The sequence below is a fragment of the Porphyromonas uenonis 60-3 genome, assembly GCF_000174775.1.
Lineage (GTDB): Bacteria > Bacteroidota > Bacteroidia > Bacteroidales > Porphyromonadaceae > Porphyromonas > Porphyromonas uenonis_A.
The window spans coordinates 1-57,671 of sequence record NZ_ACLR01000088.1; the positions used below are offsets into that span (position 1 = coordinate 1).

Here is a 57,671-nt window from a genome sequence, read left to right on the forward strand (position 1 = left end):
TCTAGCATCTAATCTCTAACGTCTAATCTCTAATTTTGTACCTTTGCGTTAGTATTGGAGCGTTTAGTTTGGATGATGCGCTCCTACGTTGTATGGCTCCTGTGGAGGAGCCTCACTTTACTAAGATACATGTATGGATAGTCTGCGAGCATTTTTCAACGAGCTCTTCGTCATACCTTCGGTGCCTCAATCGATTATTGTGATCTCACTGGTCTCACTGGTGGGGTTGCTCTTGGCACGCATTCGCATAGCCCGTATCTCTCTCGGGGTGACCTTTGTCTTTTTCGTCGGTATCCTGCTCTCTTACTGGGGTATCACGCTAGAGGCTAGGACGCTAGACTTTGGGATGAACTTCGGGCTGATTCTATTTATCTATGCCCTAGGTCTTCAGGTGGGTCCAGCTTTCTTTCCCTCGCTCAAGAAGGGTGGTATACAAGACAATATAGACTCGCTCCTATTGGTCGTGGTGAATATTGCCTTGGTCGTGGGACTCTTCTACGTCTCTGAGTTGCCTATGAGTGAGTGGGTCGGTATCCTGTCGGGTGCTACGACGAATACGCCTGCCCTAGCAGCAGCGCAGAGTAGCTTGCCGAGTGTCGGGCCTGATGGACAGAGCGTGCTCGCGGAGATGGCGCTGGCGTGTGCGATCACCTACCCCTTTGGTGTGGTAGGGGTCATACTAGCGCTCTACGTACTGGCTCCCTTGGCGAAAAAGCGTGCCAAGAGTCAGTCTGACGAAGAGGAGCATGCAGCTTTCTTTAGCGAGTATGAGGTGAAGAATATGGGGGTCGTGGGCAAGACGATCTCTGAGATCTCTCGGGTGGCTGAGAGCTCCTTTGTGATTAGTCGCATATGGCGTGATGGCAAGGCTCTGTCTCCCGACTCGTCGACGCAGCTCCTGGAGGGTGATCGCCTGCTGGTCGTTTCGGATGAGCGGGAGGTGCCGAAGCTGGAGCTATTCTTTGGCAAGAAAGTTGAGAAGGACTGGAACCGCTCCGACATTGACTGGGATAGTGTGGACCAAAGCCTTGTCTCTAGGCGCCTTGTCCTCACCCGCAAGGAGTACAACGGTGTGCGCCTCAGTGCCCTACACCTGCGCAATGACTACGGGGTCAATGTGACGCGCATCGATCGTGCGGGCATCGAGCTACTCACCTCACCAGACCTGCACCTGCAGCTAGGAGACCGTATGACGGTCGTGGGGACTAAAGAGGCTACGGATGCAGTTGCAGCCAAGATCGGCAACGAGATCAAGGACTTGGACACGCCCAATCTACTGGGGCTCTTCATCGGTCTCTTTATCAGTGTCTTCGTCGGTATGATCCCCTTCTACATCCCTGGTGTGAGCATGCCTATACGACTAGGACTGGCGGGTGGTGGTATCATCATCGGTATCCTGATGGGAGCCTTCGGGCCTCGTATGCATGTGACCACTTACATTACCAATAGTGCTAGTCTGCTGATACGACAGCTGGGACTGATCCTCTACCTAGGCTGTCTGGGACTCTCGTCTGGGGCTGGCTTCTTTGACATCCTGCTGAGTACGCGTGGCTTGGTATGGCTTGGCTATGGTGCCTTGCTGACGGTCTTCCCTATCCTACTGATCGGCTGGTATATGCTACGTCGCAAGCGTGGAGACTACGCTACCATGTGCGGTGTGATGTGCGGTAGCATGGCCAATCCGATGGCTCTGGAGGTGGTCGGTGACCGCCTGAGTGGCAGTAAGCACACGGTTGCTTATGCTACGGTCTACCCGTTGGGGATGTTCGTCCGCATTATCTTAACGCAGCTACTCATCTTACTCTTTGTATAGCTTATGACTGAGACTATAGATACCACAGAGGCACTCTCTCCTGATCGCCACAAAGGTGAGACGGGACTCTTGCGTACGGAGCATCTGGTGAAGCGCTACCGCAGTCGTACGGTGGTCAATGATGTCTCTATTGAGCTACGCCAAGGAGAGATCGTCGGACTACTCGGTCCTAATGGTGCGGGCAAGACGACGACTTTCTACATGACAGTGGGGCTGGTCGTGCCGAATGGAGGAAAGATATACCTCAATGAGCAGGACATCACGAAGCTCCCAGTCTACCAGCGGGCCCGCCTCGGCATCGGCTATCTAGCGCAGGAGGCTTCGGTCTTTAGAAAGCTCTCGGTAGAGGACAATATCAAGGCGGTGCTAGAGATGACACCACTCACGCCAGAGCAGCAACAAGAGCGACTGGAGATGCTGATCGCGGAGTTTGGTCTGCACAAGGTACGCACCAATCAGGGCAATAGGCTCTCGGGAGGTGAGCGTCGACGTGTCGAGATAGCTCGCTGTCTTGCCATCGATCCGAAGTTTATCATGCTGGACGAGCCCTTCGCTGGTGTCGACCCGATTGCTGTGCAGGACATACAGTCTATCGTGGCTAAGCTCAAGCAGCGCAACATCGGCATCCTGATCACGGATCACAATGTCAATGAGACGCTTAGTATCACGGATCGCGCCTACCTACTCTTCGAGGGTAAGGTGCTCTTTCAGGGTACGGCCGAACAGCTTGCAGACAACGCTCTCGTGCGTGAGAAGTACCTCGGACGCGACTTCGTCTTGCGTCGTAAGAGCTTCGTAGATCTGTAGCCTTTGGCGCTATTGTCGTGAGGACAATAGGCTTAGGTGACGCTCTATTGAAGAGAAATTTTTATCTTTGCGGATAGCAACACGGTCGACTAGCTTCTATCGGATAGGAGAGAGTCCTCATTGTTGCACCTTTTGCGTAATCAATTCACACAACACACACATAATACGATATGGCAAATAAAAGAGAACGGCTCTTTGGGGACTTTCCTCCCGTAAGCAAAGAGCAGTGGCTGGAGAAGGTCACGGTCGATCTCAAGGGTGCCTCCTTTGACAAGCGGCTCGTATGGCGTACGCCCGAAGGCTTTAGTCTACAGCCTATGTACAGACGCGAAGACATCGCTCAATATGCCTCACGTCTGGCACTACCTGGTGAGTATCCCTACGTGCGATCGACGAAGCTAGACAATGAGTGGCTCGTCCGCCAAGACATCAAGGTTTCGGATCCCGCTGAGGCAAATGCTAAGGCTCTAGATATACTCAACAAGGGGGTCACTTCCCTAGGATTTAAGATCTCTAAGACGATACTCTCTGCTGAGACGCTGGAGACACTCTTCAAGGGAATAGACCTGACGGCTGTAGAGATCAATCTCTCAACCTGCATCTCTCGTACGGTCGAGCTGGCAGAGCTCTTCGTCGCTTACGTACAGAAGCATAAGGTCAATGGCGCAGCCGTAAGGGGCGCTATCGAGTACAACCCCTTCAAGATGGAACTGATGAAGGGTATGGTCAATGCACAGCGCTACGATATCCTAGAGCAACTCTACAACATTGCCAAGCCTATTCCACAGATACGCCTTTACATCGTAGAAGCGTCTATGCTGAGCAACGCTGGTGCGGGCATCGTCAAGGAGCTCGCCTACGCTCTCGCTTGGGGTGCGGAAGTGCTCGACCAGATGGTGGCTCGTGGGCACAAGGTCGAGGAGATAGCTCGGAGGATCAAGTTCCACTTCGGCATTAGCTCAAACTACTTCCTCGAGATGGCGAAGTTTCGTGCAGCTCGCTGGCTATGGGCCGAGATCATCGGGGCGCATGGCGACCAGTACAAGAGCGATGCGGCTAAGATTTGCCAGCACGCTACCACTTCGCAGTGGAATATGACCATCTACGATGCTTATGTCAACCTACTCCGCTCGCAGACGGAGACGATGTCGGCAGCCTTGGGCGGTGTTGACTCGATTACGGTGCTACCGTTCAACATTACTTACGAGGAGAGCAACGACTTCTCCGAGCGTATCGCTCGCAATCAGCAGCTCCTGCTGAGCGAGGAGAGCCACTTCGACAAGGTGGTTGACCCCGCTGCGGGTTCTTACTACATAGAGACCTTGACCAATGTGATTGCCGAGCAAGCTTGGCAGCTCTTTGGTGAGATCAGCGCTAGCGAGGGTGGCTTCGAGAGCTTTGTCACCACGGGCGCTCTACAGCGTGACCTCCAGGAGACCAATACGCAGCGCCACGGAGCTGTAGCAAAGCGTAAGGAGACGCTACTGGGTACTAACGAATTTCCAAACTTCACGGAGACAGCTCACGAGAAGCTCGCGACACCCGCTGTCATCACCTCAGGATGTGGCTGCTCTGCTGGTGAAAAGCAGGAGGGACTACAGCCACTCAACTTCGACCGTGGTGCTAATGAGTTTGAGACGCTCCGCTTGACGACGGAGCGTGGCAAGCAGCCTGTCGTCTTCATGCTGACGATCGGCAATCTAGCGATGAGACTCGCTCGCTCACAGTTCTCGGGCAACTTCTTCGGTTGCGCTGGCTACAAGCTCATTGACAACCTGGGCTTCGAAACAGTCCAAGAGGGTATCGACGCAGCTGTCGCAGCTAAGGCAGACATTGTGGTGCTCTGCTCTAGCGATGACGAGTACGAGACCTTCGCTCCTGAGGCGTTCCGACTACTCGACGGCAGAGCGCAATTTGTCGTAGCGGGCAATCCTGCCTGCACGGAGCAACTACAGGCTCTCGGCATCGAGCACTTCATCCATGTCCGTAGCAACGTGCTGGAGACGCTGCAACACTTCAACAAGATCTTCGGACTAGCGTAGTAACCCTCTAAGTAACACACACAAATGACAAAGCCATTATATAAAGAGATTGACCTGAGTCACTCTCAGTTTGGACGCACCGATGCCACTAAGTGGGGCAAGGAGCATGCGCTCGAGGCGAACTGGACGACGCCTGAGCAGATCAAAGTCAAGCCTGTCTACACGGCTGACGATATAGAGGGTCTAGAGCATCTCGACTACGTGTCGGGGTTGCCTCCTTTCCTTCGTGGCCCATACAGCTTGATGTACCCGTTCCGTCCGTGGACGATACGTCAGTACGCAGGCTTCTCGACGGCAGAGGAGAGTAACGCATTCTATCGTCGTAACCTGGCGAGTGGTCAGAAGGGACTATCGGTCGCTTTCGACCTCCCGACACACCGAGGCTACGACGCCGACCACCCACGTGTCGTGGGCGATGTGGGCAAGGCGGGTGTCTCTATCTGCTCGCTGGAGGATATGAAGGTACTCTTCGACGGTATACCCCTAGCCAAGATGTCTGTCTCCATGACAATGAATGGGGCGGTACTACCAGTCCTCGCTTTCTACATCAATGCGGGTCTAGAGCAAGGCGCTAAGCTCGAGGAGATGGCGGGCACCATTCAGAACGATATCCTCAAGGAGTTCATGGTGCGCAACACATATATCTATCCGCCCGAATTCTCAATGAAGATCATCGCCGACATCTTTGAGTACACCTCTCAGAAGATGCCGAAGTTCAACTCTATCTCCATCTCAGGCTATCACATGCAGGAGGCAGGCGCCACAGCCGACATAGAGATAGCCTTCACCATCGCTGACGGTATCGAGTACCTCCGCGCTGGTATCAATGCTGGTATCCCTGTGGACAAGTTTGCGCCACGTCTCTCCTTCTTCTGGGGCATCGGCGTCAACCACTTCATGGAGATTGCTAAGATGCGTGCTGCACGTATGCTTTGGGCTAAGGTGGTCAAGAGCTTTGGCGCTGAGAATCCTAAGTCGCTCATGCTCCGTACGCACTGCCAGACCTCTGGATGGTCGCTCACCGAGCAGGATCCCTACAACAACGTCGGGCGTACCTGTATCGAAGCTATGGCTGCCGCTCTCGGACACACGCAGTCGCTACACACCAACGCGCTCGATGAGGCGATCGCCTTGCCGACCGACTTCTCGGCTCGTATCGCTCGTAATACGCAGATCTACATTCAGAAGGAGACGCAGGTCTGCCGCTCTATCGATCCATGGGGAGGCTCCTATTATATAGAGTCGCTCACCGACGAGATCGCACACAGAGCGTGGGAGCACATTCAGGAGGTTGAGAAGATAGGTGGTATGGCCAAGGCTATCGAGACTGGCCTTCCCAAGATGCGTATCGAGGAGGCAGCCGCACGTACGCAGGCCCGCATCGACTCCAACCAGCAGGTCATCATCGGTATCAATAAGTACCGCCTAGAGCACGAGGATCCGATTGAAATCCTAGAGATCGACAACACCTCCGTGCGTCAGAGCCAGATAGCTCGTCTCAAGGAGCTCCGTGCCAATCGCGATGAGCAAGCCGTACAGGCAGCTCTCAAGGAGATCACCGAGTGTGTACGTACCAAGCAGGGCAACCTTCTCGAGCTAGCTGTCAAAGCAGCTGGTCTACGTGCCTCGCTAGGCGAAATATCCGACGCTTGCGAAGCAGTCGTCGGACGATACAGTGCAGTAATTAGAACGATCAGTGGCGTGTATTCAAAAGAGTCAGGACACGACAAGCAGCTGGAGTATGCCAAGCAACTTGCCGCAGAGTTTGCAGAGCGTGAGGGGCGTCAGCCTCGTATTATGATTGCCAAGATGGGACAAGACGGTCACGACCGTGGGGCTAAGGTTGTAGCCACTGGCTACGCCGACTGCGGTTTTGACGTCGATATGGGTCCTCTCTTCCAGACTCCTGAGGAGAGCGCTCGTCAGGCTGTCGAGAACGACGTCAACATCCTTGGCGTCAGCTCGCTGGCAGCAGGACACAAGACGCTTATCCCACAGGTCATCGAGGAGCTACGCAAGCTCGGTCGCCCCGACATCATCGTCACCGCTGGCGGTGTCATCCCAGCTCAGGACTACGACTTCCTCTACAAAGCAGGCGTGGCAGCTATCTTCGGACCAGGTACACCTGTCGCCTACTCAGCTGCCAAGTGTCTCGAGATACTTCTCGGCAAGGAGGCGTAGCTCAGCCAGCTAGTCACAACGCGAGACTAAGGCATCGCCACTAGTCTCCCCAATATAAGGAGAGCGAGTCTGTTCGTCACTGAGCAGACCCGCTCTCTGTGTTGATACTGTCGCAGCAAACTCTAGACAAAGCGACTAAGTAGGATCAGTCTTCGGTAGTCCAGCGGGTCGGCTCCCACTGCGTCGTGAGTGCGTGGTAGATGGTCTCGGCTGCTACTTGCGAAGCGACACGTGACGGGTCTAGTCGCAGACGAATCTCGTCGTAGTGCGCTTGCTGCAGCTGATAGGCCGAGCCTTCACGCTCTAGGAGCGGGGAGAGCGCCTGAGCAAGTCGCCGTGGTGTCACCTTGTCGCCTAGTAGCTCCTCGACGACGGGACACTCTGCGATCAGGTTCACCAAAGAGAAGTAACGGATCGGCAGTAGATGGTCAAAAGCCCAGCGCGCTAAGCGACCTGCAGGGAGCCGATAGGCGACCACCTGTGGAGTACCTATGAGCGCCGTCTCGAGCGTTGCCGTCCCTGAGGTGACGAGCGCTGCGGAGGCGCCAGCCAATAGCGGTAGCGTCTCGTTGGTGACCAGCTCTATGCGCTCATTTATATAAGGAGTGTAGTGCGCTCGGTCAATGCTCGGCGCTCCTGCGATGACTGCTCGCCAGGGCGCTGGCAGGAGGTCGATCGCTTGGCACATGATCGGCAGGTTGCGCGCTATCTCCGCTTCGCGGCTCCCTGGGAGGAGCGCTATGTAAGGTCGTACCGTGTCGCATAGCTTAGCATTGCTCGCCAGTAGCTCGCCCACGCTCTGTATACTCGGGTTGCCCACGTAGCGAGCAAGGACACCACGCTGCGAGAGATAGTCCGCCTCAAAGGGAAGGATCGTCAAGCAGAGATCCGTGTAACTCCTAAGCTGCTTGATACGCCGTCGACGCGATGCCCACACCTTAGGCGGTATGTAGTAAACCACAGGCACCCCGTGACGATGCGCCATCGGGAGCGTGTAGCGCAGGTTAAAGCCTCCGTAGTCGATCGGGATCACCACGTCAGGAGGATTCGAAGTCATCTCCTCCCGCAAGAGTTGTGCTGCGTGACTTATCTTGCGCATACTACGCAGTACGCTTGTGAAGCCCATGACCGCTATCTCACGATAGTGGTAAAGCGGAGCGACACCCGCCTGCTGCGCCATCTTGTCCCCGCCAATAAAGGCAAAAGCGGCCTCCGTATCGACCGCTTTTAGTGAGGCGATGAGCCGTGCACCATGCTCATCGCCAGAAGCTTCGCCAGCTATGAGCAGATATTTCATAGCTTACATGAGAGGCTTACGCTAGAGCTGTAGAGGCCACTCCTTAGTAGCCCGCTCTAGGAAGGGGTGATCCGTCATATCGATCTGTAGAGGCGCTATCGTAGCGTAGCCCTCGACGAGCCAGTAGTGATCCGTCCCCGTACGGTGATCAGGATCCACCTGGTCGCCCTGCATCCAGTAGACAGGCGTGCCGTGAGGCGTCTCCGACCGCATGTATTCATTGACGAAGCGTCCCGTCCCTTGGGGAGCCCACTTGATCCCCTTGGCGGGAGCCTTCGGGAAGTTCACATTGAGCATCGTCGTGCGAGGTAGTCCATGCTCCATCACCTGCGGGATAAATTGCTTGGCAAAGGCACACACCTCGCTAAAGTCACACTTGTCGCTGTGGTCAGCAAGCGAAAAAGCGACCGCAGGTATACGAGCTATGGCAGCCTCTATGGCAGCGCCCGCCGTACCTGAGTAGATCGCGCAGATGCCATCGTTGCGCCCATGGTTAATCCCCGACACCACAAGGTCAGGAAGCGTAGTCGCAAAGATCGTGTTCAGTGCCAGCTTGACACAGTCCACAGGCGTTCCCGAGCAACTGTACAGTTGATAGGGTAGCTGCTCGCTCTCCTCCATAAGGGTGATCCGTAGTGGCGTACGGGAGGTAATCTGCGAGGAGGCTCCCGAGCGGGGCTCCGTGGGAGCGACGACCGTGACCGTCGCTATCTGGGCGAGCGTCTCTGCCAGTTCACGGATACCCTGTGCGTGGACGCCATCATCGTTAGTTAGTAGTATCTTCATAGGTTAGATTTAAGGTTGATAGTAGGACAAGTTTATTCGTGAGCCTCCGCTGCGCGCTGGGTCTCGGGGATGATCTCCTCGAGCTTGACGCGAAACTTTAGCGCTGAGTAAGGACTGATCTCTTCAGTCCTTCTCTCGCCATAGGCTAAGTACCAGGGGATGATAATCTCCGCCTCGTCGCCTACGACCATCTGCTGGAGGCCGATGCGGGCTCCCTCCACGAGCTGTTTCTTCGGACCACGGTTGATCGTAAACTCAGCTGAACGCTCCGAGCCGTAGTTACCATCCACGACCTTATTCCCCACGAGCATGCGCATCTCGTAGTGGCACTTGATGCGAGAGGTCTCGATGGGGTACTCCTTACCCTCGCCATGGGCGAGCCACTTCATGTAGACATAGGCTGAGGAGCCTGGGATAGAGGCTTTCTTATAGTCCTCTTTTGAGGCGTACTCTTTGAAAGAGCTCTCATTGTTAATGCGCCACTGAGTCGTGGCATCGATAGGGTCTTCGCAAGATGCTAAGAGAAGTAGAGAGAGCAGCATGACTAGGGAAGCCTTGAGGGATATACTATATTTCATCTTCGATCTTCTTAAGTAGCGTATTGATACTGGTGCGCTGGGCGATGAGGTCGTGTAGCTCGGCGATAGCGATACGCTCCTGCTGCATCGTGTCGCGATCACGTAGGGTGACCGTGTTGTCCTCAAGCGTCTGGTGGTCCACGGTGATACAGTAAGGCGTACCGATAGCGTCCTGACGACGGTAGCGCTTGCCGATGCTATCCTTCTCATCATACTGACAGGTGAAGTCCAGGTGCAGGAGACGTACCACCTCATGCGCCTTCTCGTCCAGTCCATCCTTGCGTACGAGTGGCAGGACAGCCAGCTTGACTGGTGCTAGTGCCGGCGGTAGCGACAGGACCACGCGGGTCTCGCCACTCTCCGTCTGCTCCTCCTTGTAGGAGCCACAGAGCACCGAGAGGAACATACGATCCACGCCGATACTGGTCTCCACGACGTATGGGATATAGGACTCCTTCGTCTCGGGATCGTAGTAGCGGAGCTTCTTGCCCGAGAACTCCTCGTGGCGCGATAGGTCAAAGTCCGTACGACTATGGATCCCCTCCACCTCTTTATAGCCAAAGGGCATGAGGTACTCAATATCGGTCGCAGCATTGGCATAGTGCGCCAGCTTCTCGTGATCGTGGTAGCGGTAGTCGCTCTGCGGGAAGCCTAGAGCGTAGTGCCAGTGCAGGCGCAGCTTCTTCCAGTACTCAAACCACTCTAGCTCAGTGCCTGGCTGTACGAAGTACTGCATCTCCATCTGCTCAAACTCACGCATACGGAAGATAAACTGACGTGCCACGATCTCATTGCGGAAGGCCTTACCAATCTGCGCAATACCGAAGGGAAGCTTCATGCGTCCCGTCTTCTGCACGTTGAGATAGTTGACGAAGATCCCCTGAGCCGTCTCGGGGCGTAGGTAAATCGTTGAGGCACCATCAGCCGTCGAACCCACCTCCGTAGCAAACATCAGGTTAAACTGACGCACCTCCGTCCAGTTCGTCGTGCCACTGATGGGGCAGACGATCTTCTCGTCTATGATGATCTGGCGTAGCTCCTCGAGGTCGTTGTCGTTGAGCGCCTTAGCCATCCGCTGGCGCAGAGCCTCAGCCTGCTCAAGGTAACCCTTGACACGAGGATTGGTCGTGCGGTAGAGCGACTCGTCAAAGGAGTCGCCAAAACGCTTACGCGCCTTATCTATTTCCTTCTCCGCCTTACCCTCGATCTTAGCGATCTGGTCCTCGATGAGGACGTCCGCACGGTAACGCTTTTTGGAATCTTTATTATCAATGAGTGGATCGTTGAAAGCATCTATATGTCCCGAAGCCCGCCATATATCTGGGTGCATAAAGATCGACGAATCGATACCGACCACGTTAGGGTGTAGGCGCGTCATCGCCTCCCACCAGTAGCGCTTGATATTGTTTTTGAGCTCTACACCGTTCTGACCGTAGTCATAGACAGCGCTCAGCCCGTCGTAGATATCAGATGAAGGGAAGACAAACCCATACTCCTTGCAGTGGGATACAATCTTCTTAAAGAGATCTTCTTGTGATGCCATAATGATTTCTTGTCCTAAGTATTATGCTTACAAAGATACGAAAAAGAGGTTAGAGACTAGACCTTAGAGATTAGAAGATAGAGATTAGAGGTTAGAAGTCCGATTATTCTGATGGTTCTGATGGCTCCGATGGTTCCGAGGCACTCCGATACCCTTCAGAGCCCCTGACACCACACCTCCGAGGAAATCGCAAATGCCTCGGTAGAAACCGAAAATCCCCCACCGAGGCATAAAAAAATTCTTCCGAACTTTGATTTGCTTCTTCCGAAGTTTCATTTCATTCTTCCGAACTTTTATTTCCCGGTTCCGTGGAGAATTTTCGTTTTCTCCCTGGAGATTTCCGATTTCCTCGGGAGGTGAGACGAGTAACGAAGTGTATGGACGCACGACCTGTGCGTCCGTTCCCGTTAAAATCACGACGTTGTAACCTTTGACGCAACGGACACTGTAACCTTTGACACAACAGACTCCGTCCTGCTAGACTATACTCTAGCCTGCTTACCACATGGTAGTCGTTTCAAAGGGCTTAGCCTAGTTTGCCAAGTTGAAGAACAGCTCGCTGTTTGGTTTTGACAATCTATTTCTGTAAGTTTGCAGTCAAAATCAAGAGGATAAGAAGCAATAGAAATTAGCAGTCAAGTAAGCCGAACTGATGGTGTCATCATATCCTAAAATGCAAAAGACAACACACTGAAATCTAATGAGAGATCAAACTCTAGGTCTTTGGGAGCAGATTCTCGACTCTAAGGCGAAAAAGCTGAGCATGTCGTATGGAGAAGACTTTCAAGAGGATTCTCCTCTGACGTTTATAGATCTTTTTGCTGGGATTGGAGGATTTCACCTAGCTATGCACAGTGTCGGAGCTCAGTGTGTCTTTGCGAGCGAGTGGGATCAGTATGCTCGACAAACTTATGAGGCAAACTATAGAAAGTTAGCCCCAGAGCTGTTTAGCCGAGGACTGTTTGCCGGAGACATCACCAAGGTTGATCCTGCATCCATCCCTCCGTTTGATATCCTTTGTGCGGGTTTCCCTTGTCAGCCGTTTTCTGTTGCTGGTTTAAGGAGAGGATTTGAAGATACTCGAGGAACGCTATTCTTTAACATTGCGAACATCGTTAAAAGCAAAATAGAAGAAGGTAATCCCCCTAAGGTCCTTTTTTTGGAGAATGTCCGCGGACTCAGAACACACGACAAAGGAAATACGCTCAGAGTGATTCTCAACACCCTTGAAGAGTTAGGATATAGGTACTCGTACGAGGTTCTTAACGCTAAATACTTTGGTGTGCCTCAAAATAGGGAACGACTATTCATTGTAGCTTGGAGTAAGGACTTGATAAGTGCCGATAGGTTTCTATTTCCCTATGGAATAGATGCCGAAGGCAATACGATATATGACAAGCAGATGGCAAAGAGATGTGCTATACGGACGAAAGTTTCTGACATCTTTGAGCCTCAATCTATAGAGAGAGACGGATTTACAATAAGCGATAGGATGTGGCTCGGACATCAAACTCGGAAAAAAAGAAATCGCTTGAACGGTAAAGGGTTTGGGTATTCAAAGTTCACGGGCAATAGCGTCTATACTAGTACCATATCTGCTCGATATTGGAAAGATGGCAGTGAGATATTGATTGATCAATCCAATCGAGGGCTAAACCCTCGGATGCTAACACCTGTAGAGGCTGGTAGACTTCAAGGGTATAGAGTTATCGGGAGTGGATGGGAGCATACAGAAAGTGCATCTAATCTTGCTTACAATGAGAGCGATCCTGAGTTTAGAATAGTCGTATCTAAAAAAGAGGCGTACAGACAGTTTGGAAATAGTGTAGCTATCCCAGTCATTAAAAGACTGTCTCAAGAAATCATAAAGCAACTTATAAGACAATGAAAGATTTATCCATACTAGAAGCGGAACTAGCTCAAAAGGTATCAGACTACAAGTCTGTACTGCAAGCTGACTGTCCTTTACCAGCAGAATTCAAGAAGCTTGTACCCAAGGTAGATAACTACACAATAAAGTACTTAAGGCACAGCTTTATTGTCTCTGGAAGGTTAGACATATATCTTCCCAATCAATTGTGGTACCTAGCTGCTATTTGTGTCCCTCTATACAAAGAGCTGAGCTTGTACAAACAGGCACTTCACGATGAGGTTGATATTTCTTCTTACAAGGGTAATAAGGCTAAAGCAGAAAAAGTAGTAAATAATCTTGGTTATGATGGACAAGAGAGAGAGCTGCTTGTTAAATTCTTGTCTGACTATGAGTGGTGGCGAGGAGGCAAGTCTATAGATAGAGGAGACTATTTTTACTCACCTATTCTGTCCGTATGTAATCTAGTAAATGTCTCTCAGTCCTATGTAGCTGAGATGTGTAAGTATCTTGCTTCGAAAGATGAAGCGACTGATCTCTTGAATCAAGCTTTGCTAGGGCTACACGGCACCTTAAGTGGGAGCGATAAGCTTCTTCAAACCATTTACTTTGGCGCACCTGGTAGTGGCAAATCTTACATAGTCAAAGAAACTATGCGGAAGGCGGGGGTGCCTGAAGAGAACATTTTTCGTACGACCTTCCACCCAGACAGTGACTATGCGAGCTTCGTAGGATGCTACAAGCCAGTTGTGAGATCAAAGGACGATACAAACTTGACTAAAGAGGAGCTTTTGCAGTGTTTTGAGACGCTTCGTTCAGAGACTGAATCCTACCCAGTAGATAAGTTTGCAGCAAGGTATCATGCCTCTCTTCAAAACATCTCAAAACCCGAAAAGAAGTGGCTAAGAGAAGAATTGCAAAACACAGCTGGCATTAGCTTTGACCCTTATGCCCAGATGAATACTGCTATCGCTGTCGGAGATTATCTTGCCGAGCAAGGGCTACTCAACAGCGATGAGACTATCACATACGACTTCTCCCCGCAAGTATTTACGAATGCTTATGTACGGGCTTGGGAGGTGCATTCTGAGTCTGAGTCTGAGCCTAAGCCTGTGTATCTCATTATTGAAGAGATAAACAGAGGAAACTGTGCTCAAATCTTTGGCGACCTCTTCCAGCTACTAGATAGAGATGGCGATGGTGTCTCTGAGTACAAGATTAAGGCGGACGAAGACCTCACTCGTTATCTACAGAGTAAGCTAGGAGTGACGCATGAGGGTATCAAAGGTGGTAATCTGTGCTTACCCTCCAACCTTCACATCATCGCTACGATGAATACATCTGATCAGTCGCTCTTTCCTATGGATAGCGCCTTCAAGCGTCGATGGAATTGGAAATATGTACCGATTAACTATAGCCCAGATATAGATTCTGGAAAATACACCATCACCATAGGCTGTAATAAATACCGTTGGGTAGACTTCCTTGAGAAGGTCAATGAGCGAATACTTGAAGTGACTGACTCTGAAGATAAGCAGATGGGCAACTTCTTTATCAAGGACTTTGTAGGTGAAGACGAGTTCAAGAGCAAGGTAATGTTTTACCTATGGCATGAGGTGTGCAAAGATGAGTTCCACACAAAGAATAATTTCTTTCGCTACACGACAAAAGAGGAACAAGAGGAGCAGGAGTTTAGCTTTAATGATCTCTACAAGGATTGCAGTACTGACCTCTTAAATGGCTTTATGAATTACCTTGAGGTACCTCCAGTGACTCAGGAAAAGACATCTACAGCAGAAGCTAGCACATCTGCAGCAACAGAGACTACCTCTACAGAGACAACGGCTTAATCCGGGGTCATCATAGCTGGACTGTCGTGAAGATACTATTTGAAGAGTATAGGTATAAGCCCGAAGAGCTCCCATCTCTAGAGGGCATTGACCCTATCGAGCTAAAAGATGGGGATGTCAAGCTTCCTTATGTGGGGTACTACTATGATGTGGCATCGGCAGAGACGATTTTCATATTGCCTAAGGTCTTTATTGTAGATAACCTTGCTTTCAAGAGGTATGACCCCAAGCGCTTATGTAAGTCACAGAGTGAGAAGGAACCACTTTCTGCAGATGATCAAGCTTTTCTCTTCAGGCTCTCAGCATGGCTCTATCAGGCTATTGCACTTTTCAACGAGCGACACCCTAGCAATGAGATTACTTCGCAGCGTAGCCTAGCGGGTGTCGTAGGACACAAGGGCAAAGATGGGGTCACGTTACTAGACCATGTACTGTCTCTCTTGCGCTTCAATAGGGAGCATCAGTCGCTTTTTACTTATATAGCGACTATTAAGCATACGGGTCAGCATAGGATACACTGGACCAAGACTATACGTACGACCACTCCTCTAGTCAACGGTAAGACCCCTTACTATCTAGAGTGCAGGACTAAAGATAAGACCATCGACTATGACGAAGAGCTTATCTGCCTCTTCTACTCCACGCTTGATTACTTGAAGCAGAGCTACCACTTTGTAGTGCAGCGACACCTAAACTACAAGACAGAGAAGCCTCACCGCATAGCTAATATGATAGAGTGTGGTAAAGGAACTAGATATCTACGCAAGATACGAGGTAAGTACTTCAAAGATGAGCTGGTGCAACTGTGGAACCTGCTCTATGCTTTTTACGAGCGAGCTGAGGAGGTAGCACAGAAGAGAGTCCCGAATGAGCGACTGCTCGTCCGCAACTTCAACATCGTCTTTGAGGATATGATCGACTGCTTGATAGGCGATTCAGAGCTCCCGAAAGGTCTGAAAGAACAAAAAGACGGCAAAATCATAGACCACATCTACCGAGACAAGTCTCTTGTCGATGACGATGACATTTATTTCATAGGTGATAGCAAGTACTACAAAGAGGGCAACAGCTTTGACGAAAACTCACGATATAAGCAGATAACCTATGCTAAGAATGTTATCCAATACAATATAGACCTCTTCAACAGACAAGAGGAAAGCGGGTATCTGCGCTATCGAGATGAGCTGACGGAGGGATACAATCCTACACCAAACTTCTTCATCCGTGGATTTATAGATCCAGAGGATTTGTCTTATGCTGACAGCAAGCTCACAAAGGAGGATAAGGAGCACTACAGCTATCACTTTGAGAATCGACTTTTCGATAGAGACACACTCCTAGTGCTCACCTACGATATCAACTTCCTATATGTCCTCTCCGCTTATGTCCAGAGCCGTGGATATAGTGCAAGCGTAGATCGCTTCCTCCGTGACCTGTTTAGGCAAGACATCATTGCTGCATACAAAGATAAGTACGAGTTCTATCAAATAGAGTTAGAGGGGATCTCTAAAGAGGAGTTTGTAGCGTCGAACTTCAAGCTACTCATCGGTAAGATGTTCCAAACAAAAGAGGGCAAGCTTATTCTAGCACTTGAGAAGGAAAACGAGGAAAGCAAGCTTATTAAAACTCTCTCAGAGAAGACTATTCCGCGTCAAGAGATCGACCTGAAGTACCTTGGATCACACTGACTCTACGCTGATCGAGAGCTAGCTGCCACCCAGCAAGTGATCAACCAATAGTCCCCCTGACGAGTAGTGAGCTGAGTGAATAGCCTGCCGAGAGCTGTGGAAAATTAGTCCTATCTTTGCGGTTGGGGGAAGGATCTTTCTTCCCTCCAATACGACTAATCTAATAAGCCTATAACGAACCTATGAAAAGAATCCTATTTATGGCGCTACTGCTAACTTGCAGTGCTGCACTTTTTGCTTCTTGCGGACCAACGAAGGATTGGCACCTTAGTGAGCAGTGCTCGAAATTCCTAAATGAGCGCTACGCTAACGCGCGTATCCTAGAGGTGGACTACGACAAAGGCATGGTCGAGGTGGAGATACGGCACGACAAGAAGGATAAGGAGGTGCTCTTCACGAATTCCTGTGAGTGGGTCTCCACGAGCTGGGATGTCGCTCGGAGAAATGTCCCCGCTGTCGTCATGAAGGCGCTCCAAAAGAAGTATCCTAATGCGCGCATTGACGATATTGACTTTGTAGAGATGCCTCGTGGCTCTTACTATTGCTTTGAGATAGAGCGGAGAGGTCAGCAAGATGAGTACGTCTACATCACGCCTCAGGGGGTGATCACCGAGGTCCGCGCCTATCACAAGTAATCCGCTATCTAGCACATGAGACTGTTGCAAAAGTCAACAGTCTCACAATCTTGCGTGCAAGATTGTCTAGACTTTGCAGAAAGGATGAAGCGCAAGGCGCTGAGGGTGAGGTCTGAAGGGAGCATACCTCCGTATGTGACCGAAGCCGAATCCCGAAAGCAACACAGCGATTCGCCTTTATGCAACAGTCTCAAATAGCAATAACGCGCAAGGCGGGCTAGACGACAGTGTCTAGTCCGCCTTGATCTATTCTATCCGGCATGCGCCACGCTCCGATATGTACCCAAAAGTGGCAAAACGGGTACATGTTTTCTCTTATATGTACCCGAAAACGCCAAAACGGGTACACGTTGTCTCGGATATGTACCCGAAACGGGCAAAATGGGTACATGTCTTCTCCGATAGACCCTTGGTTAGCTCAGAAGATTTTACTCCATAATAATAGGAGAGGGTGTAGCGTGATGACCTTTGCTCTTTCGGGATATAAGCCATTCGGGGTGGTGGGCTGTCATTGAGGCGTGCTCGTGACCTTTGACAGCAGTAGAGGAGGAGCTCCCGTGGGGTGTGTAGTACCTTTGCAGCGCTTCCTCCCCTAGCTCTAGTGAGCCGAGCCGATGTGAGTGCGAGCTTACTCGGTGAGGAGGGTGATGAGGCGGGATCCGTCGGGCTGCGCCTCGATGTGGATGACGGCGGTGTCCTCGGGGATAGGGGGGCGATGACGTCGGGCCACTCGATATAGCAGCGAGCGCCTGAGCGGATATACTCGGCTAGCCCTATCTGGTCGGCATCTGCGAGGCTCTCCAGGCGGTAGCAGTCTATATGATAGATGGTGTCGTCGGACTGTGTCGTGTAGACGTTGACAATGGCAAAGGTGGGACTATTGACGACCTCCTCTTCGCTGGCGCCATCGAGACGGCAGAGCTCGTGAACAAGTGTCGTCTTGCCCGCTCCTAGATCCCCCTGTAGGGCGATAACGGGGTAGTCGGCAAGTCGTGTGTGCACCTCCTGGGCTATGCGTGGGAGGTCGGCAAGGGATTGTAGTGTGAGACGCATATAGTTAGTGGTATTAGCGAGGCGTGAGCGTGATGCAGGGCACGAGCATCTCCTCCATAGAGATGCCTCCGTGCTGGAGCGTGTCACGGTAGTAGTTGACGTAGTAGTTATAGTTGTTGGGATAGGCGAAGAAGTTCTGCTCGTAGCAGAAGACGTAGCCGTCTGTCAGATGATTGACGGGGAGACCGATATCTTTAGGTTTGCGAGGAGCGTAGACCTCTTTAGCATTGAAAGAGAGGCTTTGGCCCAGCTTGTAGCGCAGATTGGTAGAGGTGTTGCGATTGCCAATGATCTGAACCGGCTTGCGCACGCGGACGGAACCATGGTCGGTGGTCAGAATGATCTTGGCGCCCATCTGAGCGACCTGCTCGAAGAGCCGATAGGTGGTCGAGTGGCGGAACCAACTCTGTGTCAGGGAGCGGTAAGCGGCCTCACTGCTGGCCAGCTCGCGGATCATCTTGCTCTCGGTGCGAGCGTGCGATAGCATATCGACAAAGTTGAGGACGATGACGTTGAGCGGGTTGTCCTGTAGCTCGTTGAGCTGACCGAGGAGTCGCTCGCCGAAGGAGGTCTCGTAGACCTTGCGGTAAGCGAAGCTATAGGGCTTGCGATAACGTTTGAGAAGGCTTGCGATCATGGGCTCTTCGTTGAGATTTTTGCCCTCTTCGCTCTCCTCATCAACCCACAGCTCGGGAAAGGTTTTCGCAATCTCAAGGGGCATGAGCCCAGAGAAGATCGCATTGCGTGCATACTGCGTGGCTGTCGGCAGGATGGCGGTGTACATGCCGTCGTCGAAGGTGAAGAGTCCGCTCAGCATCTCCTGCACGGCAAGCCACTGATCCCAGCGGAAGTTGTCGATGAGGATTAGGAAGATACGCTCGCCACGATCGAGCAAGGGGAAGACTTTGTCGCGCATCAGCGTATGGCTCATCAGCGGAGCGCACTTCGGATCTTGTATCCACCCTTCGTACTCCTTAGTAATGTACTTGGCGAAGAGTCTATTCGCCTCGTCACGCTGCGACTGCAGCGTCTCGGCCATGTCGGGAAGGTAGTTGTCCACCTGCATGACCCACTTGGAGATCTCCTTATGAATGGACATCCACTCATCAATGGTACCAGCGCTATTGATCCGTAAAGATAGCTCCCGGAAGGCTTGTATGTAGTTTTGCTGTGTGGCCTCGGTGACGATCTGCTCTCGGTGCAGTACTTTCTTGAGCGATAGGAGCAGTTGGTGCGGATTGACTGGCTTGATGAGGTAGTCGGCTATCTGACGGCTGATGGCTTCATTCATGAGGTGCTCCTCCTCGCTCTTGGTGACCATGACGACGGGGAGGTAGGGGTAGAGCGGAGCGATGCGAGCGAGCGTCTCTAGTCCCGACAATCCTGGCATCTGCTCATCGAGGAAGACTAAGTCGTAGGACCGCTCCTCTAGCAGGTCAAGGGCATCGGCGCCACTCACACAAGGGGTGACCTCATAGCCGTGCTGCTCGAGGAATATGATGTGCGGTCTCAGGAGATCTATCTCGTCATCGACCCAAAGTATCTGTATTGCGGACATAGATGCGTAGCTTATTGTGTGAATAGCGTGGATTGAGTCATAGACCTTTGGGATTGTTGCTCTACAAAGGGTTCGCTCTTATGTATTTCAAGACCAGCTTGCTTGAGAGCCTGTTTGATACTCAGAGCCACGTGGTAAGCAAGATTCACAGGGACTGCGTTACCGACCATTTTATACCCATCATTGACTTGATCATAGATGAAGAGAAAGTCATCTGGGAAGGACTGTACTCGAGCCACCTCTCTGACAGTCATACGACGATATAGCTTTTCATTAAGCGGGTCAAAGATATGCTTGTTTGTTTCTATCTTTTGCATCTTAGGAGCTTGGGGGTGCAACTGACATTGCCTGCCACTAGCTTGGACTGTAAAGCCTGGCTCATCCCATGAGCGAACTCTATTGCGAGACATATAGATAGGAGAGTAGCTACCCGTGAAGTATTCATGGTTCGGGACTAGACAAGCATCTTCGTTACTCTTATTAGAGTCCCTAGCAGAAATTGCAGTGTCTCTCAGATCCCATATCGCGTCACGTAGCGTCAATCGCTTAGGTATAGGAACTGGGAACTCAAACTCTTTGATGTCAAGATCTTTTCGAAATCCAATATAAAAGACACGCTTGCGGTCTTCTGGGACTTCGTAGTCATAGGCGTTCAGTAACTCAACGAAGACATTGTATCCTGCTTGATCAAAGAGATTAATGAAGTTTTGCACCGCTTCTTGATGGCGTTTAGACAACATGCCAGACACGTTCTCTGCGACAAAGAACTTCGGCTGTGTATACTTGAGGATGCGTATGTAATCAAAGAAAAGCTGTCCACGAGCATCTTCAATACCCTTTAAGGCTCCTGCTTCACTCCAAGATTGACATGGAGGACCTCCGATAATACCATCTATATGGCGAGGGAATAATCTCTCTGGGATTTTACGGATATCACCCTCTAGTAGGGGCACATCAGGAAAGTTGTGCTTGAAGGTAGGACAGATTGTCTTGTCATACTCATTGGCAAGTATGGTGGTAAATCCAGCCTTATGAAATCCTAAATCCATCCCCCCCGCACCAGAAAACAGGCTAATCAGCGTCATACTCATGAGAGATACTATAGGTAATTAGTTTGACATTCTTGAGGAGAGCAGGATTATTTGGCTCTCTTACTTTGGCATCCTTGATAGATAGTCCTTTGAGACTCTTCGAAAGAGACTCAAGCTTGTACCTATTGTCAAATGATAGATACTTATTCTCTTCTACTACGGCAATTAGGTCAAAGCAATCTTCCTCTTTAATCTTGTATAAGTCTTGAAAGAGAGTAAATGGGTTTTCAATCCCCCACATTCCTCTGACACGTAAATAAGTTATCCCAAGAGGATCGACACGATTGACTTTCCCTAATTCTTTTGTCTGAGCAAACTCAATGCCCTCTATCTGCTCTACTCCTTCTTTAATGTGTCTCTTGATTTTTGTGTATGTTTCAGCATCTGCACAATATAGATCTCCATATACCATCGCCAACGCACGAAGATGATTTTTCTTTACGAAGCCAACCGAATAGATAAGGTCTTTTGTCGTCCATTCTTCACAATTGCGACATGCAGTACTAAGCATTGGATCGGAAGAGTGTAATTGTCGCTTAGGATAGCTACTGTTTAGAGCTAAGAAAGAGCTGACACTTTCGATCTTCTTAATTTCTAGAGCATCTCCATTAAGCAAAATCGCATCAGGCGGATTGTTCTGATTTCCTAGATAGCTGAAAGTATTTGCCAGTAGCTTTGTTCGCTTACTTGAACTGCTTGTATTATAGCTTCCAGCAAATAAATCTTTGACAAACATCTCTAGGCTCTCACCCATCGAGTTCGCTCTATTCTTCGAATTCGACAGGCTAGTAAGCTCCAAAGAGGTAAGGGAGGTTATGTTGCAGATAGCATCTATTATATTTGCCATAGTTTTCTTTGTTTTTAGTGCTGGCAGTACCAGTCGTAGAGGCGGGGGATGCCGACGGCGAGGGGCGTCGTGGCGGTGTAGCCGAGGGAGGTGAGACGCGTCAGGTCGAGGAGCTTGCGAGGGGTGCCGTCGGGCTTTGTGCTGTCCCACTCGATGCGTCCCTCGTAGTGCGTCGCCTCAGCGACGAGCGTGGCAAGCGTGCGAATGGAGACCTCTTCGCCAGAACCAATGTTGATGTGCGTGTTGCGGATCTCCTGCTCGCCAGCTGGATATAGCTCAGCAAAGGAGACCCGCTCGGCAATGGTTATGCAAGCCTCGGCTAAGTCATCGCTCCACATGAACTCACGCAGTGCCGACCCGGTGCCCCACAGCTGCAAACTGGTGGGCGTGATGCCGTAACGTGCTAGCTCTGCCGTGAACTCCTCCAGACTACTTTGCTCTGTCAAGCCTGCCAACGGACGCTGCGCCACGTCCCGTCGTAGTGCGGCTAGGTCGCCACGAAGCAACGCTCCCGCTAGATGTAGCTTACGAATCATAGCCGGGAGGACGTGGCTGTTGACCAAGTCAAAGTTGTCCCCATAACCATATAGATTGGTCGGCATGACCGAGAGATAGTTCGTACCGTACTGGAGATTCATACTCTCGCACATCTTCATTCCCGCTATCTTGGCGATAGCGTACGGTTCGTTGGTGTACTCCAGTGGCGAGGTGAGCAACGCATCTTCACGCATCGGCTGAGGCGCGAGCCGAGGGTAAATGCAACTACTGCCGAGGAAGAGCAACCCCTCGACCCCATTGCGTAGCGCAGAGGTGAGGACGTTTTGCTGGATTCCCAGATTGTTCATGATAAAGTCGGCACGATAGGTCTGGTTTGCCATAATCCCGCCCACATGCGCCGCTGCGAGGAATATGTAGTCGGGTCTCTCCTCACGCATGAACTGCTCCACCGCCACCGCATCCAGTAGGTCTAGCTCTTGATGCGTGCGGGTGATCAGCTGTTGGTAGCCACGAGCTTGCAATTGGCGGAGTATCGCCGATCCCACCAAGCCTCGATGTCCAGCCACATAGACGCGGCTCTCAGGTGTCAATTGTTTCATAGCTTCTTACGCTCTTCTTGGGCAAATAGCTCTAGATCACTCTCGACCATACGTTTGATCAGTTCCTCAAAAGGAGTCATCCGTGGGTTCCAGCCGAGGAGCTGGCGCGCCTTCGTTGGATCGCCCAGGAGCGTCTCCACCTCAGCGGGACGGAAGAAGCTCTCGTCCACAGCAACCAGCACACGCCCCGTGGCACGGTCTACCCCTTCTTCGTGAAGCCCTTCGCCTCGCCACTCAAGGTCGATGCCGACATAGCGAAAGGCGAGCGTGGCAAACTCCCGCACCGAGTGCTGCTCGCCCGTAGCGATGACGAAGTCCTCGGGCTTTTCGTTTTGCAACATCAGCCACATACAGTAGACGTAGTCAGGCGCATAGCCCCAGTCACGGAGCGCATTGAGATTGCCTAGGTAAAGCTTGTCCTGCAGTCCCAGCTTGATACGCGCTGCCGCCATCGTAATCTTACGAGTGACGAAGTTCTCGCCCCGTCGCTCACTCTCATGGTTAAAGAGGATCCCGTTGACCGCAAACATACCGTAGCTCTCCCGATAGTTGCGAATGATCCAGTAAGCGTAGAGCTTAGCGCAGGCATAGGGCGAGCAGGGGCGGAAGGGGGTCAACTCATTTTGCGGTGTCTCCGCCACATGACCGTATAGTTCACTCGTGGAGGCCTGGTAGATGCGTACCGACTGGCTCATACCTAGTATGCGCACCGCCTCGAGTAGTCTGAGCGTACCGATGGCGGTTACGTCACCCGTGTACTCTGGCACGTCAAAGGAGACCTTGACATGGCTCTGAGCCGCTAGGTTGTAGATCTCCGTAGGACGCACCTCCTGAATGATACGAATAAGTGACGAACTGTCCGTCATATCGGCCCAGTGAAGCTCTATCTTGCGTCGCTGCCCTTGGTCACGCACCCAATCGTCGAGGTATAGGTGCTCGATGCGAGCCGTGTTGAAGTAAGAGGCTCGGCGCAACGTACCGTGCACCTCGTATCCCTTGGATAGAAGTAGCTCAGCGAGGTAAGAGCCATCCTGCCCCGTGATGCCAGTGATGAGAGCTATAGGTCTAGACATAGTCGTGTCAATATCAATTTACTCCCAAAGGTACGAAAATAGAGGTTAGAGATTAGAGTTAGAGAGAGTCTCTAACCAATTGCGACCAGCCAGCCGTTGACAGCCGATCACCGCCACTCAGCCCACACCCTCGAGGAAATCGAAAATCTCTTCGGAGGAATTTGGGATTCTCCACGGAGGAACAAAAAAATTCATCGGAACTTTGATTTGCTTCTTCCGAAGTTTCATTTCATTCTTCCGAACTTTTATTTCCCGGCTCCGTGGAGAATTTTAATTTGCTCCCTGAAGATTCCGAATTTCCTCGGGAGGAACGTATTGGCGGGTGGAATGTACGCGTTCTAATCTCTAACCTCTAATCTCTAAGGTCTAACCTCTAAATTCGTACCTTTGCATGAGGCTGACGTGCGTCAGCCGTGGCTACGTATCTACAATGACTACTCACTTTGACATTATCGTAATCGGTGCAGGGCATGCTGGCTGTGAGGCAGCGTGCGCTACGGCTCGCATGGGCGCCTCCACGCTACTCATCACGGGAGACATGAACAAGGTGGCGCAGCTGAGCTGCAATCCCGCCATGGGTGGCATCGCCAAGGGACAAATAGTGAGGGAGATAGATGCACTCGGTGGCTATACGGGTCAACTATCCGATGCGGCTACCATACAGTGGCGCATGCTCAACCGCAGCAAGGGCCCTGCCATGTGGAGCCCACGAGCGCAGCTAGACCGCATGCGCTTTATGGAGCTGTGGCGTGGTCAGCTAGATAGGACGGACGGGTTGGATCTTTGGCAAGACTTCGTCGTAGACATCAAGTTTGGCGCAGCGGATGGCAAACATCTGGTAGTGACGCAATTGGGCATGACCTTTACAGCTGCAAAGGTGATCGTCACGGCTGGAACTTTCCTCGGGGGGCTGATGCACTTCGGCAGGACGATGATCCCAGGTGGACGCATCTCGGAGCCAGCTAGCCACGGCCTCACGGAGTGTCTTGTAGCGGCGGGACATCATGCCGACCGCATGAAGACGGGGACACCAGCTCGTATCGACGGACGCTCCGTGGATTGGTCGCTCGTAGAGGAGCAACCAGGCGATGACGAGACGGGACACTTTAGCTTCCTCCCGATGCAAAGGAAACCGCTACGACAGCGCTCCTGCTATATTCTCTATACGAACGAAGCTTGCCACGACATACTCCGCGCTTCGCTCAGCGACTCGCCACTCTACAATGGTCAGATACAGAGCATTGGACCCCGCTACTGCCCCAGCATAGAGACTAAGATCGTCAACTTCGCCGACCGCACACGACATCAGCTCTTCCTCGAGCCCGAGGGTGAGGAGACGAACGAGTACTACCTCAATGGCTTTAGTTCGTCGCTTCCTATTGACACGCAAATCAGAGCTTTACAGACGATCCCCGCACTGCGACATGTGCAGCTTTACCGCCCGGGCTATGCGATCGAGTACGACTTCTTCGACCCTCGTGACCTGCACCACACACTCGAGAGCAAGGTAGTCTCTGGCCTATACTTAGCAGGACAGGTCAACGGAACCACTGGCTACGAAGAGGCGGCTGGACAAGGCCTCCTCGCAGGCATCAATGCAGCCCTAGCTCTACAAAAAAAGGCTCCGCTCATCCTAAGACGAGACGAAGCCTACATAGGCGTCCTCATTGACGATCTCGTAACCAAGGGGGTTGACGAACCGTATCGCATGTTCACCTCACGTGCTGAGTACCGTATACTCCTGCGTCAAGACAATGCCGACCTGCGACTGACACCCTATGCGGAGCGACTGGGACTAGCGACTGCAGAGCGACTAAGTCGCCTCGAGCAGATCAAGCAAAGGATGGCCGAGCTAGAGCAGCTCTGCGCCAACTACTCCGTTAAGCCTGAGTCGGTTAACGGCTACCTTAGCAGTCTAGGCGAGAACCCATTGGACTTTGGCACCAAGCTCACTACCCTACTCCTTCGTCCACACGTTTCGATCAGCGGCTTGATTGCCCATCTAAACGATTTCGCCACGCAGGTGGCAAGTATCATTGGCGACGACACAGAGGTCCTGACCCGCACCGAAACCTCCATCAAGTATCAGGGCTACATCGAGCGAGAGGAGCAAGCCGCTCAGAAGCTTCACCGACTGGAGTCGCTAACGCTGGGCGACAAGTTCGACTATCAGCAGATCTCTGCGCTCCCCATAGAGGCTCGCGAGAAGCTCTCCCGCATCCGCCCCGCCACCATCGCTCAGGCGGCCCGCATCCCTGGCATCTCTCCGAGCGACATCAATATACTCCTTGTCTTATTGGGACGATAAGCGTCCGTTTCACGTGAAACAACCAAAATGAACCGAGACGAAATCAAAGCTATCCTCCCAACCATCCCGCAAGAGCCAGGATGCTATCAGTACCGCAACAAGAACGGGACGATTATTTACGTAGGCAAGGCGAAGAACCTACGTAATCGTGTCTCTTCGTACTTCAACAATTCGCCAAAGAACCCGAAGACGACGAGGCTGGTCAGCGAGATTCGCCAGCTAGAGTACTTTGTGGTCAACACGGAGGCGGAAGCTTTAGTCTTGGAGAACAACCTTATCAAGACCCACCTGCCGAAGTACAACATACTACTCAAGGACGACAAGTCCTACCCTCGTATTGTCATCACGGACGAGCCGTTTCCCCGTATCTTTGCCACGAGAAAAGAGGTGGGCAAGGGGGATTACTTCGGCCCCTACCCCAACGTGGCGATGGCTCACACGGTGATTGATCTAATTCATCGGGTCCTTCAGCTACGTTCGTGTCGCTATGCTTTGACCCCTGAGGTGGTTCGAGAGCGGCGGGTGGACCTTTGCCTGCAATACCACATTAAAAAGTGCGGTGGCCCGTGCCAAGGCTTCGTATCGGCGGAGGAATACGACCATTCGGTGCAACTGGCACGCCGCATCCTCAAGGGGGAGATCAGCATCCTCATAGAGGAAGAGGTGGAGGAAATGAATCGTATGAGCGAGCGTCTGGAGTTCGAGCGAGCTGAGCAGCACCGTCAGAACATTGAGGTGCTACGTCGCTATTCGGGCAAGCATGTCGTCGCACCAAACATTCGCGAGGCAGATGTCTTTGCTTACGATGAGGACGACGTCAACGGGTTCGTCTGTATGATGCAGGTGCGCCACGGGGCGGTTGTTCTAGCGCACAACTTGACCTTCAAGAAGACGGTCGACTCCTCTCGGAGCGACCTGCTCGCCTACCTGATCGAGGAGCTGAGGCAACGCTTCGGCAGCACGGCTCGTGAGGTGATTCTCGCAGAGCCTGGCGAATGGGAGAGCGACAGCTATCGGATCACGGTGCCACAGCGGGGCGAAAAGAAGCATCTCCTCGACCTGGCTCAGGTCAATGTATCAGGTTATCGCTGGGACTGCTACAAGCGTCAGGAGAAGCTCAACCCCGAGCAACGAGCCACGCGCCTCCTCACCACGATGAAGAAGGATCTCGGCATCGATCGCCTACCCCGCCATATGGAGTGCTTTGACAATTCAAACATTCAGGGCACGAACCCTGTGGCTGCGTGCGTGGTCTTTAAGAATGGAAAGCCGGCGAAGAGCGAGTATCGTAAGTTTCATGTGAAAACAGTGGTCGGCGCTGACGACTATCGGACGATGCGTGAGATCATCTACCGGCGCTATCGGCGTATGCTGGACGAGGGACAATCGCTTCCCGATCTGATCATCATAGATGGTGGCAAGGGTCAACTGCATGTCGCCTGCGATACGCTCAAAGAGCTGGACATCTACGACAAGGTATGCGTCTTCGGTCTTGCGGAGCGCTTCGAAGAGCTCTATCGTCCAGGCGAATCGGAGCCGTTGGTCTTGGATCGTCGGTCGGAAACGCTCAAGGTGGTCTGTCATATACGTGACGAAGCGCACCGCTTTGGCATCACTTTCCACAGAGACAGTCGCTCGAAGCAGCAAACGAAGAGCATCCTGGACGAGATTCCAGGCATTGGCGCACGTAGTAAGGAGACTTTGATGCGAGCCTTCAAGACGCCTCAGCGGGTCGTCAAGGCTAGCCGTGCCGAACTGATCGAGACTCTCGGAGCTAGCAAGGGAAGCAAGCTATACAATCACCTACATCCTGACGAAAACATAGAAACAACCTAGAGAAGAAACAGTATGAAAGCACTTTTACAGCGAGTAACCCACGCCTCTGTGTCGATCAAAGGCGACTGCGTTGGGAGCATTCAGCAGGGCATCGTCCTACTCCTCGGCATCGGTTACGAGGATGGCTCCGAGCAGATCGAGAAGCTCTGCCAGAAGGTGTGCAAGCTACGCATCTTCGACGACGAGGAGGGCGTGATGAACCGTTCGTTGCTGGACATTGGTGGCGAAGCGCTCGTCGTAAGTCAGTTTACGCTCATGGCAAACTGTCGCAAAGGTAACCGTCCGAGCTACATCGAAGCTGCCAAAGGTGAGGTTTCGGAGCCACTATACGAGCAGTTTGTCGCTAAGATGCGCCTTCTCATGGGCGCAGATTCAATTAAAACTGGTAAATTTGGAGCCGATATGCAGGTAGAGATACATAATGACGGACCTGTGACCATCATCCTAGACACCGATACGCTCTAATGGAAGCTACTGACAAGGCAAAGCAGACAACGCTAGACGAGCTACAGCAGTTGGTCGATGAGTGGATACGCACCTACGGCGTACGCTACTTTGATCCGCTGACCAATATGGCGATCCTCACGGAGGAGACGGGCGAGGTGGCTCGTGTTATGGCACGGCTCTATGGCGAGCAGAGCGCCAAAGCGTCCGATCATCTCGACCTTGCGGACGAGCTGGCGGACCTGCTTTGGGTACTCACCTGCATTGCCAACCAATGCGGGATTAACCTGCAGGAGGCACTTGAGAAGAACCTCCAGAAGAAGACAAAACGCGACGCAACTCGCCATTTAAACAACAGCAAGCTGACCGCTCACCCCATAGACACAATAGAATAATAAACAATCAAACAATAGAAACTGATGCATCAGATAGACAAGTATCATAAAGCAATCTCGCTCTACGAACCTATCGAGGGCGATGTAACCGCCAAGGTACAAGCAATCATCGACAAGCACTATAAGGAGTGCTACACACCAGAAGTCCTCAAGCTACTTTACAGCTGTATCGACCTAACCACGCTGATGGGAGGTGATACCGACGAGAGCGTCACCAAGATGGTCGCTGGCGTTAACGACTTCGAGACCAATCATCCCGACATCCCCAACGTAGCCGCTATCTGCGTTTATCCCGCTCTGGTGCCTACAGTCAAGGCTACGCTCACCTGTCCCGATGTACGCATCGCTTCGGTAGCTGCAGGCTTTCCCGCCAGTCAGACCTTCCCAGAGATCAAAGTCGCTGAGGTCTCTATGGCTGTCGCTGAAGGAGCCAACGAAGTAGACGTTGTTCTCAACCTAAACCGCTTCCTCTCAGAGGACTACGACGGAGTCTGCACTGAGATCGAGGAGCTCAAGGACGCAGCTCGTGGGGCGCACCTCAAGGTAATCATCGAGTCCGGTCTGCTCGCTGACCCACGTCAGATACAGATCGCATCGATCCTGTCGCTCTACTCAGGCGCCGACTTCATCAAGACCTCCACAGGCAAGGAGTACCCAGGCGCTTCACTGGAGGCCGCTTATGTTATGTGTCAGACGCTACGCAAGTACTACGAGCTCCACGGTGAGCGTCGTGGCTTCAAGGCGAGCGGTGGTGTCCGCACGCCAGAGGACGTGGTCAAGTATTACTGCATCGTCAAGGAGATCCTTGGCGAGGAGTGGCTCACCCCTGAGCTCTTCCGTCTAGGTGCTAGCAGTCTTGGCAAGAATCTCCTCAAGGCGATCGAGGGATAAGAGACAAATTAAAAAGCTATGCCCCGCCACACGGATGAAAAGGTGGAGAGGGGCATAGCTTTTTTGCCAAATCTCCTCACCGCACAGCCCAAGAGAGAGACAAAAGAGCCGAAGAGCCCGAAACTAGCCAAAACGAGAAACTATAGAAGATGCCTCCAATATCGACAGAACAACTTAACTATCAAGGCGTTTACCCATCACAAGAGGCGATTAAAGCGCAAATTCCTGACGATTTTCTGACCGACTCGGGACTTTGTACGGGATTTGAGCAAGCATTCCGCCGTTTGTTGGGAGTCGAGCGCACGATCCATCTGACCTCTTCGCCACAAGTAGCACTTACCGCTGCACTGCGCATGCTGCAAATGCGGGAAGGCGAGTCTCTTTTCGTACCAGCTTATTGGCGCAAGGAGTACGTCGACTGTTTGCTCGCGATGCGGTTGCGTCCGATCTTTGTAGAGGTCACCTCCTTCAACATGGCGATGGACCCGCTCCTCCTCGGTAAGCATCTCGAGCGTATGGTCAATGCGGGCACTCCCCTACCCCGCGCCATCATCGTGGCGCATGCTCACGGCATCCCCGCCAATATGGAGCTCCTCTGCGAAGTGGCGCAGCGGTACAATATGACCATCATCGAGGACTGCTCGCAGGCGCTTGGGAGTTCTATCGACGAGCGAGCCTGTGGCACCTGGGGACAGCTCTCCTTTTTCTCCTTCTCCACGGGCGAGATCATACAGACCGGCATAGCAGGCGCTCTCACTTGGTCGGAAAATCGTAGCCTCTCCATCACCGCACCTTATCATAGCTGGAGTGCTCAGGAGAAGCTCTCCATCGAAGCCTGGCTACGTCCCTATCCGCTAGCCCCTCTGCAGGCAGCTGTCCTACTGCCTCAGATCGCGCATCTAGAGGAGGCCATAGATAAAAAGACGCCTCATGGCTAAGCTTTACCGCAAGTATCTCACGCAAGCCTTCGGACTTCGCTATCTAGGCTGGCCAGAAGACGCATCGCACCGCTATCGTCCTAATTATAGTAGTCAGCCGATACATATCGAGCCCACGATGCTCCACTTCTCTCACCACGAGCTCGGGAGAGCTCTGCAGGAGAAGCAGTTCGTCCCGCTCCTACCGCCACTCGAGAGTCTCAGCGAGCTACCCGCACTTCAGTCCTACAGCAGTGTAGTCAGCGGCGTAGCTCAGAGCATGGCGCCCGATATGCTCTACCTGCCCAACGATAGCACGCTGACAGGCGCCCGCACCTTAGAGGTTGTCGAGGTCATCCGTCAGCTCGTTTACAAGTACAATAGCTAATCATCCTACGATGTCCACCCCTTTAGAAAAAGAAATAAAGCAGTCGTCGCACCTTTGCCGTCATAGCGCACCCTGATGCTGGTAAAACAACCCTCACCGAGAAGCTACTCCTCTACGGAGGTGCCATCCACGTAGCTGGAGCCGTCAAGAGTAACAAGATCAAGAAGAGCGCCACCAGTGACTTCATGGAGATAGAGCGTCAGCGTGGTATCTCCGTGGCAACCAGCGTCATGGGCTTCAACTATAAGGACTACAAAGTCAACATCCTCGACACCCCTGGTCACCAAGACTTCGCCGAAGATACCTACCGCACGCTCACCGCCGTGGATAGCGTCATTATCGTCATCGACCATGCCAAGGGCGTTGAGCAGCAGACCCGTCGCCTCATGGAGGTATGCCGTATGCGCCACACACCCGTCATCGTCTTCATCAACAAACTAGACCGTGAGGGACTAGACCCCTTCGACCTCCTCGATGAAGTCGAGCAAGAGCTCGGCATCGTAACCACACCGATGGTTTGGCCTATAGGCATGGGCGACCGCTTCAAGGGCGTGTACAACATCTTCGACCACGAGCTCAACCTCTTTACGCCAAATAAGCAGCATGTTGTCGAGGACATCCACCATATCGAGAGCCTCGACTCGCCAGACCTCGTCCAGCATATCGGCGCTGCCGCTGCCGAGCGACTCGCCGAGGAGGTCGAGATGGTCGAGGGCGTCTACCCCAAGTTTGACCACGACGCTTATCTTGCTGGCGAGCAAGCACCCGTCTTCTTCGGCTCAGCGCTCAATACCTTTGGTGTGCGCGAGCTACTAGACACCTTCGTACGTATCGCACCCTCACCCCAGCCCGTACAGGCCGAGGAGAGAGAGGTAAGTCCTTACGAAGAGAACTTCACCGGCTTCGTCTTCAAGATCCACGCCAATATGGATCCCAACCACCGCAGCTGTATCGCCTTCGTCAAGGTCTGCTCAGGACGCTTCGAGCGCAACGCTTACTACCGTCACACACGCCTCGACAAGCAGGTCCGCTTCTCCTCCCCCACCGCCTTTATGGCCAATAAGAAAGAGGTCATCGACGACGCCTATGCAGGCGACATCGTAGGACTCCCCGACACGGGTCTATTTCGCATCGGCGACACCCTCACTTCAGGCGAAATGCTGCACTTCAAGGGGCTACCCAGCTTTAGTCCTGAGTACTTCAAATATATCGAGAATGCCGACCCGATGAAGCAGAAGCAGCTCATCAAGGGTACCGACCAACTGATGGGCGAAGGCGTAGCACAGCTCTTTGTCAATCAGTTCAACGGCAGACGCATCATCGGTACCGTCGGTCAACTTCAGTTCGAGGTGATCCAGTATCGACTGCTCCACGAGTATGGCGCTGAGTGTCGCTGGGAGCCGCTGCACCTCTACAAAGCGTGCTGGATCGAGAGCGACGATGCCGAGGAGCTGGCCAACTTCAAGCGTCGCAAAGCTCAGTATATGGCTCTAGATAGCGCAGGTCGAGACGTTTACCTAGCGGAGAGCAGTTACATCCTGCAGATGGCACAGCAAGACTTCCCGCACATCCGCTTCCACTTCACCAGCGAGTTCTGACGCATCTCTGCTCGCAATCCGCTACCCAATCAGGGTCAAAAAAGGTCTCGTTCATAGACCAGGCAAAGATACTATCGCAGGCTACAGACTCATGTTGAGCTCAGCACTCTAGAGCTCCCAACATTAGTCTGTAGCCTGCAAACACTTCAACGGATCCTAGACTCCGCAAATCTCACAAGTGACCCTTTGTAAGAACGAACAAACCACAGCAATTACCCATCATTAGGTATTGGTAAAGAGGAGAATAGCTAGTACTTTTGCGTGTATATAAAGTTTTGTTTAAGACACGCATGAGTACCTATTCGCATCATAGCTCTTGGCTGGGTCGCACGGTATATAGCCTCATATTAGTCGCACTGTCATCGACCGTCTGCACGCTCGTCGCTCAGAGCAATCCTGGGCGACACACCTACAGCGGTGTGGTGCTAGACGCTACCTCACAGGAGCCACTCATCGGCGCCTCACTGTGGATTGAGGAGCTACATCAAGGCGTAGCTACGGATGCTGACGGTGCCTTCACCTTGTCTCTACCAACTAAGGGGGAGTATCATATCAAGGTAAGCTATGTAGGGTACAAAGACTACACCCTCCACTATAGTAGCAAGCGGGCAAGCCAAGCTCCTCAGCGTATCCTCCTCTCAAGCTCTACGGCGGAGCTAGGCACAGTCTTCGTTCATGGTAAGGGGCAGGCACAGCGACTGCGTGAGATCCCCTCGTCCATCACCGTCATTGACACACGAGAGCTGCACGGTACGGTCTCTTCGCTCAACGAAGTCCTCAATCGCTCTATGGGGGTCAAGGTGACCAGCACGGGTGGCATCGGGAGCACTTCCCGTATGATCATACAGGGGCTAGACGGCAAGCGCATTGCTATCTTTGTCAATGGGGTACCTATCGGGAGCTCTGATCAAACTAGTCTTGACGCCTTTGCGGTAGACCAAATAGATCATGTAGAGGTGTACAAGGGGATCATCCCCTCGTGGCTCGGTGGCGAGGGACTAGGCGGAGCAATCAATATAATCTTGCGTCACGAGGAGCAACAAGACCATCTGACCGCCTCCTATGAGGTAGGCTCCTTCCATACGCACAAGGGGAGCTTGCGCGCCAATAAGTACTTGCCCGCTCTCGGACTGAACCTTTCCCTTGCTCTCCAAGGGCTTTACACGGACAATGACTATACCTTTGACTCCCCCTTTGAGCAAGGACTGGTGGTACGGCGAGATCATGACACCTATGCGAACTATGGAGGCTCTCTGTCCCTGTCCCTGCACAAGCCGTGGATAGACCATCTGTCGCTCTCGCTAGGTGCTGATCGCACCTATCAGGAGATACAGGGAGGTGTCCTCAATCTGCAAAACAACATCCAGCATGCCCACACCCACACGACGAGCCTACAGGGTGCGCTATCAGTCGCAAAGAGCATACTAGACGGCAAGCTCTATCTAAGCTCGACAAGTATCGTCGCGTACCAGTTACTGAACCATGTGGACACCTCGCACTACTGCTACGACTTCGCTGGGCGCACCTTCCCCAGTGGCTCCGGTCAAGGCGAGATAGGTGGCATGCCCAATGACTCACACGACCAGCTCATCAACATACAGGAGCAGCTAAACCTGCGCTACCAGCTGTCGCCCGCTCATCGCCTCCTAGGCAACATCTCTTACCGCTTCGCACGCCGTGATCCACACGATGAGCTTGCCAGTAAGTATACCAAACTCGCTGTGGGTGGCTATCCTGGGCAGATCCACTCGCTTATCACTGGTCTGACACATGAGTGGAAGCTGTGGGACGAGCGCATTACCAATGAGCTAGGTGCCAAGCATGTCTACTTCTATTCCTCGGTACCTCCACTAGGCTTCACCATCTACGAGCAGGATGACGCTCCACTCACCAGCTCACGCTCCGTATGGGGCGGTAGCGAGGCTATCTCTATCAAGGCTCTCCCCAATCTTACGCTCAAAGGCTCTACGCAATACACCATGCGCACCCCTCGTGCCGAAGAGATCATCGGTGACGGCGTACTCATCTACCCCTCGCCTAAGCTAGCCCCCGAGCGGAGCCTTAACTTCAACCTAGGCGTCAACTGGCTCTGCAACCCTGACGACTACCCCAACTGCCGCATTGACCTCAACGGATACTATATGAATGTGAGGGATATGATCAAGCTAGTCATGGAGAGCCTTATCATGAAGTACACAAACTTCGGCCAGGTGCGCATAGCAGGCGTAGAGGCGGAGCTCTGTGCCAACCTCTTCCCCTGGCTAACCATTCGCTCCAACATCACCTATCAAGATGCACGTGATAGGATGAGGACAGCGATCGGGGGCGGCCAGAACTTCCACTACAACTATCGTGTACCCAACATGCCTTACCTCTTTGGCAATGCGGAGATCCGTCTGCAGGGCGACCAGCTACTCCTCTCCGATGATCATGGCGAGGGCTTTATAGCGTGCGAGTACACGGCACCCTTTAGCTATGGGTGGGAGGCGAGCAAGGTGAGCAGACTACAGGTACCTCGCCGATGGAACTTCAACGTGGGAGTGCAGTACACGCTCTTCCAGCATTACCACCTAGCTCTAGAGGTCAATAACCTCTTCAACACAAGACAATGGGCCGAGTATCAGTACCCACTCCCGACACGCTCGCTACGTGCCAAGCTCAAGGTCACATTCTAACTACTCAAGATAATTATAAACCTAATAAATAATAGAACGATGAAGCATCTTAGCTCACTAATCCTAACAGCCCTCTTAGGGCTAGTCACACTCAGCTCTTGCCAAAAGGAGGAAAGCACTCCGCAGCAGACTCAGGAAGCCAAGTTTATCTACGCCTCACAGGTGGAGAATGCCTTCCAGCTCACGCCCCTAGCAGACCTCGCAGAGGGAGTGCAGACCTCATTTGACAATTCTCAGACCCTCCCCGTGGGGCACCTCTTCCTAGAGAAGTACGGAGACTACATCTATGCCATGTCGGGCAGTATGTATGGCTACGGAGGCGAGCAGACGCTACGCAAGTATCAGATGAGCGAGGGCAAGCTCAAGGAGGTTGCCACGCTCTCTTTCAAGGGCTCTCCCAATGTCATCGAGATTATCTTCGCCAGCGACACGAAGGCTTACGGCGTGACCTGCGCTAGCCGTGGTCAGCTCGTCATCTTTAACCCCTCCACCATGCAGGAGATGGGCGAGATAGACCTCTCTCCTTATGCTGCTACAGACCCCAAGGCTGAGGCTCCTGACAAAGATCCCGATGCTGGGACTGGTATCGTGCGAGATGGCAAGCTCTTCCTCTGTCTCAATCAGACAAAGTCTATGATGGAGCTATACGATGAGCCAGCCTCAGTGGCGGTCATTGATGTCGCCACGGACAAGGTCGAGAAGGTCATCAAGGACGCTCGCGTACAGAGCCTGGGTATGGTCGGACACACCAATGCCATCCTTGACGAAGCAGGTAACATATACTTCTATTCAGGACCTCGCAGTGCCATGTTTGGCAAGCATGAGGGTATCTTACGGATCAAAAAGGGCGAGACCGACTTTGACAAGGAGTACTACGTCTCCGTGACCAAAGCTGATGGCGCAGAACCCACCTCTTATGGTATGACGATGACCTACTACAAGGGCAAGGTCTACTTCTTCCTGGAGAAGCCTTCGCTCGTTGTTGATCCCAACGACAAGACTTTTACCAAAAACAAAGACTTCGTCCCCTATGAGCTAGACCTCAAGAGTGGCAAGGGCAAGATACTCCCACTGCCCGCATCTAGTGGCTGGAGTGCTAATGCCACCATCGCCTACAACGGCAAGATCTACTTCGGCATACACGCTAAAGACGGTATGGGCTTCTACAGCTACGATCCAGCTACAGGGCAGGGCAGCAACAAGCCCGTAGTGACTACACCTGCTGGCATCTATAAAATCATAAAGCTCTAAACAACCCATGAATAGACAAACTCGCACGGCCTTCCTATGGGCTTTCATCCCGATGGGATACATCTTCCACACGCTCTGTGAGCTGATGCCACTCTTTGCTGGTCTTAGCATAGCAACGGAAGAGATGACCACAGAGATGCTCCCAGCCATGACAACCTTCACGGGATCGGCACTCTACTTAGTACCACTCGTCGGACTGCTCTGCAGCTGCTACGGCAAGCGACGCTGGAGCACTATCGTCAGTTTCGTACTCGCTTGTCTCACCCTACTGCTCAATATCTGTCACCTCTGCACAGACCTCCTACCCCACTTCACGTGGGCACAGGCAGCCATACTACCATTCGTCTGCGTCATCGCTGCCCTACTCGTCATAGATCTTTGGAAAGAGCTACGCACGAGCAAGGCTCAATGAGCGCAACGCTTTGACGGTTAGATAGAAGTTAGACAACAAGAACGAGAGGAGGCTGTCACACTAGTTGACAGCCTCCTTTTGTATGCGCTTATACCGCTAGAGTGAATAAGATTCTGTACCATCTGAACCTGGCAAAGATACTATCGCAGGCTACAGACTAACATTAGTCTGTAGCCTGCAAACACTTCAACGGACCCTAGACTCCGCAAATCTCACAAGTAGCCCTTTGTCAGAAGGGATAGCCCGCAGCCTGAATTCGTTACCTAGAGAGGGGGATATTTTTGAGAAACTTATTAACTTTGCGAGCTTGCACATGTTTGTGCAACGAGACAACCAAACTAACAAGACTTTTATGAAACGAAATCTATTATTCCTCTACAGCCTGCTCCTTGCACTGATACCGCTAGGTAGTGTGGCTCAGACTGCAACGAATGATGTGCTGACCTTTACGACAAGTAAGGCGGTCGGTGAGACTATTCAAATAAGCCTTCAGTACCAAGGTCAGCTCAAGGTCGAGGGCCTTGAGAGTGTCCCTCCGAGCGCACCGTTTGAGCTCAGCATATCAACGGTCAAGCTCACGGCACAGACTGTCACTATCAAGGGGCAGCTCTTGCACCTTGCTATATACAACGACCAAAAGATAACCAGCCTCTCTGCGCCGAACCATACGACTCTAGAGAGGCTGCAATGCGTTAATAACCCTTCGCTCACAAGCCTCAACCTCTCTGGGTGTAATAAGTTGAACTATATATCCATCCTTGGTACAGGACTCAAGGATACACATCTGACTCAGTTTATAGGGTCACTCCCCAAGGTAAAGGAGGGGAAGCTCAACTTCTATAATGCATACCAGAAGGCAACCCATGCTTACTGGACTATTCAAGACATCCGAGATGCCAATGCTAAGGGGTGGCACGTTACTACCCTTGTAGGGCACGATAATGTGGAGCTTTACCCAGACGAGATCACTATCGGGGTCGATCCCGCAGTCAGTGAGGTGCTGAGTCTCTGGATCATCGGAGAGGGTGAAAATATCCCGCTCATCTCAAATATAGAAGGAAATCCCGTCATTGAGAGCGGAGATAAATTCACCCCTTATACCGTAACGCAGAAGTCAGTCGTCATCGGAGGCAATGTGAAGCTTTTTAAGGTGGAGGAGCTGAAGAACATCACCAGTATCAATCTAGGTAAGAATCGTAGCCTAACACACTTAGTCTGCACTAAGGGTAAGGTCAAGGAGCTGGGACTGTCGGAGTGCTCGTCCTTGAATCTCGTAGAGTGCTACGGTAATGGCATGCGAGGTGAGGCAACTACACGACTGATGTCTACACTGCCAGACCGCACCTCAGCGAAGGAGCCTGGCAAAATCTACTTCGTAGACGAAGCCTCCTCTGAAGCTCAAAAGAACAGCTACAGCGATACAGACCTCTTCCTCGCCAAGAACCGTGGCTGGGTCGTCTATCGTCGTCTCTCAAGTGGCAAATTCGAAGAGATCAAGCCCACTGGCACCTCTTACGATCAGATAACCTTTACCACGGCCAAAAAGGTCGGAGAGGGCTTCTTTATCCTCACAAATCCCTCTAAACCTATAAGTGTACGTGGACTCAAGCTACTCTCTCAGAGTGAGAGTACGCCAGACAAGAATGCCATCGTCACGGCACAGGATATAACGCTCGTGGGTAATGTGCTGAGTCTCGTTCTTGCAGATCAGCAGATCACCGCTTTTGAGTCAAAGGACAACAAAGAGCTTCGGTCGCTAGTTATCTCAGGTAATAAGCTCACCAAGCTGGATCTCTCTACTTTCGAAAAGCTCGAAAGTGTGGTCTGTTTCGATAATCCGTTTGATAAGGAGGGCTCCGCTTTTACCTTATCACACCTGCCTAATCGTACGAAAGAGGAGACACCTGGGGCTATCTCCTTTGTCTCTACTGCCAAGGGAGACCTTACGCCCACATACAGCTCAGCTGCCATCGCTGCTGCCAACGCGCTCAACTGGAAGGTGATGCAACGTGATCACGAAGGTAATGAGTCTGAGATCGTCCCCAAGATCAATGTCATCACCCTCGTTACGGACAAAGCTGTAGGTAGCGAGGTGACGATAGAGGCCAAGCTGGCCGATGCCCTTCCCGTCAAAGTAACGGGACTATCCGTTGCTGAGATTACTGCTGCCAATGCGGCTGGCAAGTTCACCCTAACGGCACAGACCGTCACCCTGACGGGCGATATTATCTCTCTAAGCCTCCCCGATGGCGAGTGGACGAAGATTGAGACCACGACTGACTACGACAACCTCGAGTCTCTCGCTTACCCAAGGAATAAGGTGGTAGCTCCTGTTCTAAATACCCCTCGTCTCTCTATGCTGGACTGCCGCAATAATGGAATGAGTGAGGCTGAGGTCAAGGCACTTATAGCCACTCTCCCTAACTTATCTAATGAGTCAGCTCAGATGTCAGAGAGAAAGGGTACGCTCCTCATAGCTGATGAGGCAAACGATACGCACGCAAATGTCTGCCCCGACGAAGCTATCCTGGCTGCTCAGACGAAAAACTGGGAGTCTACAGTACATCTAGGAGGTGAGGTGAGAGGCAAACTCTTTACCTCGGACAAGAACACCCTGCGCTTTGAGACAAAGCTCCCGATGAAGAGCAAAGTGCGCTTTACCCTTCATTACGCTGGCACCCTCCTTGCAGCTGATGGTCTTAGTACGCAGGACTATCTACCCGAGAGCTCAGACAGTGAGCAGGAGTGCGAGCTGACCGCGACCTTTGTTCGTCTTGTGGGTGACGTTGACCAGCTTAACATCACCGCTCAGCAGGTCACCCGCCTTGCTCTGCCTGGGCACAAGAGCATCGCAAAGATTGATTGTGCTGACAATGCGATCACCACGTTTGACCTCGCTGGCTGTGCGAAGCTACTCTTCCTCAACATGACGAAGAATGGGCTGACAGCAGAGCTCGTGTCGCAGCTGATCGCTCAACTGCCTGATCGCTCTGCTGAGACAGACAAGGGTGAGCTACGTCTCTTCAACACCTACAAGGGTGCAGGCGAGACGAACGAAATAACCGCCGAGCATCTCAAGGCGGCTAAGGCTAAGGGCTGGCGTATCACAGACAGTAAGGCGGAGATTACAGAGCAACAAGTAGCTACGGATCTCGTCTTACGTCCCGACAGCACGGATGATACGGTATACACACTCGAGGGTATCCGCCTCTTTATCCCAGCTAACGAGCTACCTGAAGGTATCTACATCATCGGCGGTAAGAAGGTAATCATCAATCGCACTAAGTAACCGACTCCCGCCCAAGGAGCTACGAGGCATCTCTGTCTAGCTAAGGACAGAACCCTCATACAGAGCGGACTCAATCACTCCATCGTAGTGGTTGAGTCCGCTTTTTTATCCCTCAATCTCTTCTGGAGACATTATTGCTATCCGATAATATTGCTGTCCGATAAAAGTCAGAAAGGGCTTATCAAGGGGCTAAACCGTAGAATTGAGACCTAAAGGTCAAACTTTTTCGGATAGCCTCCTTTTGTATGCACTTATTATCCTAGAGGACGACGAGACCGGCGAGGAGGAGTTGCAACGTCGTGACGAGGAGGACTAGGAGCGGAAGCAGATAGCGCCACGCATAGCGAGAGAGTTGACCCGCCCAGGGAGTGATCGGTATGATGACCAGCGGCACGGCGAGGAGAAGCGTGGAGCGCATCGTCTCTGTCTGTACCAGTGCCAGCAGGAGGACGAGGGTCGTCATCAGAAGTAGCGCTCTCTGTCGGTACCAGGTGACGACGTGACTGCCTCCACGAATGCTTTCCAGCCCGATACGCGCTATAATAAGCAGCAGGGCTATGATGCCCCACCCTATCCACTCAAAGGGCGTAGCGGGGCTTAGAAGCGTCTCTACGCTGATCTGTAACTGTGCGTAGAGGTTTAGCAGTGGCGTAGCACCTTGCCAGAGATAGAGCGTAGGCAGTACGAGCCAAAGGATCGCTATGAAGCCACAGAGATAAGCGAGGTAGGCACGCAGGCGACGCACTTTCATCAAGGCGAGGAGCGACAAGCTCAGCGGTACGATCAGAAGTAATGGAGGATAGAGCAGGACGGCTATGCCCATCATGAGTCCTGCGAGGGTGAGCGTCTGAAGCTGGTCAGGACGACTGTAGCAGAGCATCTGCAGGTATAGCGCTATGAGCAGTGCGGGGAGCGCCCAGACGGACCAACTAAGCGTAAAGAATGCGGTGAGTGGCACCAAGAGCATCGTCTGCAGGAGTAGTAAGAGCGCTCGCTGACGGGGTGTGATGAGGAGAAGCTGTATGGCTATGCGGTCTGACAGTCCGAGTGTAGCGACAAGCGCTAGAGAGTGAGAGACAAAGCCCACGAGCAGTGCTGTACTATCAAGCTCTAGAGCGAGCAAGTACCACTGTATGACGGCGCAGAGCAGCCAGACGACTACCATCGTAAGGAGTGCCAGTGGCGCAGGGAGCGAACTTCTATAGCGTTGTATCATCTACTTACTTATAGCGCTCAGCGATCAAACTGTCTAGATAGCCATCTAGCTGCGACATATATTGGTCGAAGGTGTAGGGCAGTAGCGAATGCCTCGTGGCTCCATCTCGGCGCTCCCCTATCAATCTATAGAGATGCCGCAAAGCTCGTGCTATATCCTCCTTATCTAGCGGGTTCAGTCTATAACCCTCCCGCTCAGAGCGAATGAGTGTGCAGGAGCCGGCCACCTCGCTCACCGCTACGGGTATGCCAAGAACGAGCGCCTCGGCGACCGTCGCACCAAAAGGTTCGTACGTACTAGGCAGTATCAGCGCATCCCCGAGGCCGTAGTGCGCATAGAGGTCACTCCCCTGCTGCTTTCCTGCGAAGGTAACCCGCTCCTCTAGCGATAGCGTCGTAGCTTGTTGGCGTAGCTCCGCATCCAGCGGTCCATCGCCCACCATCAGTAGTTGAAGGTCTAGATCTTCGTCAATAACTATTCTAAAAGCCTCTAGGAGGCGTGGCAAGTTCTTCACCTTGTCAAGTCGCCCCACGTAGAGGATCACCGCCCGCCCGTCAGGGATAGCGTAGCGAGAGCGCAGTGCTGCGGTCTCTGCCTGCGCTAGAGCCACCTGTCGCTGCAAGTATTGCTCATCTTGGACGATCGGTAGGTAGTGCCACTTCGATAACTCCCCACGGTACCTATCTCGGTACAGATCTTTCGCCTGCTCGTTGCAGAGTATCACCCCATCAATGCGATCTAGCATCCATCGCTTTGGCGAGAAAGATGAACCCCGCAATGTCTCCTCAGCCATGATCAAGTTGTCATCGCACATAGAGACCAGCCGTGGTAGGGGACGTGCGGAGAGTCCACGCAGTAGGTAGAGCATCCCTGTCAGGAGATTGAACTCGCTACAGAGGATCAGATCATACGGCTTGCGCAAGATGCGTAGTAGCTCGGGGCGCAGATTGGGTAGGAGACGACTCCCAGGGGCTAATAGCTTATAGTCAAACTGTATGCGCCCGCCTTGCAGTGAGAGGTTGAAGTCTTGCTCCAACGGCTGACCATACTCCAGGTATAGCTCGGTGTCATACCGCTTCGTCAGGTGAGAGAAGAGGTCTATCCGATAGGGAGCCAGCGCTCTGTGGATGATCAGTATGCGAGGCGTGTGCTGCATCTTGTCCTAAGGTGCTTACCAGTTGTCCCAGTCGAGGAGATCTGATGAGGGATTGTCTTGCTCCTCATCATAGTCGAGAGACTCATCATAGTCTAGAGGCTCATCGCTCCAATCCTCTAGGGGCGCTGTCTCGACGACAGGCGCTTGAAGAAATTGCTCTAGATCACGTCGCTCACGCTTGGTTGGTCTGCCAAGCCCTTGGGCACGATCCACATAACCCGACATGCGCTTGAGCTCCAGTAGCTCATATTGCTCAGGTGGCGTCACATTAAGGATATACTCGGGGACGAGTTTGGCACCCATACGGTTGGCTGTGGTCTGTAGCACCTTAAAGGATAGCGTCACTGGAGGCTTGCGCACCGATATGATGTCGCCCATCATGACCATCTTAGCGGGCTTGGCGGTCACATCATTGATCGCCACCCTACCCTTCCGACAGGCATCCTGCGCTATGGAGCGCGTCTTGAAGAGACGCACCGCCCAGAGGAAGCTGTCGATCCGTACAGGTCTGCTCATGGCTTGACTAGTTAAAGCTATTCATCGTCCGCTCCACACCTACTAGGCAGAAGCTCTGAATCATCTCATCGGTACGCTCTAGGAGCCGCGGCATGTCCGCCAGCTCCCCCTCGGGAAACTGCGCCAAGACATACTCTATCTGCTTACCTCTCGGGTAGTCATGCCCTATACCAAAGCGTAGTCGTGGATAGCGATCCGTGCCGAGTAGTTCGGTGATATGCTTCAGACCATTGTGTCCGCCTGCACTACCGCCAGGCTTCATACGAAGCGTGCCGAAGGGAAGTGCCAAGTCATCGAGACAGATAAGGATGTTTTCTATCGGCACCTTCAACTCCCTCATCCAGTAGCGCACAGCTGTGCCACTAAGGTTCATATAAGTGGATGGCTTGAGGAGCGTCAGCTGGACATTCTTAATGCGTCCCGAGGCTATCTCCCCATGGCGAGCTGTAGACCAGGTCCATCCCTGCTGGTCAGCAAGGTGACTCACCATACGAAAGCCTATGTTGTGTCTCGTGCCACGATACTCCTCCGTAGGATTACCGAGCCCGACGATTAGATATTGATTCATATTGCGATAGATATCAATGAGCGCGAGACCGCATCGCCCAGTCTCTCATAGGGATCCTATCTGTGCCACTGTATAGGACCACCTACAGATATCTCTGGTAGGAGGTTCTCTCGGTCTATCTCTACAGGATTGACCTTGTTATTGTTATTAGGCGCAATAGGCGAGAGCTTCGGCTCGGGCACCATCAGCGTACCCTTCTCGATCAAATCATTCATCTCAGGCACACGCCCAGCGCTCAGATAGCGACTAGAGAAGTATGCGCTACGTCCGAGACGCTCTATGACGATACCACGACTATTGGTACTGTGCATCATGACGGGGTCGCCATCGACAATGTCAATGACCATCGCCACATGTCCTACACGACCGCTACCACGATTACGTCCCTTGAAGAAGAGCAAGTCTCCTGGCAGTATCTCTTCCCTCTTGATCTTCTTGACATATCCAGCCTGCGTAGCAGAGCCACGTGGCACCGTGATGCCATATCGTGAGTAGACGTATGATACGAAGCCCGAGCAGTCCATTCGCCAGGGCAGATTACCTCTATAGCCGTACGGCTTGCCTAGTAGTTCCTTGCCTGTGTCGATCAAGTCAGCGACCAATTCTTCGTGAGCCGTCTGAGCCTTGCTCCCCACCACACGCTGTATGGGAGGACGCTTCAGTATAGGGCGCTTAGAGGTCATACCGCTGGGGCTCTTGGCTGCACATTGACTTAGGAGCAATGCGAGCAGGAAGGTGCTTAGGAGCAGTCTGATAGATCTAGGTTTATAACTCATCCAGTATGTCGTTGTAGCTACGGATAGCTGTACATTCGGGACAAAGGTACTAATTTCTCTCAGCAAAAACAAATGACCCGTTACCGACCGCCTACAAAAGCCCACGAGTAGTCCCGTCTAATTTCGACTTCTACCGAGGAAATCGGAAATCTCCAGCGAGGAAACGAAAATTCTCCACGGAGCCGGGAAATAAAAGTTCGGAAGAATGAAATGAAACTTCGGAAGAAGCAAATCAAAGTTCGGAAGAATTTTTTTATTCCTCCGTGGAGGATTTTCGTTTTCTACCGAGGCAATTTTGATTTCCTCGGAGGTGTGGTGTCAGGGTCCTCGAAGAGCGTCGGAGTGCCTTGAGACGAGTAACGGCTGTAGGGACGCTCGGTCGAGCGTCCGTTCCCGTTAAAACCACGACGCTGTAACTTTTGATACAACAGATGCTGTCTCTTTTGACACAACGGACGCACGACCGTGCGTCCCTACAACCGTTACACGTCTTGTCGTTCGGGGACGGACGCTCGACCGAGCGTCCCTATACAGGGTTACTCGGCTAATTCTGACTTCTACCGAAGAATCGGCAAGCTCCACAATGCGAATAAAAATTCTCCATGGAACCGAGAAATAAAAGTTCGGAAGAATTTGTTAGTTCCTCCGTAGAAAACGAAAAGGCACCACCGAGGAATCCTTCGATTGCCTCAATGGTGCCCTTTAGAGAGCTAATGCCTATTAGTGCGACTAGCACCATAGGCGGTGAGATATATTACCTCTTGACAAACTTGTAGGTGGTGTCTCCTAGCTGTACGATGTAGACACCCTGTGGTAGGTAGCCTAAGTAGATAGAGCCGTCCTCCTGGTCGTACACTTCACTCAGGAGCTCCTCTCCAGAGGCTGCATAGACTCTGAGTAGGGTAGCGGGAGTATCCTCAGCAAGACGTGCGTAGAGACGCTGATCTGCTGCATTGTAGTAGATAGCTGTCTCAGCCGTAGAGAGTTGTGTCACGGAGACGGTACTTCTACCAGGGTATGGCTGTGGATCACCAGCATTACCATTCATGAGCACCCAGCCCTTGTCGGTAGCAACCTTTACTTGTCTATCGGTGATACCGTTTTTCTCTTCGCCCTCTGCTATGTCAATGGCGATGAATCGACCAGCTGCAAGGAAGTTCGCATCTAGTAGCTCAAACTTAGGGATAGACTCTACAATCACCTGCATAGCTGGCTCAGCGATTTCATTGACGGATATGTCAGTATACTGAAGCTCCTTACAAGCTGAGAAGTCTAGCTTGGTAAGTTTGTTTTCAAAGGCGATGAAGTCTCGCAGTAGGGGAGTCTTCGTCAGGTCTAGCTCTGTAAGCTCATTCCTCTCGCAGTAGAGTTTCTTTATCATAGGATTGTGCGAGAGATCTACCTTCTTAAATCCACAACTAGCCATATTGATATACTCCAGCTTGGTGTTCTTTGAGAAGTCTGGATCGACGGTAAGGTTTGTTTTCTTGATCGTAAGCATCTTTAGCTCGGGAAGAGTAGAGAGGAAGTCAAGCGAGGAGAGCTTCTTGTTATTATTGAGATTCAGCTCCTCTAGTAGAGGATTCTTTGATAGATCTAGTGTAGTCAGCTTATTACCTCCGAGGTGTAGCTGCTTGAGCTTGGGGTTGTGAGATACGTCTATTGACTTCAGACCTATTAGGTCAGCCTTAAATACCTCTAGATTGGGTAGCATAGAGAGATCTACGGTCTTGAGATCATAATTCTGACTGCACTGTATGAGGGTAAGCTCGGGACACTTAGAGAGGTCTAGTGAGGTAAGCGCCATCTTTTCACCATGGAATACCTTTAGCTTAGGGTTGTGTGTTAGATCTACTGAGCTGATTTTATTACCGCTGAGTACAACCACCTCAAGCTCTGGTAGATTAGAGAGATCTATCGCCTTGAGCATACAATTCTGCACACCAAGCTCTTTGAGCTTAGGACTCTTTGAGAGGTCTAGCTCCTTAATCACAGTTGAGTAGCAAAAGAGCTTCTCAAGATTAGGTTGGCCAGTTACATCAAGCTGCGTGATACCTGTCTGGTAGCACCATAGCTCCTCAAGTGTATTGATCTCTCCAAGATCAATAGAGGTGAGGGCTGTCTTATTGAGATTGAGATAAGTAATCGGACCGTAGATAGTTGCCTTGGTCAGATCCTTTGGGAGGTCGATAGCCCTCTTTTCGTCTCCCTTTTGGATCTTCTCGTTGTCTTGACACTGACCGTCACCATTGAGGTCTATCCAGCAACCGTCTGTAGGAGCGAGGACATGTATAACCAGAGAGGCGTTTTCGTCATCAGTGATGAAGGTGAGATTGATGCTGGGCTCCATGAGCGGTGCCTGAGCCTTCGTCTGTGTAGCTACTCCTAGCAGAGTCATAGCGAGGAGTAGAAGTAAAGTGTAGTTTTTCTTCATATGATTATAGTGTGTGGTGAATAGTCTTCGGATTAGAACTAACCTCTCCAAAGATACAAAAATAAATTGGAATAGAGACTGTTAGCTGAGAGCTAGGCGCGCTTGCGGTAGGTGAGGATGGCGGCGGTGGCGTTGACCACGGCAAAGACGGAGAGCGCCGTCAGCTCGCGCCACAGCTCGGTGAAGGCTACTGGCTTGAGGTAGTAGGTGCGCATCAAGATACTGTAGTGCGTGAAGGGATGCGACACGGCTAGGGCACGTGCCCACGACGGCATTCCCTCGATCGGTGTGAAGAGCCCTCCGAGCAGGATGAAGAACATCAAGACGAAGAAGAAGGAGAACATCGCCTGCTGCTGTGTATGCGCAAAGTTGGTGATAAAGAGTCCCAGCCCACTCATAGCGAGGACGTAGAGCATGGTGCCGACAATCATCATCCCGACATTGCCTTGGGGCCACAAGCCGTACAGCAGTCTGACGATCGGGTGCGCTAGGAAGACCATAAATATTGATATGACGATATAGGGGAGCGCCTTGGAGAGCATGAAGATGAGCGGGTGGATCGGCGTGACGTTCATCTGCTCGATGGTGCCGACCTCCTTCTCCTGCACCATATTAAGCGCTGGGAGGATGAATGCGGTCATCGTAATGAGCATGGCGACGAGACCTGGGATGATGTAGTTCTTGTAGTTTATCTGAGGATTGTAGCGATTGACCTCGACGATGCGGATCGGTATGGTGGCTAGCTCCTCTATTCCCGTTGATTCGTTGAGCTGAGTGACGAATTGCTGTACAATCTGCTGCGTATAGCCCCCTGCGACGGCACCTTTTGTAGCGTTAAAGGCGTTGATCCTTGCCTCGATCTGAGACTTTTGATAGCGCATGAGATGTTCCTCAAAGCGGGGCGGGATGGTGATGATGAGATCCGCCTGACCGTCCTCTATGAGTTTCATACCTTCCTGAAGGGTGGGGGGAAGCTTTCCCTGCCAAGCATTGACAAAGTAACCTGAGCTGAAGAACTGCTCTTGCAATCTCTGCGACAGCGACGTGTGATCGTGGTCGATGACGACGGTCTGGAGGTTCTTGATATCCGTAGTCGTGGCAAAGGGGAGGAGCATCAAGACGACGATAGGGTACATGACGACCATCCCGAGTAGCAACCTATTGCGGAGGAGGTTGTATATCTCTTTGCGTATGAGAGCTAGTAGCATAGGATATCAGGGAGGGTTTACTCTAGTTTCTTCTTAAAGTTGAGCAGAGCTAGGATGACTAGCACGACGCTCATGCCGGTCATGATGAGGGCTTCCCAAAGGATTGAAGACCAGCCGAGCCCTTGTATCATCAGTTTCTTGACCGCTATGGAGTACCAAGTGGCGGGGATGGCTCGTGCGAAGTATTGTAGCAGTATCGGCATGCTTTCGATTGGGAAGAACATGCCCGAGAGCATCGCCACGGGGAGGAGTAGTCCGGCACCGCTGATGAGCATGGCGGCGGTTTGATTGTCCGTGATGGTGCTGATGAGCATACCGAGGAGGAGCGACACGAGGATGAAGAGGAGCGACACGAAGAAGATAGCGCTCACTGACCCTAGCAGTGGCACCCCTAGCACGAAGCGTGACAAGAGTAAGATGGTGACCACGTTGAAGATGCTCAGCGTGAAGTAGGGAACGGTCTTGGAGAGCAGGATGGTGATCGGATTGACGGGAGAGGTGAGTAGGACCTCCATAGAGCCAAACTCTTTCTCCCGAACAATTGAGACGGAGGTCATCAAGGCGCAGATGATCATCAGAACCAAGCTCATGACGCCTGGTACAAAGTAGTAGGGCGCCCGCATCTCGGGGTTGTAAAGTAGCGTCGTAAAGGTCTCTATCTGGTAAGGTCTTCGCTCTGCCATGCGCATAGCTATGAGCGCACCAAACTGCTCGAGGTACTGCTGCACGGTCGTGTAGATGATCCCCTGTATCTGCGCACTGATGAGCGCTGAGGTATTGGGATCGCTGGCATCCAGGCGGAGCTGGACCGTAGGCTCGGTGCCTGCGAGTAGCTCTTTGTCTATGTCGTTCGGAAGGACGACAATGACGTGCGCTGCGCCTGTGCGTAGCGCTTCGTCCATATCTTTGTGCGGTGTGATCAAGCTGACGGAGCCTACCGCATCGCTCTCGTCAAGATGCGTGAAGAGGCTCTCGACAAAGGGGGTGCGCGTCGGGGTCGCCACGACCACATCGATCTGCTTCACCTCGGAGGTGAGCGCAAAGCCGAAGGCTAGCACCAAGACGATGGGCATGCCTATCAAGAGCATCAGCGTGAGCGGATCCCTGAAGATGTGGATGAACTCCTTGCGGACGAACTTGAAGAAGACGCGCATGATGACTTAGAAGTTTGAGATTAGAGATTAGAAATTAGAGATTAGAAGTTAGAGTGGTGGAGAGTCTCTTAGTCATTGCCTTAGTTCTAACTTCTAACCTCTAATTTCTAATCTCTAAAGGCTATAGAGAAAGCCCGCAGCGACCTGCTCGGCGGTCTTACGACCTGCTACTTCCTCGAGTAGTCTGAAGGCAAAGGGTAGCGCCAGCGCTGGACCACGTCCCGTGATAATGTGGCCGCACACCTCTACGTCGGCACCAGTCAAGACGAAGCCTGGCACCTGCTCCTCACAGCCTGGATAGCAGGTCGCACGCATCTTGCCATCGCCTATGCCAGCCGCACCTAGTACGCGTGGAGAAGCGCAGATAGCAGCGATCGTACCGCCAGCCTCGTGCTGACGACGTATCAACTCAAGCAGAGGCTCACACTCGTTGAGCTTGGTCAGTCCGCCAGGTAGTGCGATAGCCTTGGGAAGCGCTCCGCTCTGTAGCTCTTCAAGTAGCATATCCGCTTGGATAGTTACGTCATGTGAACCTTTTACGGCGAGAGAACCTGTTATAGATACGGTGGTAACGGGTTGATTGCCACGTCTTAGTACGTCAACGATGGCGAGCGCCTCAACCTCTTCGAAGCCTTCCGCGAGGAAGACTAGTATATTGTTCATGTTACTCATACTGTTTGTTCTAAAAGTTCCTAGATAAATAAGAGTTTCTTGTCAAGATTGCTCAGGAAGCTAACCCTTGACATCAAAGTGATAGGTGATTGTCCCCTTTTGGTCAGGGACTCCTCCCACAGCGTTAAAGCGAGTCTTACGAGCCGCCTGAAGAGCTGCCGAGCGAAGCTTGCTATCGACCACGTTGGTACCACGCAAGCGCACCTCAGCGTTGGTCACCTGTCCAGCAGCATTGACCGTAATCTCGACAACAACCGTACCACGTATGTCGGGGACTCGTGTCGGCATGACAGGACGTCCGCCATTGCCCACGATCGAGCGACCGTCCAGCGACCATCCAGCCGAGGAGCCCGCCTTTCCCTTGTCAGCGACACCACTACCCGCATCACTCTTGCCCGTGCCAGACTCAGAGCCAGTCGGCTTCTTGCGGTCAAATAGTCCAGCCACCTTATTATCCACCTCACGCTTGGAAGGGGTTGCTGGCTTCTGTACAGGCTTTGGTGTCTCCTTGGTCGTTGTGGAGCGGACAGGCGTAGGCGTAGGACGTGGCGTAGGCGTAGCCTCAGGCGCTTTGGGTGCTTGTTGCTGCGGAGGTGTAGGCTGTGCGCTCTCAGAGGTGGCAGAGGCTGGACGAGCCGAGGTCGATGCTGCGACCAGGTCACCCTGCTGCTCGATCTTGTCGCCAAAGTCTGGATCTACGCCGACGGAGATCCATATCTCCTTGTCTCTCGTACGCTCTTGCTTAGAGATACCCATACTGAGCCAAAAGAGCAAGCCCACGACGAGTAGATGTAGCAGTAAGGCTACACCTCCAGCGATCCATCTATCATAGCGCACCTTAGACATCTGTCTCCGTACTGTTATCTTGTAAAGCTTCCGTTGCCAAGATCATACGAAGCCCAGCGGTAGCCGAGGCGTTGAGTACCTTAACGATCTCACCATACGACACCGATTTGTCAGCGTAGAGGACTACGTAGGGATCCTCCTCCTCGTCGTGCGCAGCACCTATCTCGTAGAGTCTAGCCTCCAGCTCCTCGACAGGTAGTAGCGTCGTCTCAGGCGCACTCTCTGTGGATATGTAGTAGTAGCCCTCCGCATCAATTGTGACGCGCGCCACAGGCTCTTGCGTTGTGGCGGTAGACTGCGAGGAGGGTAGGTTCACCTTGATCGCATTGGGTACCACCAGCGTGCTGACCACCATAAAGAAGATCAGTAGCAGGAAGATGACATCGGTCATCGATGCCATGCTAAATACAGATATATGCTTACTGCGTCTCTTGATACTCATGAGCTTAGCATTAAGGGGTGTAGCACGATCGCTTACAGTTCGTTGATTACGTCCATAAAGTCTAGCGTATTAGCCTCTAGACGATTGACGATGCGGTTGATCTGTCCGACCAAATAGTTGTAGAGGAAGAGCGTCACGATACCGACGATCAGACCGCCCACCGTTGTGACCAGCGCTTGGTAGATACCGCTCGAGAGGAGCGATACATCGATACCGCCAGGTGCATTAGCTAGGTCAAAGAAAGCCTGTACCATACCAGTCACCGTACCGAGGAAACCAATCATCGGAGCCCCTGCAGCGATCGTCGCTAGCAGTGGTAGTCCACGCTCGAGACGTCCTACCTCGTAGGAGCCTACGTTTTCGATAGCGGGGAGTACCTCAGAGGCAGGTTGACCGAGACGCTTGAGTCCCTTTTCGATCATGTGTGCCTCGGGGGTATTCTTCTCTTTGCACAGGGCTATCGCACTATCCTTGCGCCCCATCTGTAGATAGTCCTTGATGCGTGCGATAAGGGAGTCGTCAGGACGATTGACCTTGCGCAGCTCGATATACTTAGCTACAAAAACGTAGATAGCAACGAGCGAGAGGAGCAGGAGGACGATCATAATCCATCCACCCGCGCACGCCAGCTCCCATAGAGACATCGTAGCGGGTTCGGTAGCTGTCTGATCGGCTACTGTATTGGCAATCTGAAGTATAGGATACATAAGTGATTCTTGCAAAGGTATATTTATGAGTTAGAGTGAGCCTGTTTGAGATACTGTGCGATGGTCTCCTCGAGGCCTAGGTAAAGGGCATCGCTGATGAGTGCATGTCCTATGGAAACTTCATCTAGTGGTGTCACATGCTGAACGAAGTAGGCAAGATTGTCACGATTTAGGTCGTGCCCCGCATTGACTCCTAGACCAACACGCTGAGCCACCCGAGCCGCCTCTGCAAAGGGAGCGACGATCACCTTCGGATCGCCACTCTGCGCCATCTGCGACGCGTAAGGCTCCGTGTATAGCTCCACACGATCAGCGCCAATCTCAGCAGCAGCCTCGATGTGTCGTGGGTCGGTCCCGACGAAGAGCGAGACACGTATGCCCGCCTGCTTCAGACGCTCAACGATCGGCTTGAGGAGGTCACGACAATCAGCCACGGCCCAGCCACTATCGGAGGTGAGCGCGTCAGGCTTGTCTGGTACAAGCGTCACCTGCTCAGGACGTACCGAGCAGACGAGATCGAGGAAGGAATCGGAGGGGTAGCCCTCGATGTTGAACTCTGTGGTGACCACCTCCCTAAGGTCTCTCACATCTTGATAAGTGATATGCCGCTCGTCAGGTCTTGGGTGTACTGTGATCCCCTCGGCACCAAACTCCTGACAGCGTCTTGCTGCCAGTACCACATTGGGCGTGTCACCGCCACGAGCATTGCGGAGGGTCGCTATCTTGTTAATATTAACGCTTAGTCTCGTCATCTATAATGTTCGTCTACATTTTCAATGCTACAAATATATAGCTTTCTGACGAAATGGTCAGTATTAAGGCTGTTTGTAGCCACTTATACATCTCCGCTGATTGCAATTTCTACCGAGGAAATCGAAAATCTCCACGGAGCAAATGAAAATTCTCCACGGAGCCGGGAAATAAAAGTTCGGAAGAATGAAATGAAACTTCGGAAGAAAGATTTCAAAGTTCCGAAGAATTTTTTTGTTCCTCCGTGGAGATTCGGCAATTTCCACCGAGGAATTGCTCGATTTCCTTGATAGTACCATAAATGAAGCCGTCCTATACGATCGTCACCCCAGCAGTCTATAGCAGTTAATATGATTAACTTTGCACTGATTTCACTTTAACCTCTAATTTTCTAATCTCTAATCTCTAACTTCTAGACTTATGACTTCTACAATGCAACGGAGACTCATCTCTCTACTCGCTCTCGTCCTACTCCTCAGTAGTACGACTACTTACGCTCAGGAGCAGGTACGCTTTACCTTCACAGGCTTCGTGCAGGCTATAGCGCAGTATGGCTCCGAGAGCGACTACATCAGGGTCGGTAACATCACGGCTCCTCACGATCAGCCCACCACGAGGATGGGCATACGTCGTGGACGACTCGCTGCCATCGCTACCTATGGAGACCTCGCAGCTAGACTTGAGGTCAACGCTACAGAGCAAAAGATCTCTATCTTCAACGTCTATGCCGAGTACAAGCCTCATTGGGCTGAGGGAGCTTTCGTCAAGGGAGGACTGATGACGCCAAGCTTTGGCTATGAGCTACCTTACAGCTCTAGTAAGCGTGCTGCCTTCGAGCGGTCTCACTATATGGGCGATCTATTCCCTGGGGATATTGATATGGGACTAGCGATGGGATACAACGGCACTCTAGATCAGAGCAAGCGGTGGCGACTGGAGTCAACTCTATCTATCCTATCGGGCAATGTGGACAAGGGAATGAATAAAAATCTCCCTAACCTAGCTCTACGCCTAGCTCTGACAGAGCAGGGCAATAACCACGCTATCAGCTTCGGGCTCTCGGGATATGCGGGCACTATGCCTACACCTGGTGGATACTACGCCTTTGACAAGGGGACGGCTACCCTTAAGAAAGATCGCATGCTACGTACCTACGGGGGAGCCTTCCTCACGAGTACGATAAAGCATCAAGGCGGACAACTGATGCTCACGACTGAGGGGATCATGGGTCTACAGCCTGGATGGCAACATGCGAACTTAGCGGTGGGTGCGAAGGCTAATCCTACACCTGGCAATGATCTCTTCATACAGCGCCCCTTCATCGCTGGCATGGCACAGATCGTGGAGCGTATCAAGCCTGTGGACCTAGAGCTCTTCGGTCGGTACGCCTACTATGACCGCAATAGACACTTTGACCCAAAGGCTGTGCAGGATGTCAAGCTGGGTCAACTGTCAGCTCGTACTGAGGGACGCTCACATCAGCTTTCGACTGGGGTCAACTATTTCCTCCAGGAGGATCACCTGCGCCTGTCGCTGCAATACGACTGCTTCCTACGTCAGCAGATCGAGCAGCAGGCATTGGTCGCTGCTAAGCCACTACACATGGTGACCGTGGGAGCGCAGTACAAGTTCTAGTCACGCTCTCGACAGCCCATATATCATCATCTATATATGATATCTGTATAGCTTATTATCTATATATCCTCATGATGATGATGGTACGTCAAATCTGTTCATAACTCCCGCTGTGCAGGGGTTAATGACGCTAACATCTGAACTCCTCTAGCTGGCTCTGCTGGCTACTTAGAGGATATAAAAGAGCGAGACGATCGTGAGCAGTTACGGTCGTCTCGCTCTTTATCTGTACCTGTTCATAACTTGATCAAAACTGGTTGATAACTCAGCGGTAACTTATTTGGATAATTGAAATCTTTTCGTAGCTATACAACTTTCCGAGATAAGCAAATAAGTTAGCCTTGAGTTATTGACGAGTTATGAACAGCTTTTTCAACAGGAAAAAGAGGGTTATGAACAGCTTGTTGACACCCTCATGGGACGCTCGCACCAGATCCCTGTGAGGATCCCCGTACGTACGAGTAGATAGCTGTCGAAAGCGATCCACAAGGCGGTCATACCGAGTAAATTATAGAGGAGATAATAGAGAGCGAAGAAGACAATACTTGATCCGATCATGGACCACTTGAGACCTGCCGAGCGGGTTGTGCCGGCGTAGATACCATCCCAGAGGAAGGCGCCGAAGCCTACTAGCGGGATGAGCGCTGCCCAGAGATGATACTGCTTAGCGTAGGCGACGATCTCGTCATGACTACTCAAGAAGCGGAGCAAGCCATCGGGATAGAGCGCGAAGAGGGTGGTGGCGAGGAGGGATAAGACGATGCCGATGGCAAAGAGACGAAGGATAACTGCCCTGAGTAGGTCCATACGACCGGCGCCGTAGAAGCGTCCTGAGAGCGATTCACCTGCATAGGCGAAGCCATCCATAAAGTAGCTGAAGATACTGAAGAACTGCATGAGCAAAGCATTTGCTCCTACGGCTATGGCGCCTTCACGAACGCCCGCATAGGTGAAGAAGAGCGTGATACTGCTGAGCAGCAAGGAGCGGAGCATCAGATCCTTGCCGAGGATGAGGTAGCGTCCGTAACCTTTCGTATCGGTGAAGTGACCGAACCGCAGATGTCGCACGAGATAGCGATACTTAATGAGTAGGGTAGTGAGGAGTATCAGAGCCTGGCTATACTGCGCCACACAGGTACCGATAGCAAGTCCCTCGACACCCATCTGGTAATGGACGACGAGGGTATAAGAGACAAGGAAGTTGACCACCAGTGCACTCATGGAGGCAATCATCGGGACACGACTGTTTTGCATTCCGATGAACCATCCGTTGAGGGCGTAGATGAGCATTACGGCAGGGGCTGCGTAGAAGATGATTTGGATGTATTGCTCTGCCTCTACGCCTAGTCGCTCCGTAGCACCACCTGTGACGAGACCGCTCAGGAGCGTGGCGAAGGGAGAGACGAGTAGTACGACGATCGTGCAGAGGAGCGCCATGGTGATGCCACGAGCCAGCTGACGATTGATGTCAGAGCTGTCTTGTCGTCCGTAAGCCTGAGCCACGAGTCCCGTCGTGCCTAGGCGTATGAAGCCAAAGAGCCAGTAGATTGTGTTGGTAATCGTGGCGGCTACGGTGACTGAGCCGATGGCTTCGGGGTGAGCCATGTGTCCCGCCAGCCCTACATCGATGAGCGAGAGGAGCGGGACGGTGATATTGGAGATGATGTTTGGGATCGTGAGCCACAGGATCTGGCGATTGATCTGACGGCTCAGCTGTGGATCCTCTACCTTAGCGTGCATCTCAGTCTATAGCTATCTGTAGTTCGTCTTGCCACTGCGGAGGCGTGATGCCGTAGCAAGCGGTAATCCTGTCAGTCGCCAGTACGCTGTAGGCGGGGCGCTCGGCTGCGGTGGGGTATTCAGCCGTTGGGATCGGAGTCAGTTGCGACAAGTCGTACGTAGGAACGTGCGTAGCGATCGCCTCATGGGCCAAGTCGTACCACGAGCAGATACCTTGGTTGGCATAGTGGAGTAGGGAAGTGCGAAAGCTTCGCTCCTTATCGTAGCAATCAATGATCTCGCAAATGGCTCGTGCCAGCGAAAGTGCCGAGGTCGGCGAACCTATCTGATCGTTGACGACACGTAGCGCCTTCCCCTCACGAGCGAGTCGTAGCATGGTGCGAACAAAGTTGTGTCCCCAGGGAGCCCAGAGCCACTGCGTACGAATGACTAGATGCTGCTCGGCGGGATGCGTCGGGTGCATCAGGAGAGCCAGCTCACCCTGACGCTTGGTGCGACCGTATAGGCTACGAGGATTGGTAGCGTCCTCCTCATGATAGGGCGTCCCCTGACACCCATCGAAGACATAGTCGGTACTAATCTGTATGATCGGCAGACGACTCTCCGCAAGCTGTGCGGGTAGTAGCGCATTGAGCGCTAGAAGGTCACGATACTGTGCTTTATCCTCGGCAAGATCCACCTGTGTGAAAGCAGCGCAGTTGACTATCATAGTCCAATCGTGGGCTATAGCTTGCTCTTCCCAAAGCTTGATCGCTCGGGTTACGGACTCCGTATCGGTATAGTCGAGCTGCTCGTGCGTATAGCTGACCAGTTCGTAAGGATTGCCCCGCTCTGCCAGCTCTCGTGTCAGACTTCTTCCCAGCTGTCCCGAAGCTCCGAGTAAGATGATGCGCCCTCTGCTCATGACCGTGTCTCTTCTTGTGACTCCTCCTGGTGATGCTTGCGATGATACTCCTGATCAAGTAGTGCAAAGAGTGCGCTAATCTGCTGGTAAATACGAGTATCGGTAGGGGAGTGCGCAGCACTCTCACCACTGCCCTGAGCCAGTCCACGTACCGTCGCATTATATAGTATGGTGCAGAGGATCTCTATCTCGCCCATCTCCTTCGCGTGTGGATCCTTCGCTCTAAAGGCAACGATCGTCGGCAGGACCAATATGTAGCACCCTTGGTAGACGATGTTGCGCTCGTCCTGGCTCACCTTCTTGTGTATCGCTTCGCACTCAGCCATCAGCTGCTTCGTGATAGGAGCGTGCTGACCGCTAAGGATCTGCGCTACCGATGCCTCGCTGAGTAGCTCTTTCATCAAGTTTTGTCGCCAAGGGTCTGACTGCATCAGATGTTGCTGCAGTAGTTCAAGCGGTTGTTGCTGGCGAGTGAGGATACGTACACTCTCCTCGGCGATCCATAGATGTATAATCTGAGCGGTGTACTCAGGTACGTCAGGCAGTAGCCCAGGAGTATTGGCTTCGTTGGTCATAATATCAGAATTAAGCTTTGCGGTGAGCGATCAACTTGCGTACGGGGTAGACAGCCGCTAGGTAACCAACGGCAAAAACCAGCAAAAGCACGACGAGTAGATCCGTCAGACGTATAGCTACTGGATAAGGTTGCGACTCCAAAGCTAGATCCATCGTAA

At 52.2% G+C, this 57,671-nt stretch carries 48 protein-coding genes (1 of these 48 running past the window's edge); 21 read left to right on the forward strand and 27 right to left on the reverse strand.

Annotation, left to right across the window (positions count from 1 at the left end):
* The first annotated feature begins 133 nt into the window (after positions 1-133).
* The 4 genes from PORUE0001_RS02275 (at position 134) to scpA (ending at position 6,843) form a co-directional block, all read left to right on the forward strand.
* Positions 134-1,813 (forward strand): putative transporter, encoded by a 1,680-nt coding sequence (locus PORUE0001_RS02275; protein WP_007364853.1) that lies wholly within the window; start codon positions 134-136, stop codon positions 1,811-1,813.
* Between the two features lie 3 nt (positions 1,814-1,816).
* Positions 1,817-2,620, forward strand: coding sequence for an LPS export ABC transporter ATP-binding protein (gene lptB / locus PORUE0001_RS02280; RefSeq protein ID WP_007364865.1), 804 nt, complete (start codon positions 1,817-1,819; stop codon positions 2,618-2,620).
* Positions 2,621-2,790: 170 nt separating this feature from the next.
* Positions 2,791-4,662 carry a methylmalonyl-CoA mutase small subunit gene (gene mutA / locus PORUE0001_RS02285; protein ID WP_007364904.1) on the forward strand — a complete coding sequence of 624 codons (1,872 nt, stop codon included), beginning with the start codon at positions 2,791-2,793 and terminating at the stop codon, positions 4,660-4,662.
* Between the two features lie 24 nt (positions 4,663-4,686).
* Positions 4,687-6,843, forward strand: coding sequence for a methylmalonyl-CoA mutase (gene scpA / locus PORUE0001_RS02290; RefSeq protein ID WP_007364862.1), 2,157 nt, complete (start codon positions 4,687-4,689; stop codon positions 6,841-6,843).
* Between the two features lie 145 nt (positions 6,844-6,988).
* Here scpA and lpxB read toward each other — a convergent pair whose 3' ends face one another.
* From lpxB to PORUE0001_RS02310, 4 genes are read right to left on the reverse strand one after another with little or no spacing between them, the layout of a single operon-like run.
* On the reverse strand, positions 6,989-8,140 hold the full coding sequence (lpxB, locus tag PORUE0001_RS02295; RefSeq protein WP_007364905.1) for a lipid-A-disaccharide synthase: 1,152 nt from the start codon (positions 8,138-8,140) through the stop codon (positions 6,989-6,991).
* Between the two features lie 21 nt (positions 8,141-8,161).
* On the reverse strand, positions 8,162-8,926 hold the full coding sequence (gene surE / locus PORUE0001_RS02300) for a 5'/3'-nucleotidase SurE (protein ID WP_007364886.1): 765 nt from the start codon (positions 8,924-8,926) through the stop codon (positions 8,162-8,164).
* Positions 8,927-8,958: 32 nt separating this feature from the next.
* A complete protein-coding gene (locus tag PORUE0001_RS02305) occupies positions 8,959-9,504 on the reverse strand; it encodes an FKBP-type peptidyl-prolyl cis-trans isomerase (protein WP_039865346.1) in 546 nt (181 codons plus the stop codon).
* Positions 9,494-11,047 carry a glycine--tRNA ligase gene (locus tag PORUE0001_RS02310; RefSeq protein ID WP_007364875.1) on the reverse strand — a complete coding sequence of 518 codons (1,554 nt, stop codon included), beginning with the start codon at positions 11,045-11,047 and terminating at the stop codon, positions 9,494-9,496. Before PORUE0001_RS02310 ends, PORUE0001_RS02305 begins: the two co-directional genes overlap by 11 nt.
* A 700-nt stretch (positions 11,048-11,747) precedes the next feature.
* Between PORUE0001_RS02310 and dcm the strand changes: the two genes are divergently transcribed.
* The 4 genes from dcm (at position 11,748) to PORUE0001_RS02330 (ending at position 17,090) form a co-directional block, all read left to right on the forward strand.
* Positions 11,748-12,935 (forward strand): DNA (cytosine-5-)-methyltransferase, encoded by a 1,188-nt coding sequence (gene dcm / locus PORUE0001_RS02315; protein WP_007364902.1) that lies wholly within the window; start codon positions 11,748-11,750, stop codon positions 12,933-12,935.
* Positions 12,932-14,767 (forward strand): AAA family ATPase, encoded by a 1,836-nt coding sequence (locus PORUE0001_RS09780; protein ID WP_007364883.1) that lies wholly within the window; start codon positions 12,932-12,934, stop codon positions 14,765-14,767. Before dcm ends, PORUE0001_RS09780 begins: the two co-directional genes overlap by 4 nt.
* A gap of 26 nt (positions 14,768-14,793) precedes the next feature.
* Complete coding sequence (locus PORUE0001_RS02325; protein ID WP_007364872.1) at positions 14,794-16,455, forward strand: LlaJI family restriction endonuclease; 1,662 nt, start codon at positions 14,794-14,796, stop codon at positions 16,453-16,455.
* Between the two features lie 182 nt (positions 16,456-16,637).
* On the forward strand, positions 16,638-17,090 hold the full coding sequence (locus PORUE0001_RS02330; protein WP_039865347.1) for a PepSY-like domain-containing protein: 453 nt from the start codon (positions 16,638-16,640) through the stop codon (positions 17,088-17,090).
* A 315-nt stretch (positions 17,091-17,405) separates the two neighbouring features.
* On the opposite strand, the gene tsaE is transcribed toward PORUE0001_RS02330, so the two are convergent.
* From tsaE to gmd, 6 genes are read right to left on the reverse strand one after another with little or no spacing between them, the layout of a single operon-like run.
* On the reverse strand, positions 17,406-18,143 hold the full coding sequence (gene tsaE, locus PORUE0001_RS10830; RefSeq protein ID WP_007364846.1) for a tRNA (adenosine(37)-N6)-threonylcarbamoyltransferase complex ATPase subunit type 1 TsaE: 738 nt from the start codon (positions 18,141-18,143) through the stop codon (positions 17,406-17,408).
* Between the two features lie 13 nt (positions 18,144-18,156).
* Positions 18,157-19,701, reverse strand: coding sequence for a bifunctional response regulator/alkaline phosphatase family protein (locus tag PORUE0001_RS02335; protein ID WP_007364885.1), 1,545 nt, complete (start codon positions 19,699-19,701; stop codon positions 18,157-18,159).
* An 11-nt stretch (positions 19,702-19,712) separates the two neighbouring features.
* Complete coding sequence (locus PORUE0001_RS02340; RefSeq protein ID WP_081454294.1) at positions 19,713-20,786, reverse strand: DNA cytosine methyltransferase; 1,074 nt, start codon at positions 20,784-20,786, stop codon at positions 19,713-19,715.
* Positions 20,773-21,639 (reverse strand): NgoPII family restriction endonuclease, encoded by an 867-nt coding sequence (locus PORUE0001_RS02345; protein ID WP_007364887.1) that lies wholly within the window; start codon positions 21,637-21,639, stop codon positions 20,773-20,775. The genes PORUE0001_RS02340 and PORUE0001_RS02345 overlap by 14 nt, the downstream gene beginning before the upstream one ends.
* A gap of 14 nt (positions 21,640-21,653) precedes the next feature.
* Positions 21,654-22,736: a GDP-L-fucose synthase family protein gene (locus PORUE0001_RS02350; protein ID WP_039865349.1), complete on the reverse strand. Its 1,083-nt coding sequence runs from the start codon at positions 22,734-22,736 to the stop codon at positions 21,654-21,656.
* Complete coding sequence (gene gmd / locus PORUE0001_RS02355; protein WP_007364910.1) at positions 22,733-23,809, reverse strand: GDP-mannose 4,6-dehydratase; 1,077 nt, start codon at positions 23,807-23,809, stop codon at positions 22,733-22,735. The genes PORUE0001_RS02350 and gmd overlap by 4 nt, the downstream gene beginning before the upstream one ends.
* Before the next feature lie 430 nt (positions 23,810-24,239).
* Between gmd and mnmG the strand changes: the two genes are divergently transcribed.
* The 12 genes from mnmG (at position 24,240) to PORUE0001_RS02415 (ending at position 40,213) form a co-directional block, all read left to right on the forward strand.
* On the forward strand, positions 24,240-26,117 hold the full coding sequence (mnmG, locus tag PORUE0001_RS02365) for a tRNA uridine-5-carboxymethylaminomethyl(34) synthesis enzyme MnmG (protein ID WP_007364896.1): 1,878 nt from the start codon (positions 24,240-24,242) through the stop codon (positions 26,115-26,117).
* A gap of 27 nt (positions 26,118-26,144) precedes the next feature.
* Positions 26,145-27,953 (forward strand): excinuclease ABC subunit UvrC, encoded by a 1,809-nt coding sequence (uvrC, locus tag PORUE0001_RS02370; RefSeq protein WP_007364908.1) that lies wholly within the window; start codon positions 26,145-26,147, stop codon positions 27,951-27,953.
* A gap of 12 nt (positions 27,954-27,965) precedes the next feature.
* On the forward strand, positions 27,966-28,418 hold the full coding sequence (gene dtd, locus PORUE0001_RS02375) for a D-aminoacyl-tRNA deacylase (RefSeq protein WP_007364881.1): 453 nt from the start codon (positions 27,966-27,968) through the stop codon (positions 28,416-28,418).
* A complete protein-coding gene (locus tag PORUE0001_RS02380) occupies positions 28,418-28,792 on the forward strand; it encodes a nucleotide pyrophosphohydrolase (protein WP_007364873.1) in 375 nt (124 codons plus the stop codon). Before dtd ends, PORUE0001_RS02380 begins: the two co-directional genes overlap by 1 nt.
* 24 nt (positions 28,793-28,816) lie before the next feature.
* Positions 28,817-29,683, forward strand: coding sequence for a deoxyribose-phosphate aldolase (deoC, locus tag PORUE0001_RS02385; protein WP_007364871.1), 867 nt, complete (start codon positions 28,817-28,819; stop codon positions 29,681-29,683).
* A 149-nt stretch (positions 29,684-29,832) separates the two neighbouring features.
* Complete coding sequence (locus PORUE0001_RS02390; protein WP_232501397.1) at positions 29,833-30,621, forward strand: DegT/DnrJ/EryC1/StrS family aminotransferase; 789 nt, start codon at positions 29,833-29,835, stop codon at positions 30,619-30,621.
* On the forward strand, positions 30,614-30,988 hold the full coding sequence (locus PORUE0001_RS10835) for a hypothetical protein (RefSeq protein ID WP_007364859.1): 375 nt from the start codon (positions 30,614-30,616) through the stop codon (positions 30,986-30,988). The genes PORUE0001_RS02390 and PORUE0001_RS10835 overlap by 8 nt, the downstream gene beginning before the upstream one ends.
* A gap of 62 nt (positions 30,989-31,050) precedes the next feature.
* Positions 31,051-32,586, forward strand: a complete 1,536-nt coding sequence (locus PORUE0001_RS02395) for a peptide chain release factor 3 (RefSeq protein ID WP_050771552.1) — start codon at positions 31,051-31,053, stop codon at positions 32,584-32,586.
* Positions 32,587-32,861: 275 nt separating this feature from the next.
* Positions 32,862-35,261 carry a TonB-dependent receptor gene (locus tag PORUE0001_RS02400; protein WP_232501398.1) on the forward strand — a complete coding sequence of 800 codons (2,400 nt, stop codon included), beginning with the start codon at positions 32,862-32,864 and terminating at the stop codon, positions 35,259-35,261.
* A gap of 39 nt (positions 35,262-35,300) precedes the next feature.
* On the forward strand, positions 35,301-36,512 hold the full coding sequence (locus PORUE0001_RS02405) for a DUF4374 domain-containing protein (protein WP_007364848.1): 1,212 nt from the start codon (positions 35,301-35,303) through the stop codon (positions 36,510-36,512).
* Positions 36,513-36,519: 7 nt separating this feature from the next.
* On the forward strand, positions 36,520-36,924 hold the full coding sequence (locus tag PORUE0001_RS02410) for a hypothetical protein (protein ID WP_007364847.1): 405 nt from the start codon (positions 36,520-36,522) through the stop codon (positions 36,922-36,924).
* 352 nt (positions 36,925-37,276) lie between these two features.
* Positions 37,277-40,213, forward strand: coding sequence for a hypothetical protein (locus PORUE0001_RS02415; RefSeq protein ID WP_007364894.1), 2,937 nt, complete (start codon positions 37,277-37,279; stop codon positions 40,211-40,213).
* A 259-nt stretch (positions 40,214-40,472) separates the two neighbouring features.
* Here the strand turns inward: PORUE0001_RS02415 and PORUE0001_RS02420 are convergent, their stop codons facing one another.
* The 13 genes from PORUE0001_RS02420 to PORUE0001_RS02480 form a co-directional block, all read right to left on the reverse strand.
* Positions 40,473-41,429 (reverse strand): hypothetical protein, encoded by a 957-nt coding sequence (locus PORUE0001_RS02420; RefSeq protein ID WP_007364863.1) that lies wholly within the window; start codon positions 41,427-41,429, stop codon positions 40,473-40,475.
* A 4-nt stretch (positions 41,430-41,433) separates the two neighbouring features.
* Positions 41,434-42,585 (reverse strand): glycosyltransferase, encoded by a 1,152-nt coding sequence (locus PORUE0001_RS02425; protein ID WP_007364899.1) that lies wholly within the window; start codon positions 42,583-42,585, stop codon positions 41,434-41,436.
* A 15-nt stretch (positions 42,586-42,600) separates the two neighbouring features.
* Positions 42,601-43,101, reverse strand: a complete 501-nt coding sequence (locus tag PORUE0001_RS02430) for an RNA-binding S4 domain-containing protein (RefSeq protein WP_007364888.1) — start codon at positions 43,099-43,101, stop codon at positions 42,601-42,603.
* A gap of 7 nt (positions 43,102-43,108) precedes the next feature.
* Complete coding sequence (gene pth, locus PORUE0001_RS02435; RefSeq protein WP_007364891.1) at positions 43,109-43,669, reverse strand: aminoacyl-tRNA hydrolase; 561 nt, start codon at positions 43,667-43,669, stop codon at positions 43,109-43,111.
* A 56-nt stretch (positions 43,670-43,725) separates the two neighbouring features.
* On the reverse strand, positions 43,726-44,445 hold the full coding sequence (locus PORUE0001_RS02440; protein WP_007364906.1) for a C40 family peptidase: 720 nt from the start codon (positions 44,443-44,445) through the stop codon (positions 43,726-43,728).
* A gap of 754 nt (positions 44,446-45,199) precedes the next feature.
* Positions 45,200-46,879, reverse strand: a complete 1,680-nt coding sequence (locus tag PORUE0001_RS02445) for a hypothetical protein (RefSeq protein ID WP_007364900.1) — start codon at positions 46,877-46,879, stop codon at positions 45,200-45,202.
* Between the two features lie 92 nt (positions 46,880-46,971).
* Positions 46,972-48,087, reverse strand: a complete 1,116-nt coding sequence (locus tag PORUE0001_RS02450; protein ID WP_007364913.1) for an ABC transporter permease — start codon at positions 48,085-48,087, stop codon at positions 46,972-46,974.
* Between the two features lie 17 nt (positions 48,088-48,104).
* Entirely contained in the window at positions 48,105-49,241 is a 1,137-nt protein-coding gene (locus PORUE0001_RS02455; protein WP_007364893.1) for an ABC transporter permease, read from the reverse strand.
* Between the two features lie 114 nt (positions 49,242-49,355).
* Complete coding sequence (locus PORUE0001_RS02460) at positions 49,356-49,913, reverse strand: DJ-1 family glyoxalase III (RefSeq protein WP_232501399.1); 558 nt, start codon at positions 49,911-49,913, stop codon at positions 49,356-49,358.
* A gap of 60 nt (positions 49,914-49,973) precedes the next feature.
* A complete protein-coding gene (locus tag PORUE0001_RS02465; protein ID WP_007364851.1) occupies positions 49,974-50,759 on the reverse strand; it encodes an energy transducer TonB in 786 nt (261 codons plus the stop codon).
* Entirely contained in the window at positions 50,752-51,201 is a 450-nt protein-coding gene (locus PORUE0001_RS02470) for an ExbD/TolR family protein (protein ID WP_007364874.1), read from the reverse strand. The genes PORUE0001_RS02465 and PORUE0001_RS02470 overlap by 8 nt, the downstream gene beginning before the upstream one ends.
* 32 nt (positions 51,202-51,233) lie before the next feature.
* Positions 51,234-51,908 carry a MotA/TolQ/ExbB proton channel family protein gene (locus PORUE0001_RS02475; protein ID WP_007364864.1) on the reverse strand — a complete coding sequence of 225 codons (675 nt, stop codon included), beginning with the start codon at positions 51,906-51,908 and terminating at the stop codon, positions 51,234-51,236.
* A 23-nt stretch (positions 51,909-51,931) separates the two neighbouring features.
* Positions 51,932-52,660: a pyridoxine 5'-phosphate synthase gene (locus PORUE0001_RS02480; protein ID WP_007364866.1), complete on the reverse strand. Its 729-nt coding sequence runs from the start codon at positions 52,658-52,660 to the stop codon at positions 51,932-51,934.
* Between the two features lie 418 nt (positions 52,661-53,078).
* Between PORUE0001_RS02480 and PORUE0001_RS02485 the strand changes: the two genes are divergently transcribed.
* Entirely contained in the window at positions 53,079-54,293 is a 1,215-nt protein-coding gene (locus PORUE0001_RS02485; RefSeq protein ID WP_007364898.1) for a porin, read from the forward strand.
* Between the two features lie 390 nt (positions 54,294-54,683).
* Here PORUE0001_RS02485 and PORUE0001_RS02490 read toward each other — a convergent pair whose 3' ends face one another.
* The 4 genes in view from PORUE0001_RS02490 to PORUE0001_RS02505 are tightly spaced (at most 10 nt apart) and all read right to left on the reverse strand, a layout consistent with a single transcriptional unit that may run on beyond the window.
* A complete protein-coding gene (locus PORUE0001_RS02490) occupies positions 54,684-56,033 on the reverse strand; it encodes an MATE family efflux transporter (RefSeq protein WP_007364857.1) in 1,350 nt (449 codons plus the stop codon).
* 1 nt (position 56,034) lies between these two features.
* Positions 56,035-56,937, reverse strand: a complete 903-nt coding sequence (gene rfbD / locus PORUE0001_RS02495; RefSeq protein ID WP_007364867.1) for a dTDP-4-dehydrorhamnose reductase — start codon at positions 56,935-56,937, stop codon at positions 56,035-56,037.
* On the reverse strand, positions 56,934-57,512 hold the full coding sequence (locus PORUE0001_RS02500; protein ID WP_007364911.1) for a DUF4924 family protein: 579 nt from the start codon (positions 57,510-57,512) through the stop codon (positions 56,934-56,936). Before PORUE0001_RS02500 ends, rfbD begins: the two co-directional genes overlap by 4 nt.
* A 10-nt stretch (positions 57,513-57,522) precedes the next feature.
* Positions 57,523-57,671: the 3' portion of an FtsX-like permease family protein gene (locus tag PORUE0001_RS02505; protein ID WP_007364889.1), read on the reverse strand. 1,060 nt of this gene lie beyond the right edge of the window; only the last 149 of its 1,209 coding nucleotides appear in the window; its start codon lies off the right edge, out of view; it ends in the stop codon at positions 57,523-57,525.

Bases quoted from the DNA above. Each gene is read 5' to 3' on its own strand.
- PORUE0001_RS02480 (WP_007364866.1), bottom strand. From the start codon at position 52,660: ATGACGAGACTAAGCGTTAATATTAACAAGATAGCGACCCTCCGCAAT.
- PORUE0001_RS02350 (WP_039865349.1), bottom strand. From the start codon at position 22,736: ATGAAACAATTGACACCTGAGAGCCGCGTCTATGTGGCTGGACATCGA.
- PORUE0001_RS02405 (WP_007364848.1), top strand. From the start codon at position 35,301: ATGAAGCATCTTAGCTCACTAATCCTAACAGCCCTCTTAGGGCTAGTC.
- gmd (WP_007364910.1), bottom strand. From the start codon at position 23,809: ATGTCTAGACCTATAGCTCTCATCACTGGCATCACGGGGCAGGATGGC.
- uvrC (WP_007364908.1), top strand. From the start codon at position 26,145: ATGAACCGAGACGAAATCAAAGCTATCCTCCCAACCATCCCGCAAGAG.
- PORUE0001_RS02340 (WP_081454294.1), bottom strand. From the start codon at position 20,786: ATGACGCTGATTAGCCTGTTTTCTGGTGCGGGGGGGATGGATTTAGGA.
- scpA (WP_007364862.1), top strand. From the start codon at position 4,687: ATGACAAAGCCATTATATAAAGAGATTGACCTGAGTCACTCTCAGTTT.
- PORUE0001_RS02475 (WP_007364864.1), bottom strand. From the start codon at position 51,908: ATGTATCCTATACTTCAGATTGCCAATACAGTAGCCGATCAGACAGCT.
- dtd (WP_007364881.1), top strand. From the start codon at position 27,966: ATGAAAGCACTTTTACAGCGAGTAACCCACGCCTCTGTGTCGATCAAA.
- PORUE0001_RS02455 (WP_007364893.1), bottom strand. From the start codon at position 49,241: ATGCGCGTCTTCTTCAAGTTCGTCCGCAAGGAGTTCATCCACATCTTC.
- deoC (WP_007364871.1), top strand. From the start codon at position 28,817: ATGCATCAGATAGACAAGTATCATAAAGCAATCTCGCTCTACGAACCT.
- PORUE0001_RS02310 (WP_007364875.1), bottom strand. From the start codon at position 11,047: ATGGCATCACAAGAAGATCTCTTTAAGAAGATTGTATCCCACTGCAAG.
- PORUE0001_RS02445 (WP_007364900.1), bottom strand. From the start codon at position 46,879: ATGAAGAAAAACTACACTTTACTTCTACTCCTCGCTATGACTCTGCTA.
- lptB (WP_007364865.1), top strand. From the start codon at position 1,817: ATGACTGAGACTATAGATACCACAGAGGCACTCTCTCCTGATCGCCAC.
- PORUE0001_RS02345 (WP_007364887.1), bottom strand. From the start codon at position 21,639: ATGGCAAATATAATAGATGCTATCTGCAACATAACCTCCCTTACCTCT.
- PORUE0001_RS02410 (WP_007364847.1), top strand. From the start codon at position 36,520: ATGAATAGACAAACTCGCACGGCCTTCCTATGGGCTTTCATCCCGATG.
- PORUE0001_RS02420 (WP_007364863.1), bottom strand. From the start codon at position 41,429: ATGATACAACGCTATAGAAGTTCGCTCCCTGCGCCACTGGCACTCCTT.
- PORUE0001_RS02335 (WP_007364885.1), bottom strand. From the start codon at position 19,701: ATGTCCGCAATACAGATACTTTGGGTCGATGACGAGATAGATCTCCTG.
- surE (WP_007364886.1), bottom strand. From the start codon at position 8,926: ATGAAGATACTACTAACTAACGATGATGGCGTCCACGCACAGGGTATC.
- tsaE (WP_007364846.1), bottom strand. From the start codon at position 18,143: ATGCGTCTCACACTACAATCCCTTGCCGACCTCCCACGCATAGCCCAG.
- PORUE0001_RS02470 (WP_007364874.1), bottom strand. From the start codon at position 51,201: ATGAGTATCAAGAGACGCAGTAAGCATATATCTGTATTTAGCATGGCA.
- PORUE0001_RS02500 (WP_007364911.1), bottom strand. From the start codon at position 57,512: ATGACCAACGAAGCCAATACTCCTGGGCTACTGCCTGACGTACCTGAG.
- mnmG (WP_007364896.1), top strand. From the start codon at position 24,240: ATGACTACTCACTTTGACATTATCGTAATCGGTGCAGGGCATGCTGGC.
- PORUE0001_RS09780 (WP_007364883.1), top strand. From the start codon at position 12,932: ATGAAAGATTTATCCATACTAGAAGCGGAACTAGCTCAAAAGGTATCA.
- PORUE0001_RS02330 (WP_039865347.1), top strand. From the start codon at position 16,638: ATGAAAAGAATCCTATTTATGGCGCTACTGCTAACTTGCAGTGCTGCA.
- PORUE0001_RS02415 (WP_007364894.1), top strand. From the start codon at position 37,277: ATGAAACGAAATCTATTATTCCTCTACAGCCTGCTCCTTGCACTGATA.
- PORUE0001_RS02490 (WP_007364857.1), bottom strand. From the start codon at position 56,033: ATGCACGCTAAGGTAGAGGATCCACAGCTGAGCCGTCAGATCAATCGC.
- rfbD (WP_007364867.1), bottom strand. From the start codon at position 56,937: ATGAGCAGAGGGCGCATCATCTTACTCGGAGCTTCGGGACAGCTGGGA.
- PORUE0001_RS02460 (WP_232501399.1), bottom strand. From the start codon at position 49,913: ATGAGTAACATGAACAATATACTAGTCTTCCTCGCGGAAGGCTTCGAA.
- PORUE0001_RS02425 (WP_007364899.1), bottom strand. From the start codon at position 42,585: ATGCAGCACACGCCTCGCATACTGATCATCCACAGAGCGCTGGCTCCC.
- PORUE0001_RS02430 (WP_007364888.1), bottom strand. From the start codon at position 43,101: ATGAGCAGACCTGTACGGATCGACAGCTTCCTCTGGGCGGTGCGTCTC.
- PORUE0001_RS02305 (WP_039865346.1), bottom strand. From the start codon at position 9,504: ATGAAATATAGTATATCCCTCAAGGCTTCCCTAGTCATGCTGCTCTCT.
- PORUE0001_RS02450 (WP_007364913.1), bottom strand. From the start codon at position 48,087: ATGCTACTAGCTCTCATACGCAAAGAGATATACAACCTCCTCCGCAAT.
- PORUE0001_RS02465 (WP_007364851.1), bottom strand. From the start codon at position 50,759: ATGTCTAAGGTGCGCTATGATAGATGGATCGCTGGAGGTGTAGCCTTA.
- PORUE0001_RS02380 (WP_007364873.1), top strand. From the start codon at position 28,418: ATGGAAGCTACTGACAAGGCAAAGCAGACAACGCTAGACGAGCTACAG.
- PORUE0001_RS02485 (WP_007364898.1), top strand. From the start codon at position 53,079: ATGACTTCTACAATGCAACGGAGACTCATCTCTCTACTCGCTCTCGTC.
- lpxB (WP_007364905.1), bottom strand. From the start codon at position 8,140: ATGAAATATCTGCTCATAGCTGGCGAAGCTTCTGGCGATGAGCATGGT.
- dcm (WP_007364902.1), top strand. From the start codon at position 11,748: ATGAGAGATCAAACTCTAGGTCTTTGGGAGCAGATTCTCGACTCTAAG.
- PORUE0001_RS02390 (WP_232501397.1), top strand. From the start codon at position 29,833: ATGCCTCCAATATCGACAGAACAACTTAACTATCAAGGCGTTTACCCA.
- PORUE0001_RS10835 (WP_007364859.1), top strand. From the start codon at position 30,614: ATGGCTAAGCTTTACCGCAAGTATCTCACGCAAGCCTTCGGACTTCGC.
- PORUE0001_RS02275 (WP_007364853.1), top strand. From the start codon at position 134: ATGGATAGTCTGCGAGCATTTTTCAACGAGCTCTTCGTCATACCTTCG.
- PORUE0001_RS02440 (WP_007364906.1), bottom strand. From the start codon at position 44,445: ATGAGTTATAAACCTAGATCTATCAGACTGCTCCTAAGCACCTTCCTG.
- pth (WP_007364891.1), bottom strand. From the start codon at position 43,669: ATGAATCAATATCTAATCGTCGGGCTCGGTAATCCTACGGAGGAGTAT.
- mutA (WP_007364904.1), top strand. From the start codon at position 2,791: ATGGCAAATAAAAGAGAACGGCTCTTTGGGGACTTTCCTCCCGTAAGC.